Annotated in this window: 58 protein-coding genes (2 of these 58 cut by a window edge); 34 read left to right on the top strand and 24 right to left on the bottom strand. The window is 65.6% G+C overall.

The window, feature by feature from the left end; genetic code table 11:
- A protein-coding gene (locus tag A3CW_RS0115795; RefSeq protein ID WP_028204441.1) for a mandelate racemase/muconate lactonizing enzyme family protein crosses the window boundary here: on the bottom strand, positions 1-618 show its 5' portion. Its footprint begins 513 nt before the window's first position; 618 of the gene's 1,131 nt are visible here — the first part of the coding sequence; the start codon lies at positions 616-618; the stop codon falls past the left edge of the window.
- 251 nt (positions 619-869) lie between these two features.
- On the opposite strand from A3CW_RS0115795, the gene ehuR reads away from it, so the two are divergent.
- Positions 870-2,327 carry a MocR-like ectoine utilization transcription factor EhuR gene (ehuR, locus tag A3CW_RS0115790; protein ID WP_028204440.1) on the top strand — a complete coding sequence of 486 codons (1,458 nt, stop codon included), beginning with the start codon at positions 870-872 and terminating at the stop codon, positions 2,325-2,327.
- Between the two features lie 26 nt (positions 2,328-2,353).
- On the opposite strand, the gene A3CW_RS0115785 is transcribed toward ehuR, so the two are convergent.
- On the bottom strand, positions 2,354-3,280 hold the full coding sequence (locus tag A3CW_RS0115785; protein ID WP_028204439.1) for a carbon-nitrogen hydrolase family protein: 927 nt from the start codon (positions 3,278-3,280) through the stop codon (positions 2,354-2,356).
- A gap of 82 nt (positions 3,281-3,362) precedes the next feature.
- Here A3CW_RS0115785 and A3CW_RS0115780 point away from each other — a divergent pair, with 82 nt between their 5' ends.
- Complete coding sequence (locus A3CW_RS0115780; RefSeq protein ID WP_028204438.1) at positions 3,363-4,274, top strand: LysR family transcriptional regulator; 912 nt, start codon at positions 3,363-3,365, stop codon at positions 4,272-4,274.
- Between the two features lie 117 nt (positions 4,275-4,391).
- Positions 4,392-5,501, top strand: coding sequence for an aromatic ring-hydroxylating oxygenase subunit alpha (locus tag A3CW_RS0115775; RefSeq protein ID WP_028204437.1), 1,110 nt, complete (start codon positions 4,392-4,394; stop codon positions 5,499-5,501).
- Between the two features lie 23 nt (positions 5,502-5,524).
- Here A3CW_RS0115775 and A3CW_RS0115770 read toward each other — a convergent pair whose 3' ends face one another.
- The 6 genes from A3CW_RS0115770 to A3CW_RS0115735 form a co-directional block, all read right to left on the bottom strand.
- On the bottom strand, positions 5,525-5,932 hold the full coding sequence (locus A3CW_RS0115770; RefSeq protein WP_028204436.1) for a DUF1801 domain-containing protein: 408 nt from the start codon (positions 5,930-5,932) through the stop codon (positions 5,525-5,527).
- Between the two features lie 65 nt (positions 5,933-5,997).
- The gene (locus A3CW_RS0115765) at positions 5,998-6,738 is read right to left on the bottom strand and encodes an LrgB family protein (RefSeq protein WP_051481487.1); all 741 of its coding nucleotides are present in this window, start codon (positions 6,736-6,738) and stop codon (positions 5,998-6,000) included.
- Between the two features lie 44 nt (positions 6,739-6,782).
- Positions 6,783-7,211 carry a CidA/LrgA family protein gene (locus A3CW_RS0115760; protein ID WP_245623657.1) on the bottom strand — a complete coding sequence of 143 codons (429 nt, stop codon included), beginning with the start codon at positions 7,209-7,211 and terminating at the stop codon, positions 6,783-6,785.
- Between the two features lie 104 nt (positions 7,212-7,315).
- Entirely contained in the window at positions 7,316-7,597 is a 282-nt protein-coding gene (locus tag A3CW_RS0115750) for a hypothetical protein (RefSeq protein WP_154677954.1), read from the bottom strand.
- Between the two features lie 184 nt (positions 7,598-7,781).
- Positions 7,782-9,050 carry an MFS transporter gene (locus tag A3CW_RS0115740; protein WP_266232469.1) on the bottom strand — a complete coding sequence of 423 codons (1,269 nt, stop codon included), beginning with the start codon at positions 9,048-9,050 and terminating at the stop codon, positions 7,782-7,784.
- A gap of 127 nt (positions 9,051-9,177) precedes the next feature.
- A complete protein-coding gene (locus tag A3CW_RS0115735; RefSeq protein WP_028204431.1) occupies positions 9,178-10,260 on the bottom strand; it encodes a tartrate dehydrogenase in 1,083 nt (360 codons plus the stop codon).
- 110 nt (positions 10,261-10,370) lie between these two features.
- Between A3CW_RS0115735 and A3CW_RS0115730 the strand changes: the two genes are divergently transcribed.
- Complete coding sequence (locus A3CW_RS0115730) at positions 10,371-11,309, top strand: LysR family transcriptional regulator (protein ID WP_028204430.1); 939 nt, start codon at positions 10,371-10,373, stop codon at positions 11,307-11,309.
- 7 nt (positions 11,310-11,316) lie between these two features.
- Here A3CW_RS0115730 and pdxR read toward each other — a convergent pair whose 3' ends face one another.
- On the bottom strand, positions 11,317-12,804 hold the full coding sequence (gene pdxR, locus A3CW_RS0115725; protein ID WP_028204429.1) for a MocR-like pyridoxine biosynthesis transcription factor PdxR: 1,488 nt from the start codon (positions 12,802-12,804) through the stop codon (positions 11,317-11,319).
- Positions 12,805-12,926: 122 nt separating this feature from the next.
- Here pdxR and A3CW_RS0115720 point away from each other — a divergent pair, with 122 nt between their 5' ends.
- The 6 genes from A3CW_RS0115720 to A3CW_RS0115695 all read left to right on the top strand — a co-directional run bounded on the left by A3CW_RS0115720 (position 12,927) and on the right by A3CW_RS0115695 (position 19,091).
- A complete protein-coding gene (locus tag A3CW_RS0115720) occupies positions 12,927-13,565 on the top strand; it encodes an FMN-binding negative transcriptional regulator (protein WP_028204428.1) in 639 nt (212 codons plus the stop codon).
- A gap of 30 nt (positions 13,566-13,595) precedes the next feature.
- Positions 13,596-13,949, top strand: a complete 354-nt coding sequence (locus A3CW_RS0115715; protein ID WP_028204427.1) for a cupin domain-containing protein — start codon at positions 13,596-13,598, stop codon at positions 13,947-13,949.
- A 163-nt stretch (positions 13,950-14,112) separates the two neighbouring features.
- A complete protein-coding gene (locus A3CW_RS0115710) occupies positions 14,113-15,033 on the top strand; it encodes an SMP-30/gluconolactonase/LRE family protein (protein WP_028204426.1) in 921 nt (306 codons plus the stop codon).
- The gene (locus tag A3CW_RS0115705; protein ID WP_028204425.1) at positions 15,030-16,577 is read left to right on the top strand and encodes a UxaA family hydrolase; all 1,548 of its coding nucleotides are present in this window, start codon (positions 15,030-15,032) and stop codon (positions 16,575-16,577) included. The genes A3CW_RS0115710 and A3CW_RS0115705 overlap by 4 nt, the downstream gene beginning before the upstream one ends.
- A 71-nt stretch (positions 16,578-16,648) precedes the next feature.
- On the top strand, positions 16,649-17,923 hold the full coding sequence (locus tag A3CW_RS46420; RefSeq protein ID WP_051481485.1) for an MFS transporter: 1,275 nt from the start codon (positions 16,649-16,651) through the stop codon (positions 17,921-17,923).
- 49 nt (positions 17,924-17,972) lie between these two features.
- Positions 17,973-19,091 carry a malate/lactate/ureidoglycolate dehydrogenase gene (locus A3CW_RS0115695; RefSeq protein WP_028204424.1) on the top strand — a complete coding sequence of 373 codons (1,119 nt, stop codon included), beginning with the start codon at positions 17,973-17,975 and terminating at the stop codon, positions 19,089-19,091.
- A 23-nt stretch (positions 19,092-19,114) separates the two neighbouring features.
- On the opposite strand, the gene A3CW_RS0115690 is transcribed toward A3CW_RS0115695, so the two are convergent.
- The 4 genes from A3CW_RS0115690 to A3CW_RS0115675 form a co-directional block, all read right to left on the bottom strand.
- The gene (locus A3CW_RS0115690; protein ID WP_028204423.1) at positions 19,115-19,528 is read right to left on the bottom strand and encodes a hypothetical protein; all 414 of its coding nucleotides are present in this window, start codon (positions 19,526-19,528) and stop codon (positions 19,115-19,117) included.
- 279 nt (positions 19,529-19,807) lie between these two features.
- Positions 19,808-19,975 (bottom strand): hypothetical protein, encoded by a 168-nt coding sequence (locus A3CW_RS53315; RefSeq protein WP_154677953.1) that lies wholly within the window; start codon positions 19,973-19,975, stop codon positions 19,808-19,810.
- 532 nt (positions 19,976-20,507) lie between these two features.
- A complete protein-coding gene (locus A3CW_RS0115680) occupies positions 20,508-20,975 on the bottom strand; it encodes a CBS domain-containing protein (RefSeq protein ID WP_028204422.1) in 468 nt (155 codons plus the stop codon).
- A 381-nt stretch (positions 20,976-21,356) separates the two neighbouring features.
- Positions 21,357-22,253, bottom strand: a complete 897-nt coding sequence (locus A3CW_RS0115675) for a LysR family transcriptional regulator (protein WP_028204421.1) — start codon at positions 22,251-22,253, stop codon at positions 21,357-21,359.
- A 101-nt stretch (positions 22,254-22,354) separates the two neighbouring features.
- On the opposite strand from A3CW_RS0115675, the gene A3CW_RS46415 reads away from it, so the two are divergent.
- A complete protein-coding gene (locus tag A3CW_RS46415; protein ID WP_081771682.1) occupies positions 22,355-23,956 on the top strand; it encodes an MFS transporter in 1,602 nt (533 codons plus the stop codon).
- Positions 23,957-23,960: 4 nt separating this feature from the next.
- Here the strand turns inward: A3CW_RS46415 and A3CW_RS0115665 are convergent, their stop codons facing one another.
- The gene (locus A3CW_RS0115665) at positions 23,961-24,365 is read right to left on the bottom strand and encodes a DUF934 domain-containing protein (protein ID WP_028204420.1); all 405 of its coding nucleotides are present in this window, start codon (positions 24,363-24,365) and stop codon (positions 23,961-23,963) included.
- Positions 24,362-26,152, bottom strand: coding sequence for a nitrite/sulfite reductase (locus tag A3CW_RS0115660; protein ID WP_028204419.1), 1,791 nt, complete (start codon positions 26,150-26,152; stop codon positions 24,362-24,364). Before A3CW_RS0115660 ends, A3CW_RS0115665 begins: the two co-directional genes overlap by 4 nt.
- Before the next feature lie 349 nt (positions 26,153-26,501).
- Between A3CW_RS0115660 and A3CW_RS0115655 the strand changes: the two genes are divergently transcribed.
- The 4 genes from A3CW_RS0115655 to A3CW_RS0115635 all read left to right on the top strand — a co-directional run bounded on the left by A3CW_RS0115655 (position 26,502) and on the right by A3CW_RS0115635 (position 31,192).
- Positions 26,502-27,428 (top strand): LysR family transcriptional regulator, encoded by a 927-nt coding sequence (locus tag A3CW_RS0115655; protein ID WP_028204418.1) that lies wholly within the window; start codon positions 26,502-26,504, stop codon positions 27,426-27,428.
- A 148-nt stretch (positions 27,429-27,576) separates the two neighbouring features.
- Positions 27,577-28,785 (top strand): YbfB/YjiJ family MFS transporter, encoded by a 1,209-nt coding sequence (locus tag A3CW_RS0115645; RefSeq protein ID WP_028204417.1) that lies wholly within the window; start codon positions 27,577-27,579, stop codon positions 28,783-28,785.
- Positions 28,782-30,062: an MFS transporter gene (locus tag A3CW_RS0115640; protein ID WP_028204416.1), complete on the top strand. Its 1,281-nt coding sequence runs from the start codon at positions 28,782-28,784 to the stop codon at positions 30,060-30,062. Before A3CW_RS0115645 ends, A3CW_RS0115640 begins: the two co-directional genes overlap by 4 nt.
- Positions 30,063-30,091: 29 nt before the next feature.
- Complete coding sequence (locus A3CW_RS0115635; RefSeq protein ID WP_028204415.1) at positions 30,092-31,192, top strand: NAD(P)H-dependent flavin oxidoreductase; 1,101 nt, start codon at positions 30,092-30,094, stop codon at positions 31,190-31,192.
- 87 nt (positions 31,193-31,279) lie between these two features.
- Here A3CW_RS0115635 and A3CW_RS0115630 read toward each other — a convergent pair whose 3' ends face one another.
- Positions 31,280-31,744, bottom strand: coding sequence for a RidA family protein (locus tag A3CW_RS0115630; protein ID WP_028204414.1), 465 nt, complete (start codon positions 31,742-31,744; stop codon positions 31,280-31,282).
- A 102-nt stretch (positions 31,745-31,846) separates the two neighbouring features.
- On the opposite strand from A3CW_RS0115630, the gene A3CW_RS0115625 reads away from it, so the two are divergent.
- Positions 31,847-32,803, top strand: a complete 957-nt coding sequence (locus A3CW_RS0115625; protein ID WP_028204413.1) for a LysR family transcriptional regulator — start codon at positions 31,847-31,849, stop codon at positions 32,801-32,803.
- A 132-nt stretch (positions 32,804-32,935) separates the two neighbouring features.
- Positions 32,936-34,075 carry an NHL repeat-containing protein gene (locus tag A3CW_RS0115620; protein ID WP_245623656.1) on the top strand — a complete coding sequence of 380 codons (1,140 nt, stop codon included), beginning with the start codon at positions 32,936-32,938 and terminating at the stop codon, positions 34,073-34,075.
- Positions 34,076-34,165: 90 nt separating this feature from the next.
- Here A3CW_RS0115620 and A3CW_RS0115615 read toward each other — a convergent pair whose 3' ends face one another.
- On the bottom strand, positions 34,166-34,525 hold the full coding sequence (locus tag A3CW_RS0115615) for a COG4315 family predicted lipoprotein (RefSeq protein ID WP_028204411.1): 360 nt from the start codon (positions 34,523-34,525) through the stop codon (positions 34,166-34,168).
- A gap of 159 nt (positions 34,526-34,684) precedes the next feature.
- Here A3CW_RS0115615 and A3CW_RS0115610 point away from each other — a divergent pair, with 159 nt between their 5' ends.
- The 7 genes from A3CW_RS0115610 (at position 34,685) to A3CW_RS0115580 (ending at position 39,400) form a co-directional block, all read left to right on the top strand.
- The gene (locus tag A3CW_RS0115610) at positions 34,685-35,239 is read left to right on the top strand and encodes a DUF4142 domain-containing protein (RefSeq protein ID WP_028204410.1); all 555 of its coding nucleotides are present in this window, start codon (positions 34,685-34,687) and stop codon (positions 35,237-35,239) included.
- Positions 35,236-35,568, top strand: a complete 333-nt coding sequence (locus A3CW_RS0115605; RefSeq protein ID WP_028204409.1) for a cupredoxin domain-containing protein — start codon at positions 35,236-35,238, stop codon at positions 35,566-35,568. Before A3CW_RS0115610 ends, A3CW_RS0115605 begins: the two co-directional genes overlap by 4 nt.
- Positions 35,565-36,278: an RNA polymerase sigma factor gene (locus A3CW_RS0115600; protein ID WP_051481484.1), complete on the top strand. Its 714-nt coding sequence runs from the start codon at positions 35,565-35,567 to the stop codon at positions 36,276-36,278. The genes A3CW_RS0115605 and A3CW_RS0115600 overlap by 4 nt, the downstream gene beginning before the upstream one ends.
- A 144-nt stretch (positions 36,279-36,422) precedes the next feature.
- Complete coding sequence (locus A3CW_RS0115595; protein WP_028204407.1) at positions 36,423-37,493, top strand: MBL fold metallo-hydrolase; 1,071 nt, start codon at positions 36,423-36,425, stop codon at positions 37,491-37,493.
- 22 nt (positions 37,494-37,515) lie between these two features.
- Positions 37,516-37,779 carry a hypothetical protein gene (locus tag A3CW_RS0115590; RefSeq protein ID WP_028204406.1) on the top strand — a complete coding sequence of 88 codons (264 nt, stop codon included), beginning with the start codon at positions 37,516-37,518 and terminating at the stop codon, positions 37,777-37,779.
- A 112-nt stretch (positions 37,780-37,891) separates the two neighbouring features.
- Positions 37,892-38,746, top strand: coding sequence for an AraC family transcriptional regulator (locus A3CW_RS0115585; RefSeq protein ID WP_028204405.1), 855 nt, complete (start codon positions 37,892-37,894; stop codon positions 38,744-38,746).
- A 39-nt stretch (positions 38,747-38,785) separates the two neighbouring features.
- Positions 38,786-39,400, top strand: a complete 615-nt coding sequence (locus A3CW_RS0115580) for a hypothetical protein (RefSeq protein WP_028204404.1) — start codon at positions 38,786-38,788, stop codon at positions 39,398-39,400.
- A 24-nt stretch (positions 39,401-39,424) separates the two neighbouring features.
- Here the strand turns inward: A3CW_RS0115580 and A3CW_RS0115575 are convergent, their stop codons facing one another.
- The 5 genes from A3CW_RS0115575 to A3CW_RS0115555 all read right to left on the bottom strand — a co-directional run bounded on the left by A3CW_RS0115575 (position 39,425) and on the right by A3CW_RS0115555 (position 42,782).
- The gene (locus A3CW_RS0115575; RefSeq protein ID WP_028204403.1) at positions 39,425-39,604 is read right to left on the bottom strand and encodes a hypothetical protein; all 180 of its coding nucleotides are present in this window, start codon (positions 39,602-39,604) and stop codon (positions 39,425-39,427) included.
- 26 nt (positions 39,605-39,630) lie between these two features.
- Positions 39,631-40,383 (bottom strand): membrane protein, encoded by a 753-nt coding sequence (locus tag A3CW_RS0115570; RefSeq protein ID WP_028204402.1) that lies wholly within the window; start codon positions 40,381-40,383, stop codon positions 39,631-39,633.
- 76 nt (positions 40,384-40,459) lie between these two features.
- A complete protein-coding gene (locus tag A3CW_RS0115565; protein ID WP_081771681.1) occupies positions 40,460-41,104 on the bottom strand; it encodes an ankyrin repeat domain-containing protein in 645 nt (214 codons plus the stop codon).
- A 157-nt stretch (positions 41,105-41,261) separates the two neighbouring features.
- Positions 41,262-42,398 (bottom strand): hypothetical protein, encoded by a 1,137-nt coding sequence (locus tag A3CW_RS0115560; protein ID WP_028204400.1) that lies wholly within the window; start codon positions 42,396-42,398, stop codon positions 41,262-41,264.
- Between the two features lie 45 nt (positions 42,399-42,443).
- A complete protein-coding gene (locus tag A3CW_RS0115555; protein WP_028204399.1) occupies positions 42,444-42,782 on the bottom strand; it encodes a metal-sulfur cluster assembly factor in 339 nt (112 codons plus the stop codon).
- Between the two features lie 377 nt (positions 42,783-43,159).
- Here A3CW_RS0115555 and A3CW_RS46410 point away from each other — a divergent pair, with 377 nt between their 5' ends.
- The 3 genes from A3CW_RS46410 (at position 43,160) to A3CW_RS0115540 (ending at position 45,327) form a co-directional block, all read left to right on the top strand.
- Positions 43,160-44,743 carry a methyl-accepting chemotaxis protein gene (locus A3CW_RS46410; RefSeq protein WP_051481483.1) on the top strand — a complete coding sequence of 528 codons (1,584 nt, stop codon included), beginning with the start codon at positions 43,160-43,162 and terminating at the stop codon, positions 44,741-44,743.
- A gap of 188 nt (positions 44,744-44,931) precedes the next feature.
- On the top strand, positions 44,932-45,060 hold the full coding sequence (locus tag A3CW_RS54305) for a hypothetical protein (protein WP_266232436.1): 129 nt from the start codon (positions 44,932-44,934) through the stop codon (positions 45,058-45,060).
- A gap of 69 nt (positions 45,061-45,129) precedes the next feature.
- Positions 45,130-45,327 (top strand): hypothetical protein, encoded by a 198-nt coding sequence (locus A3CW_RS0115540; RefSeq protein WP_028204398.1) that lies wholly within the window; start codon positions 45,130-45,132, stop codon positions 45,325-45,327.
- 135 nt (positions 45,328-45,462) lie between these two features.
- On the opposite strand, the gene A3CW_RS54300 is transcribed toward A3CW_RS0115540, so the two are convergent.
- Positions 45,463-45,594 (bottom strand): hypothetical protein, encoded by a 132-nt coding sequence (locus tag A3CW_RS54300; RefSeq protein ID WP_281175112.1) that lies wholly within the window; start codon positions 45,592-45,594, stop codon positions 45,463-45,465.
- Between the two features lie 93 nt (positions 45,595-45,687).
- On the opposite strand from A3CW_RS54300, the gene A3CW_RS0115530 reads away from it, so the two are divergent.
- The 4 genes from A3CW_RS0115530 to A3CW_RS0115515 all read left to right on the top strand — a co-directional run bounded on the left by A3CW_RS0115530 (position 45,688) and on the right by A3CW_RS0115515 (position 50,107).
- Complete coding sequence (locus A3CW_RS0115530) at positions 45,688-46,647, top strand: ABC transporter substrate-binding protein (RefSeq protein WP_407669744.1); 960 nt, start codon at positions 45,688-45,690, stop codon at positions 46,645-46,647.
- A 61-nt stretch (positions 46,648-46,708) separates the two neighbouring features.
- The gene (locus A3CW_RS0115525) at positions 46,709-48,085 is read left to right on the top strand and encodes a sensor histidine kinase (protein ID WP_028204396.1); all 1,377 of its coding nucleotides are present in this window, start codon (positions 46,709-46,711) and stop codon (positions 48,083-48,085) included.
- A 19-nt stretch (positions 48,086-48,104) separates the two neighbouring features.
- Positions 48,105-48,785, top strand: a complete 681-nt coding sequence (locus A3CW_RS0115520) for a response regulator (protein ID WP_028204395.1) — start codon at positions 48,105-48,107, stop codon at positions 48,783-48,785.
- A 149-nt stretch (positions 48,786-48,934) separates the two neighbouring features.
- Positions 48,935-50,107: a porin gene (locus A3CW_RS0115515; protein WP_161782936.1), complete on the top strand. Its 1,173-nt coding sequence runs from the start codon at positions 48,935-48,937 to the stop codon at positions 50,105-50,107.
- 79 nt (positions 50,108-50,186) lie between these two features.
- Here the strand turns inward: A3CW_RS0115515 and A3CW_RS53310 are convergent, their stop codons facing one another.
- Positions 50,187-50,486: a hypothetical protein gene (locus tag A3CW_RS53310; protein WP_051481482.1), complete on the bottom strand. Its 300-nt coding sequence runs from the start codon at positions 50,484-50,486 to the stop codon at positions 50,187-50,189.
- Between the two features lie 395 nt (positions 50,487-50,881).
- Here A3CW_RS53310 and A3CW_RS0115505 point away from each other — a divergent pair, with 395 nt between their 5' ends.
- The 3 genes from A3CW_RS0115505 to A3CW_RS0115495 all read left to right on the top strand — a co-directional run.
- Complete coding sequence (locus A3CW_RS0115505; RefSeq protein WP_028204392.1) at positions 50,882-52,222, top strand: 2-hydroxycarboxylate transporter family protein; 1,341 nt, start codon at positions 50,882-50,884, stop codon at positions 52,220-52,222.
- Between the two features lie 118 nt (positions 52,223-52,340).
- The gene (locus tag A3CW_RS0115500) at positions 52,341-54,206 is read left to right on the top strand and encodes a sensor histidine kinase (protein WP_035513119.1); all 1,866 of its coding nucleotides are present in this window, start codon (positions 52,341-52,343) and stop codon (positions 54,204-54,206) included.
- A protein-coding gene (locus tag A3CW_RS0115495) for a sigma-54-dependent transcriptional regulator (protein WP_028204390.1) crosses the window boundary here: on the top strand, positions 54,196-54,647 show its beginning. It continues 919 nt past the right edge of the window; the window shows 452 of its 1,371 coding nt (coding positions 1-452); its start codon is at positions 54,196-54,198; the stop codon falls past the right edge of the window. Before A3CW_RS0115500 ends, A3CW_RS0115495 begins: the two co-directional genes overlap by 11 nt.

The following is a 54,647-nucleotide window of genomic DNA, read 5'->3' as shown; positions in this document are numbered from 1 at the left end:
AATCACGGCGAGCGCTTCGTCGGCGCGCCAGGGCGCCTGGGTGTCCCACGGCATGCGCCAGCCCTGGTTGCAATCGACCATCAGTTCGATGTTCTCGCCCGCGGCTTCGCGTACGGCGGCGAGCGCGGCGAGATCGTCGGCGAGGGTCGGGCGGCCGAAGCGCACCTTGAGCGCCGGGAAGCCGCGCGCGACGGCATGCTCGGCCCACTGCGCCATGCCTTCGAGCGTGCGATGCACGCCCGAGGACGCATAAGCACGTACGCGCTTCGCACGGCCGCCGGCCATTTGCCAGCACGGCTCGCCGCGAATTTTCCCGGCGAGGTCCCAGAGCGCGACGTCGAGCGGCCAGAGGCGTCCCGCGTGGAAGCTGAGGTTTTCGAGCACCGCCGAGTGCCGCGCGAGGTCGAGCGGGTCGGCGCCGATGAAGAGATCGCGGTAGTCGTCGAAGCCGTACATCGCGTCGCCGGAGCCGATGCCCACGCGGCCTTCGTCGTCTTCCACGCGCACGATCGTCGCCGGGAAGGCGCGCCGCGGACGACTGTCCCACGAGGCGGGGAACGGTGGGTCGAGCGGCAGCTGGTGCCGGCTCATGGTGATGCGTGCGATGCGGTTCGTCATGGCGCGTGGGGCGCCGCCTTGGGGTGCGCAGCATTGCGTGGTTTACGTCTGAAGATACGCATGCCGCGCGCCGTGGGGCGGGCGATTGTCTCCTTGGCCTTGTCAGGCGTTACGGCATCCTAGAGGGTCAATTTCGTGCACTCAATGAAGTCAATTGAAGTAAATGACAGCCTTCATTTCCGCGAATTGGGCGCGATAATGACGCAGCCGTCGTGCCGTGCCGCGGCGTGCTTGTCTCCTTCGGGAAAACCATGAATGGCTGGATGCCCACGCTCTCGCGCAGCAGCGAACCCAAGTACCGGGCGATCGCCCAGGCCTATTCGCAGGCCATTCACGGCGGGCAGATGCTGCCCGGAGAAAAGCTGCCCGCGCACCGGCTGCTGGCGAAGAAGCTCAACGTCACGACCGGCACGGTGAGCCGCGCCTATGCGGAGCTGGAGCGCGGCGGCCTCGTGGTGGCGCGCGTGGGCGACGGCACCTATGTGGCCGAGCCCGACGCCGACGGGGCGCGCATCCAGGACCGTACGCGCCCCGCGCCCGAATCCAGCGAGCGGGCTGCGACGATCACGCCGGGGGCGCCGGGGGCGCCGGGCGTCCATGCGCCGGGACGCCTGATCGATCTCGGCCAGAACGTGCCGATGCCGACCGACGAAGCCTTCCTGTTGACCCAGACCTTGCGCGAACTCGCCGCCGACGAGCGCCTCGCGGGCGAACTACTGCTTTATCAGCCCGAAGGCGGGCGCCGCTCGCACCGCGAAGCGGGGGCGCGCTGGCTCGCGCGCATGGGCTGCACGGTGGCCGCCGAGCGTGTGCTGGTGACCCAGGGCGCGCAGCACGGGCTTGCCTGTGTGTTGCGCGCGGTGCTGCGGCCAGGCGACACGATCTTCGCCGAGGCGTTGAGCTATCCGGGCATCGTCGCACTCGCGCGGCAGTTGCGGCTGAATCTCGTCGGCATCGAGATCGACGAGGAAGGCATCGTGCCCGCCGCGCTCGAGCGCGCGTGCGGGCTGCTCGCGCCGCGCGCGCTCTTTTGCGTGCCGACGCTGCACAACCCGACCACGGCGACGCTCTCCGAAGCGCGCCGCGCGATGATCGCCGAGATTGCCGTGCGCCATCACCTCGTCGTGATCGAGGACCTCGTGCCCGCCGCGTTGCTCGATGCGCTGCCCACGCCGCTCGCCGCGCGGCTGCCCGAGCACGGCATCGTCATCAGCAGCCTTTCGAAGGCGGTCGCGCCGGGCCTCCGCGTGGGCTATGTGCAGGCGCCGCAGGACTGGGTCGGCAAGATCCTCGCGGTGATACGCAGCGACTGCTGGATGACGTCGCCGCTCGCCGCGGAGATCGCGGCGCGCTGGATCGTCGATGGCGAGGTCGATCGGCTCGTCGCGCAGCAGCGTGCGCAGGTGGACGCGCGCCATGCGATCGCCGCCGAGGTGCTGGCGGACTGGACGTATCGCACCGATCCGGCGAGCCCGCATCTCTGGCTGCCGCTCGCCGAGCCCTGGCGCGCCGCCGAATTTTCGGCGGCGCTGCGTCAGGCCGGCGTGCTCGCGAAAACGGCGGACAGCTTCGTGATCGGCCGCGGGTCGGCGCCGCACGCGGTGCGCTTGAGCCTCGGCGGCGCGCGCAGCCACGAGGCGCTGCGAGAAGGGCTCGAGCTGCTGGCGCGCACGCTGCGCAACGGGCCGGAAGGGCTCTATTCGGCGTGACGGCGGCCCTTTAACCTCGTTCGGCGCTACTCCGCGATGAACGAGACCGTGCGCTTGCGCCGTTCATCGACCGAGAGCGCGAACACATCGGGCCGCGCGTAGTGGCCCACCACGTCGAAGTCGTAGCGGGCGCGCGTGAGTTCGCCGGTGTCGATCTCCGCCACGACGAGTCCGGTTTCACCGCGCAGCGGGCCGGCCAGCACGTCGCCGAGCGGCCCGACGATCAGGCTGCCGCCATTGATGAGCGGCCGATTCTCGTCCCAGCCCGGCACCTCGACGCCGAGCGCCGCGGGCGAAGGCTGCACCTGGCACGCGCTGATCACGAAGCAGCGTCCTTCGTGCGCGATGTGGCGCATGGAACACTGCCAGATGTCGCGCTCGTCCACGGTGGGCGCGCACCAGATCTGCACGCCCTTCGCGTACATCGCCGTGCGCAACAGCGGCATGTGGTTTTCCCAGCAGATTGCTGCGCCCGCGACGCCGGATTCCGTGCGAACGGTGGGCAGCGTCGAGCCGTCGCCCTGCCCCCAGATGAGCCGTTCCGTACCGGTTGGCATGAGCTTGCGATGCTTCGCCACGAGCCCCTCGCCCGGATTGAAGAACAGCGCGGTGCAAAAGAGCGTGCTGCCGTCGCGCTCGATCACGCCGATCACGAGCGACGCGCCGCAACGCGTCGCAAGCTCCGCGAGCGCTTCGGTTTCCGCGCCGGGCACGTCGACCGCGTTCTCGTAGTAGCGCGCGAACGCTTCGCGGCCTTCGGGCAGGCGGTAGCCGAGGCGCGTGCCGAATATTTCTCCCTTCGGGTAACCGCCGAGCAACGCCTCGGGCATGACAACGAGCTGCGCGCCCGAGGCGCGGATCTGCGCTTCGAACGAGAGAATCTGTTCCAGCGTTTGCGCTTTGCCGGCGGCGGACGAACCGATCTGCAGCGCGGCGACTTTCGACTTGGCCATGATGGCGTGCTCTCAAAGGTTGGACAGCTCACATCTTTCCACGGCGATAAAATCGCGAGAACGTATATCGATACTATGTGATATGAACCATTTTGATATCGCCCGCGTGGACCTGAATCTGCTGAAAATATTCGAGGCGCTGTTCGAAGAGGGCGGGGCGAGCCGCGCCGCGATTCGCCTCGACATGACGCAGTCGGCCGTGAGCGCGGCGCTCAGGCGTCTGCGCGCGCTCTATGCCGACACGCTGTTCGTGCGCACCGGACGCGGGCTCGCGCCGACCTCGCGCGCGCAGGAACTTAAGCCCGTGATCAGCGAAGCGCTCGACCGCTGCCGCCATAGCCTCGCGATCGCCTCGCCCGATGCCTCCACGTTTCATGGGCGCGCGGTGTCGATCGGGCTTTCCGACGACTTCGAGGTGGCCATTGGCCGGCGCATCATCGAAACGCTGGAAACCAGCGCCCCGGGCCTGCGCATCATCTTTCGCCAGACGCACAGCCAGATCGTCGCCGATGCGCTCGCGAATCAGGACATGGATCTCGCCGTCGCGGCGGGCGGCTTCGCTTCGCGCGGCCTGAGCCACCGGGTGCTCGGCGAGGGCAGCTATGCGTGCCTCGTGGACGACGCGGCGCGCCCGCCGCGGCGCTTGACGCTCGGCGACTACGTATCGAGAGGGCACATTTTGGTGTCGTCGGGCGGCGTGGTCGGGATCGTCGACGAAGGGCTCGCCGCGCGGGGCCTGAAGCGCAATGTGGTGGCGTCTACGACGCATTTCGCCGCGTTGCCCTTTCTGCTCAAGGGCACGCGCAGCGTCGCCACGATTCCGCGCCACGCGGCCGAGGCGATCGCGCGCGTGGCGGGCCTGAAACTGCTCGCGTGCCCGATCGATCTGCCGCGCTATCCCGTGGAACTCGGGTGGCGCAACAGCTCGCTGCGCGACGCCGCTATCGTCAAGGTCCAGGCCGCCATCATCGCGTGCTTTCCGGCAAAACACTGATCGACACCCATGCCGCAATCGCGTTGAATGATCGGGCATGAGATTTGCGTCCAACCATTGATTTTCCAGAACGACGATAACGACGATATCGACGGACTCGACAAGGAGATTCTCCGCATGCGCGCAATGCCTTTCCCCGACGGCTATACGATCGAGTCACATTTGCAAGAACCGCGCGACCTGCGCCGGGTGCCCATTCATCCCGATCACTGGTATCCGCTCGCCTGGTCGCGCGAACTCAAGCCCGGCAAGACGCTGGGCACGCATTTCGCCGGCGAGCCCATCGTGCTCTTTCGCACCGCGTCAGGCGCGGTGCACGCGCTCGAAGACCGCTGCGCTCACCGCCAGGTGCCGCTGCATGCGGGCGTGGTGGACGGCGAGTCGCTTCGCTGCGGCTACCACGGCTGGACCTACGATTGTTCGGGCCAATGCGTGGACGTGCCTTACCTTGGACGGGAGCGTCTGCCCAACGGCGTGCGCGCCTATCCGTGCCGCGAGGCGCACGGCATGATCTTCGTCTTTCCCGGCAACGCCACGCTCGCCGAAGAAACTCCGCTGCCCGTGCTGGATTCGGTCACGGACAAGGCATACAAGACGCGCCGTTTCGGGCGCGAGGTGAAGTGTCACTACTCGTTCATGCACGAGAATCTGATGGACATGAATCACCAGTTCTTGCACCGCCGCCAGATGGGCCAGATGCGGGCGCGCTCGCTCGGCCGGCGGCGCGGCGAGAACTCCATTGAAGTGGACTACACGTTCGTTCGCATGGAGGGCAAGCAGCCCGCGGGCGAGGCGCTCGTGTTCGGCGCGAGCAAGAACCGCGCGGACCCGAGCGACCAGAGCGTGATGACGATCCGCACGGAATATCCGTATCAGACGCTGAAAATACGCTCGAGCGACGACTCGCTCCTCATGGACCTGTGGATCGTCTATGTGCCGCTCGACGCGCGTCAGCGCACGAACCGGACATTCGGTCTCCTTTCGGTCCGCAGGCCCGCCATTCCGTTCCTGCTCGACGCGGCGTGGCCGCTGCTGGTCTGGTTCACGGAGCGCATCTTCAAGGAAGACCGCACCATCGTCGAACTCGAACAGGCGGCGCACGACAACCAGGGCGCCGACTGGAATCACGAGGTCTTTCCCGTCATCAACGAATTGCGCGACCTGCTGCGCGATTGCGGCGAGCGCACCGTGATTCCCATTCGCGAGGTGAGCGAAGCCGATGCCTGAGGCGAAGGCGCCTGGCGCTCGCGTCAGGCCGTTTTGCGGGCGCGCGGTTTGGCAGGCGCCTTTTTCTTCGCTTTGCCCTCGTTGAATTCGATCGCTGCGCGAATGAGTGCCGTCAGCGCGCGCTTGTCGACCTTGTCGCCCTCGAGATAGTCGATGGCGCGTCGCGCGTTGCCGTCGAGCCCGGCGTTGAACAGCTGCTTCGGATCGGGCAGGCTCGCGCCGTCCAGGAACGTGAGCTTCACCTTGCCCTTGTGTGCATTGCCCACGGCGATCATGCCGTCCCGATACCACACGGGGCTGCCCATGTATTTCCATTCCTCGACGATCGCCGGGTCGGCTGCGAGAATGGCCTCGCGCATTGCGGCGAAGGTTTCGCGGCGCCAGTCGGTGAGTTCCGCGATTAGCTGGTCAATCCGTTCCGATGGGGTCATTCGCGCTCCGTGCCTTGCATGACTTCCTGTTGTCGGGCAATCAGGATCGTAATGTAGCACTGAGGTCACCCGGTGACGTGGGCAATGACCATGGGGAGCAAGAAGGGCAGGACGAGTGCGGAAATCGTGCCGTTCATCGCCATACCGAGTCCGGCAAACGCGCCCGCCTCCTCGCTGATCTGGAACGCCCGGGCCGTGCCGATGCCATGCGAGGCCACGCCGATGGCGAAGCCGCGCGCGTCGTCGCGCTGGATGCCGAGCACGCCCAGGATGAAGGTCCCCATGACGGCGCCCGAAATGCCGGTGGCGATCACGATGGCGGCCGTCAACGCAGGCATGCCGCCTACTTTGGCGGAGATCAGCATGCCAATGGCCGCGGTGACCGACTTTGGCGCGAGCGAGGCGACCGTTGCGGGCTCGCAGCCGAACATCACGGCAATCGCCACGGCCGAAACGACGGCCACGCAGCTGCCGGCGAGCAGGCCGCACACCAGCGGAACGAAAGCGTTGCGCAGTTTTTGCAGTTGACGATGGAGCGGCACCGCAAGCGCCACGATCGCCGGCCCGAGCAGAAAATGAATGAAGCGCGCGTGCTCGAAATAGGCCTGGTAAGGAATGCCGCCTGACTTCAGCAGACCGGTGAGCAGCAGGACCGCGATCGCGACAGGGTTTGCCAAAGGATTGCGGCCGCAGCGCTGGTGTATCCAGCAGGCGAGCAGATAGACGCCGATCGTCGCGGCGATGGCAGGTACATCCGAACTCGTGAGCCACGCGCCGATGAAAGCAGGCACCGCGTGTTCAGGCATGGTGGGTCTCCTCGCGCATACCGGCGCAAATCCGCCGTAGCCGCTCATGGTTCGATCTTCGCGGACGGCATCGATTGTTTCGTCTTTCTTTCGAGCAACGCGCAAGTCACGAGTCCGCCGGCGGCAATCGAAAGGGCAGTGCTCACCACGATGGCGACCGCAATGGCGAATAGTTGACCCTTCAACACGCCGGCAAGCGCGAACACGCCTGCGCCAGCTGGGATGAACAAGAGCGAAAGATGATTGAGCAACCCGAGCGCCGGACCTTCCACGTCGCGCTCGACCCGGGGCGCCGCTGAAAGCAGACAGAGCAGCAGCACGAGGCCGATGACCGGGCCGGGAACAGGCACGCGCGCGATCCACGCGATCCATTCTCCGGCGCCCTGTAGCGCGACGAGCAGCGCGAACGTGCGCACGAACGCCAGGTCCGCCTTGACTGGCGCCGGGGCATGCATTGGGGCGGGGTGGTGCATCGGCAAGCTCCGAAGGAACGCAACGGACGCAACGAACGCAACGACACGCCGGCAGTATCCGCCCACCTCGCGAGCGAAAACATGGACGGCAACTGAAGAAATCGTTAAGTGTTGAGCGACGCGCCCGTTCCGGGCGCCTTGACGGAGCTGGATGCGTTTTGCGCTTCCGGCTCCATGAGGGAGATGGTGAAGAAGCTGCCCATGACCGCGGAAAGAATGACGAAGATCGATGCGGCATCGACAAGGAAGCCGAAATAGCGGAACACGAGGAAGCAAATCGAAAGCGTCAACAAGTTAAGCGTAAGGCCGATGATGGCGGAGGCCTTCGGTACGGTGCGCAGGAAGACGGCAAGGCGCGAATTTGTGAAGGCGTCCGGGCCGTGCACGAGCGCGGGGGCGCTCAGGATGTCGGTGCGCGTCGTGGAGGTCGCGTAATCGAAGGCCGCCGCGCCGAGGATCGAAGGCGATGCATGAGTTGCGGTAGCGTTTCATGGTCGCATGGGATCGGTGAAGAGCGCGTATCGATACGGATTCCCGCGCGACGGCGACGCCGCGCGAGAGCCTGCCCCTTCAGTGATCGTGCCTCACCTGCGCCATCACCGGCTGGCTCGCTTTGCGACTCAGCATCAGCGTAACGACCGCGGAAAGCGCGAGCGTCGCGCCAACGACATACAAGCCCGCGGCATAGCTCCCGGTCTGAGTCTTCAGCCATCCGATCACGGCGGGCCCGACGAACCCGCCGAGATTGCCGATCGAATTGATCATGGCGATGCCCGCTGCGGCCCCCGCGCCGGACAGAAACATGCTGGGCATGGCCCAGAGCGGCGCCTTGGCGGCGCTGATGCCGATATTGACCACCACGAGCGCCAGCACGATCATCAGCGCGGTGCTGGCCTGTCCCGCGAAGATAAAACCCACGCATGCCAGCACGCAGGGAATCACGACGTGCCAGGTGCGCTCTGTCGTGCGGTCGGAGTGCCGCGCCCAGAGAATCATGGCGACGACCGCCACGATGCTCGGAATCGCATTCAGCAGCCCGGTTTCGAGCGAACTGAAGCCATATTGCCGGATGATGAGCGGCGCCCACAGGCCCAGCGTGTAAAGGCCGGCCGAGGTGCCGAAGTAGATCAGCGCGAGCGCCAGCACGCGCGGGTCGCGCAGGGCGCTCAGCGCCCCTGCCGTATGGCCGGCGTGCCCCTCGCGGGCCCTCGCTTCCTCGGCGAGCTTCGCCATGAGCCAGTCGCGCTCTTGCGGCTCAAGCCAGCGCGCTTTCGAGGGCGCATCGGTGAGCGCCTTCAGGACCACGAAACCTAGCAGCACGGCAGGAATCGCTTCGATCACGTAAAGCAGTTGCCAGTTGGCGAGACCGAACATGGGCGGCAATTGCATGAGCGCGCCGGAAATCGGCGAACCGAGCGCCGTCGAAATCGGCGCGGCCGCCATGAACCAGGCGGCCGCTGCCGCGCGTTGCTTCGTCGGGAACCAGAGGCTCAGGTAGAGGATGATGCCGGGGAAAAAGCCCGCTTCCGCCACGCCGAGCAAAAAACGCAGCGCATAGAAACTCGTGGGGCCGGTCACAAAGGCGGACGCCGCCGAGACAATGCCCCACGTGACCATGACGCGCGCGATCCAGATGCGCGCGCCCACGCGGTGCAAGATGAGGTTCGACGGCACTTCGAACAGAAAGTAGCCGATGAAGAAAAGGCCGCCGCCCAGGCCGAACGCCGTCGGCGAAAGGCCAATCGCCTTGTTCATCGTCATTGCCGCGAAGCCCACGTTGACCCGGTCGAGAAAGCTCACGAAATAGAGCAGCATGACGAACGGGATGATGCGCCACATGAGTTTGCGCGTGACGATTGCTTCGGTATCCGAATTCAAGTGTCTCCTCCTTGGAGGGTTTGGCGGGGGCGCGCGGGTCTTTTTTGTGTCACGCCCCCGTGTCGGCTTTTTTACGGCGCGCTGGCGCTCAGGCAGCGACGGCTGCCTTTTCGACGAGTTCGCACACCGCGGCCGTGACCTGCGCGGTGGTTGCCTTGCCGCCGAGGTCGCCGGTGTGCAGCGCGGGGTTGGCAGTCACGGTCTCGATGGCTTGCATCACATGAGCGGCGGCTTCGGTTTCGCCGAGGTGCTCGAGCAGCATCACGACCGACCAGAACGTGCCGATCGGATTGGCGAGCCCCTTGCCCATGATGTCGAAGGCCGAACCGTGGATCGGCTCGAACATCGACGGATAACGCCGCTCGGGGTCGATGTTGCCGGTCGGCGCAATGCCCAGGCTACCCGCGAGCGCGGCGGCGAGGTCGCTGAGAATATCCGCGTGCAGGTTGGTCGCGACGATCGTATCGAGCGAAGCCGGGCGGTTGACCATGCGCGCCGTGGCGGCGTCCACCAGCTCCTTGTCCCACTTCACGTCCGGGAACTCCTGCGAAATCTGCTGCGCGATCTCGTCCCACATCACCATGGCGTGGCGTTGCGCGTTGCTTTTGGTGATGACCGTGAGCAGCTTGCGGGGGCGCGACTGCGCGAGGCGGAACGCAAAGCGCAGGATGCGCTCGACCCCGGCGCGCGTGAGGATCGACACATCGGTTGCGGCTTCGAGCGGATGACCCTGGTGCACGCGGCCGCCCACGCCCGAATACTCGCCTTCGGAGTTCTCGCGCACGATTACCCAGTTCAGGTCTTCGGGCTTGCAGCGCTTCAAGGGCGCGTCGATGCCGGGCAGGATGCGCGTGGGCCGTACGTTCGCGTACTGATCGAGGCCCTGGCAGATCTTCAGGCGCAGGCCCCAGAGCGTGATGTGGTCGGGCACGTCGGGGTCGCCCGCGGAGCCGAACAGAATGGCGTCCTTGTTGCGGATGGCGTCGAGCCCGTCGGCCGGCATCATCACGCCGTGCTGGCGGTAGTAGTCGGCGCCCCAGTCGAAGTTTTCGAATTCGAACGCGAAGCGCTGGGTGGTTTTCGCAAGCGCTTCCAGCACCTCCTTGCCCGCGGGCACGACTTCCTTGCCGATGCCGTCGCCGGGAATGGTTGCGATGCGATAGGTCTTCATGTCTCGTTCCTGTGAAGTGTGGCCAGTGTGGGTTCACTTTACCGAACTCCCGGTTCAAAAACCGGTGCTAGACTCAAAGCATCCTTAACTTGAATTCACAAGTGGCGACCGTGACCGACACCGTTCAGCCCGCCGATCTGGGCTTTTTCTCGACGCTCGCGTCCTCGGGCAGCCTGAGCGCCGCTGCGCGCGAGCTGGGCCTCACGCCCGCTGCCGTGAGCAAGCGGCTCGCGCAAATGGAGGAGCGCGCCGGGGTGCCGCTCGTGAACCGCACGACCCGCCGCATGATGCTGACGCCCGAAGGCGAGGTGTACCTGGAGCACGCGCGCCGCATTCTCGACGAGATCGACGAGCTGGGCGAGCTGCTGGGCGGCTCGAGGAAGCATCCCAAGGGGTTGCTGCGCGTGAACGCGACGCTCGGCTTTGGGCGCAGCCATATCGGGCCGGCGCTTTCGCGTTTCGTCGCGCAGTATCCGCAGGTTTCCGTGCAGCTTCAGCTTTCGGTCATGCCTCCGCCGCTCACGGAAGATTCATACGATGTCTGCATCCGCTTCGGCGAGCCGCCCGATACGCGCGTGATCGCGCGGCGTCTCGCGGCGAACCGGCGTTTGCTGTGCGCTTCGCCCGCCTATCTCGCGAGCCGGGGTACGCCCGCCACGGCGCACGACCTCGTGAAGCACAACTGCATCAGCATTCGCCAGGGCGACGAAGCCTATGGCGTGTGGCGGCTTTCGAACGAGCGCGGCAGTGCGCGCAAATCGGAAGCAGTCCGGATCAATGGCAATCTCACGACCAACGACGGCGAGATTGCCGTGAAGTGGGCGCTGGACGGGCACGGCATTTTGATGCGCGCAGAATGGGACATCAACGAATATCTGGCGGACGGGCGGCTCGTGGTCGTGCTGCCCGAGTATGAAACGCCGGGCGCGGACATCTATGCCGTGTATGCGCAGCGGCACCAGCTTTCCACGCGCATTCGGGCGTTCGTCGACTTCCTCGCTATCGAATTGAGCAAGTCGCAGCGATATCCAGTAGCCCGAAGCGCTTAGCCTCGCTTCATTTCGCCGCCGCGGCGATCACGGCGGCGAGGCGCTGCGCGGCCGCTTTCATTTGCGCGCTGCTAAAGCCGCCAAAGCCGAGGATGAGCCCTGGGCGCGCGGTGCCCTTGGCGAACATGGGCGACGCTGCCCGCACTGCGATCCCCTCGTTCGCCGCGAGCCGCACGATCTGGTGATCGTCCAGCCTCGCGGAGAGCCAGAGCACGAGATGCATGCCCTGATCACCGGGCTCGATCCACGCCAGCTCACGGGGCAAGAGCGCTTCGAGCGTTGCGATCAGGCTGAGCCGCTGCTCGGCATAGACGTTGCGCACCTTGCGGACGTGTCGCTCGAGGTGCCCCTCGGTCATGAAGGCCGCGAGCACGTGTTGATCGGCCGTCGGCGGATGGCGGTCCATGAGCACGCGCGCGCCGCAGAATGCATCCACGAGACTGGGCGGCACGACGACATAGCCAAGCCGCAATGAGGGAAACAGGATCTTGCTGAAGGTGCCGAGATACACCACGCGATCCGGCGCGAGGCCCTGCAGCGCCGGAAACGGATAGCCCTCGTAGCGCAGTTCGCTGTCGTAGTCGTCTTCGACGACCCAGCCATGCGCCGAGCGCGCCCAAGCGAGCAACGCCGCGCGCCGCGCCATGCTCAGCGGCATGCCGAGCGGATATTGATGCGAGGGCGTGACGAACGCCACGCGCGCCTTCGGCGCCATGCGAATGCCGGCCTCGACATCGAGACCCTCGGCGTCCACTGGCACGCGCACCATGGCGTCACGGTACGGCAGGCTTTCGAGGATGGCGGTGACGCCACGGTAGGCCGGGTTCTCGACCCATGCCTGGTCGCGCGGCCCCAACAGCACCTGGCTTGCGAGAAAGAGCCCCTGCTGGGTGCCGCTCGTCACGATGACCTGATCCGCTTCGCAGCGCACCGAGCGGGACTTGCGCACATAATCGGCAATCGCTTCGCGCAGCGCCAATGCGCCTTGCGGGTCGGCGTATCCGGTCGGCGAGGCCGGACCCCGCGCGCGCAAGCGGTTGCCGAGCCGGCGCCAGATGTCGCCGGGCGCGGTCAAGCCCGTTGGCACCGAAATGGCGAACGGCACCGGAGGAAGTGGCTTGAACTCGCGTCCGATCCTGGCGAACGTTTCGGCGCGTTCCGGCAGCCCGGCTTGCGCGGCCTGCCCGGAGGCCACGCGGGGCTCGCGTGCGGGCGGCGGCTCCGCCAGCGCGAGCGCCACGCGGGTACCGGCTCCGGCCTTCGATTCAAGAAAGCCCTCGGCGATCAGTTGCTCGTAGGCCTCGACCACCGTGCCGCGCGCCACCTGGAGCGAAGTGGCGAGCGCGCGGGTGGAAGGCAATGCATCGGCGGGCCGCAGATCGCCTTTGCGCACCGCTTCGCGCAACGCCTCTGCGACCTGGCGGCTGAGATTGCCGGCCTCCCGGTCCAGCGTGCCGAACGATGGCATCTCTGCGGCCTGCGCGGTTCTCGGCATGATTCTGGTTCACTGGAGTATGAATAAACTGGATCTATAGAATAAACCACTTTTGAGGCAGACTCGGGTCTGTGGCGGCATCGGCCGCGCTAACCCACCACCTTACGAGCAGGGACAAACGCATGTACGTACCAGCCCATTTCGCCGAAAACCGCAAGGACGTCCTGCACGACTGCATCGCCCAACATCCGTTCGGCACCTTGGTCACGCAGGGCAAAAGCGGGCTCGATGCCAATCACATTCCCTTTGAACTCGCGGCGGGCGAAGGCGAGTTGGGCGTCCTGCGCGCGCACGTCGCGCGGGCCAACCCGGTTTGGCAGGACGTGGCGAACGGCGACGAAGTGCTCGTGATCTTCCGCGCGGGCGACGCGTATATTTCGCCGAGCTGGTATCCGAGCAAGCACGAGGCGCACAAGCAGGTGCCGACCTGGAATTACGTCGTGGTCCATGCTCACGGGCGCATCAGGATTCTCGACGACGAGCGCTACGTGCGCGGCGTGATTGGCCGCCTGACGCGCACGCACGAAGCCACGCAGCCCAAGCCCTGGAAGATGGCCGACGCGCCGAAGGACTACACGGATACGCTCGTCAAGGCGATAGTCGGCGTGGAGATCGAGATCACGCGTCTGGTCGGCAAGAGCAAGCTCAGTCAGAACAAGGAAGAGCGCGATATTCGCGGTGCGGGCGAAGCGCTCAAATCGAGCGGCGAGTCTCGCATTGCCGACGCCATGCTTGCCGCTGCCGACCAGAAGGCGCAATAGCGCGCAACAGCGCACACAAGGGGCCCCGTCATGGCAAACGACCCGCCGCTCGCGTCGGGCTTTTCATGCATCGATTCAGCGAGCCTGCCATGGGTGTCCTCCCGCTACGCACCTGGCGTCGAGGTCAAGAACCTCGGCAAGGCAGACGGCCGCGCGATGCAACTGGTCCGGTTCGCTGCGGGGGCAACGTTCCCCGATCACCGCCATACGGGCCCCGAGTGCATCTACATACTCGAAGGCGAGGCCGTGCAAAACGGCCGGCGGCTCGCGGCGGGATACGCGGGCATTGCCGAACGGAGCACCGTCGACACAGGATTTCATAGCGACACGGGCTGCGTGTTCCTGCTCGTCTACGACCTGGACCAGGTGTTCGACAAAACCTGATTGCCATGCAGGCTCGCGGGTAAACACGGGTAAACCACATTCCAGGCGCTTGAAGAAAATCTTCACAGGCCTATTCAACTAGTATTTAATAAACCGGCGCGGCAGTGAGCGATCGGTCACGCGCATCGCCGTGACCTGACCCTGACGGTACGAGGCCGGAACGATGAATCCCCACGAATACGAAATCCACGATGCGCGCTTTCGCATGCTGCTGCAGCCCAACGCGCAGTTCGAGAAGCTCGCGGGCGGCTGCATGTGGGCGGAAGGACCGGTATGGTTTCCCGCCGGCGACTTTCTTGTCTGGAGCGACATTCCCAACAACCGGATGATGCGCTGGGTGCCCGGCATCGGCACGGGCGTGTTCCGCGCGAACTCGAATTTCAGCAACGGCAACACACTCGACCGCGAATGCCGGCTCGTGACCTGCGAGCACGGCACGCGCCGCGTGACGCGCACGGAGCACGACGGGCGCATCACCGTCATTGCCGACCGCTACGAAGGGCATCGGCTGAATTCGCCCAACGACGTGATTGTGCATTCGGACGGCTCGATCTGGTTCACCGACCCCGACTACGGCATTCTCGGCGACTATGAGGGCTTTCGCGCGCCGAGCGAGATCGGCGCATGCCACGTGTATCGCGTGGCGCCCGATACGGGCGCGGTGCAGCGCATGGCCGACGACTTCATGAAGCCCAACGGGCTCGCATTCTCGCCCGATGAATTGCGGCTCTATGTGGCCGACTCGGGCGCGTCGCATATCGAGAACGGCCCGCATCACATCCGCGTATTCGACGTGGACGCGCAAGGCGGGTTGCACAACGGCCGGGTCTTCGCCGAGGTGTCGCCGGGCGTGCCCGACGGCATGCGCGTGGACGAGCACGGCAACGTCTGGACGAGCGCGGGCGACGGCATCCACTGCTATGCGCCCGACGGCACGTTGCTCGGCAAGATCCTCGTGCCGGAGACGGTCGCGAATCTCGTGTTCGGCGGCCCGAATCGCAATCGCCTTTTCATTGCAGCCAGCACGTCGCTGTACTCGCTTTATGTTGGCGTGCGCGGCGCTTTCCACGGAGACCGGCAATGACGCTTCTCGACCCCGCCTCGCTTTCGGCCGCGCTCATTCTCCTCGACCGGCGCGATGACGTTGCCATCGCGCGCGGACAGTTGATGCCCGGCTCGACACTCTATGGCGACCATACGGTCGCGGGCATGATTCCGCCTGGCCACAAGGTCGCGCTGCGCGATATCGAGCCGGGCGAACCGGTGCGCCGCTACGGGCAGATCATCGGCTTTGCGAGCCGGCCGATCCGTCGCGGCGAACACGTGCATACCCAGAATCTCTCGATGGGCGATTTCGAGCGCGACTACGCATTCGGCGTGGACGCGCACGACACGGCCGCCGCTGCGCAACCTGCCACATTCCTCGGCATTCGGCGCGCGGACGGCCGCGTCGCGACGCGTAACTACATAGGCATCCTGACGTCTGTGAATTGCTCGGCCACGGTCGCCCGCGCGATAGCCGATCACTTCCGTCGCGACATCCACCCCGAAGCGCTGGAAGCTTTTCCCAACGTCGATGGCGTGGTGGCGCTCACCCACGGCGAAGGCTGTGCGCTCGCGGCCGAGGGCGAGCCGATCACGGTGTTGCGCCGCACGCTTGCGGGTTATGCACGGCACGCTAATTTTTATGCCGTGCTGATCGTCGGACTCGGCTGCGAGACGAACCAGATCGACGGTCTCGTGGAAGCCGAACAGCTCGAGCGCGGCGCGCGCCTCTCGACCATGACGATCCAGCAGACGGGCGGCACCGCGCGCACGGTGGCAGCGGGCATCGAACAGGTGCGCGCGCTGCTGGCCGATGCGAACCGCGTGACGCGCGAGCCTGTCGACGCGCGTCATCTCATGGTCGGCTTGCAGTGCGGCGGCTCGGACGGCTACTCCGGCATTTCCGCGAACCCGGCGCTCGGCGCGGCCGTGGACCGGCTCGTCACGCACGGCGGCACGGCGATCCTCTCCGAAACGCCCGAAATCTACGGGGCCGAGCATCTGCTCACCCGGCGCGCGGTGTCGCGCGAAGTGGGCGAAAAGCTGGTGGCGCGCATCCGCTGGTGGGAAGCGTATTGCGCGCGCATGGAAGCCAACATGAACAACAACCCTTCTGCCGGCAACAAGGCAGGCGGTCTCACGACGATTCTCGAAAAGTCGCTCGGCGCGGTGGCGAAAGGCGGCACGACGCGGCTCGTCGAGACCTACGAGTATGCGCAGCCCGTGCGCGCGCAGGGGCTCGTGTTCATGGATACGCCCGGCTACGACCCGGTGTCCGCCACCGGCCAGGTGGCGGGCGGCGCCAACCTGATCTGCTTCACGACGGGCCGCGGCTCGGCCTACGGCTGCGCGCCTTCGCCGTCGCTCAAGCTCGGCACGAACAGCGCGCTGTGGCGACGCCAGGAAGAAGACATCGACCTGAACTGTGGCCGCATCCTGGACGGCGAGCAAAGCGTGGACGAGGCCGGCGCCGCGATCTTCGAACTGATGCTCGCGACGGCCTCCGGGCAGCGCACGAAGAGCGAGCTGCACGGCTACGGCCAGAATGAATTCGTGCCCTGGCATCTGGGGGCGGTCATGTAGAGCGGGAGCGATTCGGACAGGCGCCGCCACTCACGGGAGAGACGACGCCACATTCAGAAGGAGTGCTTTCCATGAAGGAAAAATCGCGCTGGCTGGTCATTTTCTTCTGCTTTCTGGCGATTGCGGTCAACTACATCGACCGCGCCAATCTCGCGGTGGCGGCGCCGCACATCATGAAGGACCTCGGCATTGGTCCTGCCGCCATGGGGCTGCTGCTCAGCGGCTTCTTCTGGACTTACGCCGTGATGCAGCTGCCGTATGGCTGGTTCGTCGACCGGGCCGGCGCGCGCATCGCGTTGCCGTTCGCCGTCGGCTGGTGGTCGGTGTTCACCGCGGCCACCGCAGTGGCGGGCAGCTTCGCGGCGATGTTCGGCTGCCGGCTCATGCTCGGCGCGGGCGAGGCGGGGGCGTATCCGTCGTGCGCGAAGCTCGTGAGCCAGTGGTTCTCGCGCGACGAACGCGCGCTTGCCACGAGCATCTTCGACAGCGGCTCGCGCGTGGGCTCCGCGCTCTCGCTGCCGCTCGTCGCCGCGATCATGGCCGCGTGGGGCTGGAAGGCGTCGTTTGCGATTACCGGCGCGCTCGGACTCGTGTGGATCGTGGGCTGGGTCGTGATGTATCGGGAACCCGAGGCGCGGGCCGCACTCGATCAGCCGCGCGCCCCCGCGCCGGCCGCCGCCTCGATACGCTGGAGCGCGTTGTTCCGCTACCGCACCGTGTGGGGCATGATGCTCGGCTTCTTCTGCCTGAACTTCGTCATTTACTTCTTTATTACGTGGTTCCCGAGCTATCTCGTGGAGGCGCGCGGTTTCTCGCTCAAGTCGCTCGGCACGCTCGGCACCTTGCCCGCCATTGCCTCGATACCTGGCGGCTGGCTGGGCGGCTGGCTTTCCGATACGCTCGTGAAGCGCGGCTGGAGCCTGACTGCCGCACGCAAGACGTGCATTGTCGGCGGCATGCTGCTTTCGTCCGTGATCACGCTCACCGGCATTGTTCAGGATATCTATGTAATGCTCGCGCTCTTCGCGATTGCCTATGGGAGTCTCGCGGCCGCGGCGGCCAGTATCTGGTCGCTGCCTGCCGACGTCGCGCCCACGCCGCGGCATGTCGCCTCGCTGGCGGGCATCCAGAACTTCGCGTCGAATCTCGCAGGCATCGCGCTGACGACGTTTACCGGCGTGATGCTGCAGCTCACGCGCGGCTCTTTCACGATTCCGCGCGTTGTCGCTGGCGGATTTTGCGTGCTCGGCGCGGTGAGCTATCTTTTGATTGTCGGTCGCGTCGAGCCGCTCCAGGCGCCCGAGGCCAGCGGCGTCGACCAACCGGCTTACGCGCCGCGCACGTAAGCAAGAAAGCGCCGCCTCTTACTCCGCTGCCATACACAGGGTCATGGACATGTCGAATGCCACTGCTGCAAAGGGTTCAGAAGTCGTTATCGAGGCTCGCGCGCTGCACGCCTTTGTCGTTGCCATCTGGCGCGCGGCGGGCAGCGAGCCGCGCGAGGCGACGCTGGTTGCCGATCATCTCGTCGAAGCCAACCTCGCCGGGCACGACTCGCACGGCGTGGGCATGATTCCGCGCTATATGCTGGCGTGCCGCGAAGGCGAGCTCAAACTGAACGCGCACGCGCAGGTCGTGCGCGACGCGGGTGCGGTGCTCACGATCGAAGCCGGGCGCGGCTTCGGGCAAGTCACGGCGTTCGAGGCGATGGAGCACGGCATCGAGCGCGCGAAGTCGCTCGGCGTGTGTGCGCTCGGCCTGCGCAACGCGCATCACATCGGACGTATCGGGCACTGGGCGGAGCAATGTGCGCGCGCCGGGCTCGTGTCGTTCCACTTCGTCAACGTCGCGGGCGATCCGCTCGTCGCGCCGTTCGGCGGCATCGACCGGCGCTTCGGCACCAATCCGTTTTGCGCGGCGTTTCCGCTCGAGGGGCGCTCGCCGCTGGTGCTCGATTTCGCCACGAGCGCGATTGCGGCGGGTAAGGTGCGCGTGGCCTACAACAAGGGCGTGGATGTGCCCGCCGATGCGCTGATCGACAGCGACGGCCGCCCCACGCGCGATCCGGGCGCGCTGTTCAGCGATACCCAGCACGGCGCGTTGCGCGCGTTCGGCGGCGCGGTGGCGGGCCACAAGGGTTCGGGGCTCGCCGCGATGTGCGAGATTCTGGCGGGCGCTCTCTCGGGCGGCTTCACGACGCGCGAGCAAACCATCGTCTCCACGCACGCGATCGTCAATTGCATGACGTCGGTGATCGTCGATCCGGCGGCGTTCGACGCGCCCTCGCGCGAGCAGGAAGCGCTCGCGTTCGTCGAATGGCTAAAGGCCACGCGGCGCGCGGCGGGTGTCGATGAGATCCTGCTGCCCGGCGAGCGCGAGGACGCGACGCGGCGCGCGCGCGAGGCACACGGCATTCCCGTGGATGCGACGAGCTGGTCGCAGATCGTCGACGCCGCGCGCATGGCGGGCGTGACTGAGGCGGATATCGCGGCGTGCGAGCGTAGCTCGCGCTAACGCCCTGGCTAACTACGTGCCGCTCACTCGTCGCACTTCACCTCGTTTTTGGGCGCGACGATGATCACCGGGTAGGTGCCGCGATCGAGTTCGACGCGCACGACGATGGCGGTGGTGGCAGGGTCGCTATCGTCGTACACGCTCACCTTCTCGTTCTTCAATAGCGTGACGCCGGTGCAGCCGGAGGCGTGGCTGTCGTCGTCGGCGATCTTGCATTGAATCTCGTTGTCCTTCAGGTAGCGAATGCGGTCGCGTTCCGGCGTGGCCAGATAGTCGCGCACGCTTGGCGCCGAGCCGGCAACGCCCGTCACATAACCGATTGCGCAGTCGCGCTTCGAATTCGAATCGCCCGACGACGTTTGGGCAAGGACGGGCGTGGCGGCCAGCGCCATGGCAGCGAAGGCAGCGAGGACCGGCGAGAGGGTGAGGCACTTCATGAGTGATCTTTTGCCGCAAAAGGGGAAGCGCCGATTTTAACGCTTTCGCGTAGTCCACAGCGATGGGTCGAAGAGCATTCGATCGAAGTCGATCACGGCTTGGGATTCAAATGGCTTCGTGCGAAGCTCTCCACGACTGTACGAGCACGACCTGCTAGCGTATGCAACGAGCGTGCTCTTGTTCGTGCTGAAGGGCTATTCAACCGAGGAGGTCGGGCAGGCGTTGAGCCGGGAAGGTATCGCGGTGCGCTCGACCCATCTTCCAGGGCTACAGGGGGCTCAGACGCTAAATCCCGCAACTCGCATCAACTGGCGCGACACTGCGCCGCCTGAGCCTTCCGCCTCGAATTGTGCGCGAAGGCTCGCGTCTGCCCTGCGGGTCACGCCACGGTGCATGGCCACAATTAAAGCGAAAACGGCGACGAGAAACATCGGTGCGGCAAACATCGTATTGCTCCTGGCTGTTGAGACCGGATATGTGTTCGGCGATGGTCGTGTGCGATCGCGTCGCACTGGCGTCAGCGATCGCTGCCAGGCCTTCACGATGCCCGGATGGCGCCGGTTGGGATAGGTGCAGTTCCCTCAAGGGTGTGCGCCGCCCACGCGAATCGCATCGGTATTCTGCGTAGACTGTCATCCACCGGAGTTCCGGTCACCGGAAGGCTCCCATAAATAATATATCACAACATGATATAGGCAAGCGTGCGTGAGTCACTTGCTGGAAACTGTCACAAATATGGGTTGATGGGACCTCGGAAGCGCACCAGTGCCCACCGATGACGCCCGCGACCAGTCCGGGCAGTACAAGATGGATCAGTCCCCGTTCCTGGCCGTCGCCGCTGCGGTTCAGGCGCACGGCATCGCGCGCCGGGATCGCTTTGCCGCGCTCGCGGGAGGGATGCCCTGTAGAGGAGCGGTCGCGCCTGTTTTTGTGCTCTCAGCTATACCTCGCGTGACCTGGGCGCGAGTGCCGGAGTGTCTAATAGGCGCCGCCCGTATCGATCGTCAGATAGAGCATGTCATGCTCGAGGAGCGTGATGAAATGCTCGTCCTCCTGAAAAAGTTCCTCCAGGAGGTCGCTGCTGGAAAGCACGCCGATGACGCGCCCGGACTCGATAACCGGCAGGTGCCGGATCCGCCTGGTATGCATCGACGCGAGGCACTGATCGCAAGTGTGATCGGGTGTCACATAAAACACCTCGGTGGTCATGATCTCGCCAACCCTGGTGCTGGCGGCGTCGCGGCCGAGCACTTCGACCTTGCGGGCGTAGTCGCGCTGGGACAGGATGCCGGCAAGCTTGCCGCCTTGCAGCACAAGCATAGTCGTCACATCCTTTTCCGCCATTAAATGCAGCGCCGCGAGCACCGTGTCATCGGGGCTGACCGAAACAACCTCGCGGGAGATCACGGACAGAATCTGCCGTGCGGTCTTCCTCTCCTTTTTCATGGCCACCTCCAGACAGAACGGACAGCACGCACAGACTCCGCATGATCAAGGCAAACGGGATACGATCAGTCCGCAACGGCTGGCCGATCTAGTCGGTTGTGCTGAATTGCAGTGTAGATCGTTTGCCTTATCAAGACCAGGCCGTCTCTCCAGCGCAATTGCTCGGAGCATTCGGCGCCTGAATCACTCGAAATCCAGCAGTGAATCAGTAGCGTGCTGTTGCTGAACCAGCAACTTGCTTGCGGTTTTGCCGCCGTACGCACACCTGCTCCCCGACCAATGACTGGCATGGCTTCTGCACGCCGGGCGCGCCGAGCACGCCGAGCGCGGGCATGCTGTTGCGCCCACGTTATTCCCCGCTTTGCTAAGCGGGCTCGACGGTCACTGACCGATCTCTGTGCGCGCGGCTTCAGTGCGTGCGTATTGCAGGAATGCGCGCACTGCACGGGAGCGCTCGTGCCGGCGGTAAAGCAGGGCGATTTCCGAAGGAATGGGCTTGCCGCCCAGTGGCCGGTAGACGACGCCCGGCAGCGTGACGCATGTGCATAGCGAGCCGGGAACGATTGCCACCGTATTACCGAGCGACACGCTCGCAACGACTGCGACCAGCGGGCCCGGCCGCAACTCGACCTGAGGCGAAAAGCGTCCACGCCGCGCCACTTCAAGTGTGCCGAATTCCTGCTCGGGCACCGCGAACCGCGCGTTGCGCAACTGCTGCGGCGCAATGGCTTTCTGTGCAGCCAGCGGGGAGTCTTCCGGCAGTGCGACGACGAATTCGTCCTGATGCACGCGGCTGGCTTGCAACGCCTCGGGCCAGGACATCGGGGGTCTGACGTAGGCAACGTCGAGTTGCCGGCCGACGAGTCGCGCCGGGATATCGTCCATTGGGATTTCCGAAAGCTGTACGTCGATCCGGGGATGCAGGTCGCGAAATTGCGTCAAGGTCCTGCGCATGATGCCTGCAAATACCGCCGAGGCGACGTAGCCGATCTGGATGCGCCCTACCTGTCCGCGCTCGGCCAGCAGCCCGTGCTCGTGCGCCTCGTCGAGCTGCGCAAGCGCGGCGGTGGCGCGAGGAATATAAGCCTCTCCTGCAGTGGTCAGCGACACGGAACGGCGGGTGCGGTGGAACAGCCGGAACTGAAGCAGGCGCTCGGCGTCCTGAATCTGCTTGGTGAGCGAAGGCGGCGCAATCCCCAACTCTTCGGCCGCGCGTGCGAAATGCAGATGCCGGGCGACCGCGAGTATGCAGCGCAGGTGACGGAGTTCCAGTGTCATCGTATTCATCCACGAATGAATAAACGTGATTTTATCTGCTATCGATAGACAACACAGCGCGCGCTAGCATCAGGTCTGCAAAATTCGCTTGAGGAGCGCGCATGGGGAACGAACGGAGTATTGAAGCGGTTGGGGAAGCGGTTGTCGAAGATCCAGGACTCGATATCGAGCCGCGGTCGGCGGGCTTCCTGCTTGCCACGGCATCTGCGACCTGCGCGCTGATCTCGCTGGACACGAACATCGTCGCGGTCTCGCTGCCGTCGATCGCGCGTTCGTTCCACGCGGGATTCGCCGACGTCGAATGGGTCGTGAGCGCATACATGGTGTCGTTCGCATCGTGTCTGCTGCCAATGGGCGGACTCGCGGACCGCTATGGGCGCAAGAAGATGCTGGTGCTTGGCCTGCTGGTCTTCGCGCTTGCATCGCTTGGCTGCGGGCTGGCGCCCAGCGTGACGTCGTTGAATATCTTCCGCGCAGTGAAGGGCGTGGGCGCTGCGATGCTGTTGACGGCGGCGCTCGCAGTGATCGCCAACGCGTTCCCCGGCCCGCGCGAGCGCGCCCGGGCATGGGCGATCTGGGGCATGACGATGGGCATCTCGACCACCGTCGCGCCGCTCGTCGGCGGCGTGATCACGCAATGGGTCGGCTGGCGGTGGATTTTCCTGCTCAATCTGCCCGTATGCGCCGTCCTGGTCTTCTGCGCGCAGCGTGCGGTAACGGAGTCCCGCAATCCGCACGCACAACGCGTCGATTTTGCGGGAAGCCTGCTGTTCGGCATCGGGCTCGCGAGCGGAATCTGGGCGTTGATCGGCGCGCAGGACAACGGTTGGTACAGCGTGGCCACCGGTTCGCGCTTTGGCGCATGCGTGCTGTTGATCGGGTGCTTCATCGCGGTCGAAAAGCGGCTCGCGCATGCGGTCATCGATTTGTCGCTGTTCTCGCAGGCCCGTTTCGTCGCTGCGGTGCTCGGCATGTTTGGCTACGCAGCCTGTGCCCAGGTGATGATGACGTTCCTGCCGCTGTATCTGCAAAACGCGTTCGAATGGACGCCTGTGCGCGCCGGCATCGGGATGCTCCCATTCGCGCTCTCCATGATCGTTGGCCCGTATCTGGGCGCACGCATCGGGCGGCGCCTCGACGGCGCCACGTCGACGCTCCCGGTTGGCCTCTGTCTTGTCGGCGCCGGCAATCTGCTTACCGCCGCTGTCGCGCCTTCAGGCGAGTACGGCTGGGTCGCGCTCGGCATGATCGTGACGGGCCTCGGGGCAGGCGTGCTCAATGGCGACACGCAGAAAGCCATCATGGCGTGCGTGCCCTCGCATCGCACCGGCATGGCGTCGGGCATCAGCACGACGACGCGCTTCACGGCAATCGTCACGTCGGTCGGCGTGCTGGGCGCTGTGCTCGCCACGCGCACGCGCGCAGCGATCGATGCCGCCATCGCAAGTCACGCATCGGCGAACGCGAGTATTGATCCGCAGTTCATGTCGAATCTGCTCGCGGGCGATCTCGGCCACGCGCTTGCGCGTGTCGCCCCCGATATCCGTCTGGAGATCGCATCGATCGCTCCGGCCGCCTTCGGCACAGGGTTCGCCGCGGCGCTGCGCGTCGCCGGTTGCCTCGCGCTGGCGGTCGCCGCGCTGATCTGGCTGCTCGCGGGACGCAACAGGGCGTCCGAGCGCTCAAACGCCATACGACTGTAGGCGGTCAGCCCAACGCGTTCCCGCGCCACGGCGCCTCGCGCAGGGCATCACCCTGATAGAACGCGGGGAAGCGTTCGAGCTGGCGAAGCGCATCCGTTATGGAGACGTCAGCGCCTAACACGGCGCTCGAAAATCCCATGCGCTCCATCTGGAGCAACTGATCGACGAGCACCTCGCCCGTCGCGCGCAGGTCGCCTTCGAAGCCGAGCCGCCGCCTGATCAGGTAGGCCTGGCTATAGGCGCGCCCATCGGTGAACGACGGGAATTGAAGCTCCACGCGCGACGCAGCTGCAATTTCGATGGCGTAGGCAAGCGGATCGGCATCGTTCGGGAGGATCAAGGGGGATGCCGAAACATCGCCGGCATGATCTTGAGCGTCCAGAAGACGTATGCGTGAGGCGGTTTTCATGCCGTGCCCTCCGTCGTGGCTCGAACCTCATCGGCGGCCGCCTTGAACGGTTCGAGCCCAACGCGGCGCACCGTTTCGATGAACGTCTCGTTGCATTCGCCGCGCGGTTCGCGCAGCGCGACGTAAGCACCGATCAAGGCGTCGATGACCTCGGGCACTTCCTGCGCCGAGAAAGACGGGCCGATCACTTTGCCAGGACGCGCATCGCCGCTGCGCGCCGATCCGTCAGAGCCGCCGAGCGTCACCTGGTACCACTCCGCGCCGTCCTTGTCGACACCGAGTATGCCGATGTGCCCGCTATGGTGGTGGCCGCACGAGTTGATGCAGCCGCTGATATGCAGGTCGATCTCGCCGATATCGTTCAGTTCATCGAGGTCCTGGTAGCGCTCCATGATGCTTTGCGCGACCGGCAGCGACCGCGCGTTGGCGAGCGCGCAGAAGTCTCCACCGGGGCAGGCGATCATGTCGGTGAGCAGGTGCACGTTCGCGCTTGCGAGGCCAGTCGCGGATGCCGCCTGCCACAGGGCGAGCAGATCGTCGGCGTGAACCCACGGCAACACGATGTTCTGCGTGTGCGTGACACGCGCCTCGCCCGCGGAGAAGCGATCGACGAGATCCGCCACGCGTTCGAGCTGATCGGCGGATGCATCACCGGGCGCCTGCAGCACGCGCTTGAACGAGAGCGTGACGATGCGCAGAGACGGGTCCCTGTGCGCCGCGACGTTGCGTTCGAGCCAGCGCCGGAGTTGCGGCGTGCTCGCGGCCGTGGCCTCGAGCATGGCGCCGGCATGCCTATCGGCGGTGCGTGCCGTGTCGCGCTTCGGCGGTTCGATAAAGCAACGGTTGACCCGCTCAAACTCGGCCTGCTCGATCGTGTGCGGGCCGCCGTCGATGTCGACGATCTGCCGGAACTCTTCCTCGACTTCGTCGACGAAGCGCTGGCCCTCGGCCTTCACGAGGATCTTGATGCGCGCCTTGTACTTGTTGTCGCGGCGGCCGTACTGGTTGTACACACGTACCACGGCCTCGATGTAGTTCATGATGTGCCGCCACGGCAGGAACTCACGCATCAGCGTGCCGATCATCGGCGTTCGACCCATGCCGCCGCCCACGGTCACGCGAAACCCCAGCTCGCCCTGTTCGTCGCACACGAGGCGCAGGCCGACGTCATGCCAGCCCGTCGCCGCACGGTCTTCGGTCGCGCCGGTGATCGCAATTTTGAACTTGCGCGGCAGGAAGGCGAACTCCGGGTGCAGCGTGGTCCACTGGCGCATGATTTCGGCGAACGGGCGGGGGTCTGCGATCTCGTCGGGCGCGACACCCGCGCGCTCGTCGCAAGAGATATTGCGGATGCAGTTGCCGCTCGTCTGGATGCCGTGCATGTCGACCGTCGCAAGCAGATCCATCACGTCCGCCGCCTTCGATAGCGGTATCCAGTTGAACTGAACGTTGGTGCGTGTCGTGAAGTGGGCGTGGTGCGTGGGCAGGCGCCCGGTGCCGAGCTTGCGCTGCGCCTCGAGCGCGCGGCGGTACACCTCGGCCTCGGGCTCGTCGTACTCGCGGGCCACGCGAGCGAGCACGCGAAGCTGCTCGCTCGACAGTTCGCCATAAGGGACCGCCACGCGCAGCATGGGCGCGTGCCGCTGCACGTACCAGCCGTTCTGCAGGCGCAGTGGACGAAATGCGTCCTCGCTCAGCTTGCCTTGCTGCCAGCGCTCGATCTGATTGCGGAACTGCGCCGCGCGGCTCGCCACGAAGGCCTTGTCGAATTCGTTATAGCGATACATGGTGACTGCGGAAATGCCGTGATACGGCGGACAGGGAAGGGGCGACGTTATCGCGTCCGCATCGGTGTCTCAAGAAGCAGATGCCGCAGAAATGAACGCAGCAGTAGCGTGCGCGATGGTCAGCACGGCTTCGATCGCGGAGTTCAATCATGGCTCGTGTGCGGTCGGTCCTGAGCGGTCTCCCGCGTCTTATCACGAGAATTGTGGCGAGTCGCGGCCTGCTTGAACGCGTGAACCCGCGCCTGCGGGTTCGTGATACAAAGTCTGGCAGACGCGAAAGTGCCGGCTTTCACTCCGAAGAGCGACGCGGAATTCACAAAGCGAAGCGACCACCAGCCAAAAACGCCCAATGGACCGAATCGACGCCATGAAGGTTTTCGTCGCCACGCTCGACGAAGGAAGTCTCGCGGGCGCGGGCCGCCGGCTGGGCCGCTCGCCCGCGGCGGTGAGCCGGGCCATTGCGTTCCTCGAGGAGCACACCGGCACGCCGCTCCTGTACCGCACGACACGCACGATCCGCCTGAGCGAGGCGGGCGAGCGCTATGCGCTGGCGTGCCGGCGCATTCTCGCCGACCTCGAAGAAGCCGACCTGCTCGCCGCCGACGAGCGTTCCGCGCCGCGCGGGCTGCTGGGCGTAACGGCAGCGGTGGCCGTGGGCGAAGAGGTGCTGCGCCCGATGATCGAGGAGTTCATCGAGCGCAATCCCGAGGTGTCGATCCGCCTGCACCTGCTCGACCGGCCCGCGAGCCTCATCGACGAAGGCATCGACGTGGCGCTGCGCATTGCGCATCTGCAGGATTCGACGCTCGTCGCCATTCCGGTGGGCGAGGTGCGGCGCGTGGTGGTGGCGTCGCCCGACTATCTCGCCACGCATCCGGCCATCGAGACGCCCGCCGATCTCGCGAGCCACCCGATCATTTCGATGACGCATTTCGGGCTCGACTCGTGGAGCTTTCCGGCGGCGCGCCAGACCGCGCTGCCCCAGGTCGTGCAGTTCTCGCCGCGCTTCATCGTGAATACGATACGCGCGGCGCGGGCTTCGGCCGTGGCGGGGCACGGCGTCACGCGGCTCTTTTCCTATCACGTGGCCGAAGAGGTCGAGGCGGGCCGGCTCAGGATCGTGCTGCGCGACAGCGAGCATGGGCCGCTGCCCGCCAATCTGGTCACGCCGCACGGGCGCCTTTCGGTGCCCAAGGTGCGCAGTTTCGTCGATTTCGCCGCGCCCCGGCTGCGCGCGTACTTCGAGCAGGCTCGGCGCATTACCGACGCCGATTGAGCGACATTCGCCTGAGCGACATTCGCCATCCGTTCGCGGCGCGGAAGAATGACTTCCATGTCGCGACGATTCTCTCGCCGCGCGATCTAACCTAGACTGGCTCCCATGTTCAGCGGGTGCTTCATAGCATCCGCTCCCGGGAGTCGCCATGCATCAAGCCGTCTCGAATCCGTCCGCGCCTGCGACCTACAACGTCTGGCGGGGCACGCTCGCCGGGGCCAGCGCGAGCCTCATCGGTATTGGCCTCGCGCGTTTCGCCTATACGCCGTTGTTGCCCGCCATCATCGGCGCACACTGGTTCCCCGCCTCGACGGCCGCTTACCTCGGCGCCGCCAATCTGGGCGGCTATCTGGCCGGTGCGCTGCTCGCGAGCACGATGGTTCGCGCCGCCAGGCCCGCCACCGTGCTGCGCGCGATGATGCTGCTCGCCACCCTCGCCTTCGTCGCCTGCGCGGTGCCCGTTTCGTTCCTCTGGTTCTTCGTCTGGCGCTTCGCCTCGGGCCTCTCGGGCGGCGCGCTGATGGTGCTCGCCGCCCCCACGATCCTCGCGCACGTGCCGGCGGCGCGCCGCGGCTTTGCGAGCGGCGGCATCTTCACGGGCATCGGGCTCGGCATTGCCGCCTCGGGCACGATCGTGCCGATTCTGCTGCGCCAGGGGCTGATGGCCACGTGGCTCGGGCTTGCCGTCGTCTCGCTGCTGCTCACGGCCGTCGCGTGGAACGGCTGGCCCGAGCACGGCGCGCCGGCGCACGCCCACGCGCCCTCGCGCTTCGAACATGCCAAGGCTTACCCCCGCGCGAAGCTGCGCGCGCTCTACGCCGAATATGGGTTGAATGCCGTGGGGCTCGTGCCGCACATGATCTTCCTCGTCGACTATGTGGCGCGCGGGCTGGGCCGTGGCGTGGATGCGGGCGCCGAATTCTGGGTGCTGTACGGCATCGGCGCGATCGTCGGACCGCTCGCGGCGGGGCACCTCGCCGACCGCGCGGGCTTCGGTCCGGCGCTGCGCGCCGCGTATCTGGTGCAGGCCGTGGCGGTCGCGATTCCGGCGCTCGGCCTCTTCGGCCCGGCGGGGCTCATGGTCTCCGCCGTGCTGGTGGGCGCCTTCACCCCTGGCATCGTGCCGCTGGTGCTCGGCCGCGTGAACGAGCTGCTCGCGCATCATCCGTCCGCCGTGAAGGGCGCGTGGAGCCGCGCCACGACGAGTTTCGCCGTGATGCAGGCGGTTGCCGCCTACGGCCTGTCGTTCGTGTTCTCGTCGAGCGGCGGCAATTACCTCGTGCTGTTCGCGATCGGCGCCGCGGCGCTTGTGCTCGCGCTCTTCGTCGATCTCTTCTCCGCGTTGGGGGCCAAGTGAATACCACCGTTTCTTCTCCGGCGGCAGCGCTGCGACAGACAAAGCCGCAGCCGCGCGGCTATTCGGAGCGCAACGCGCAGTACTGGCAGCGCAATCTGGTCGTGTGCGTGATCGGCTCGTTCACCACGCTCGTGAGCCTCAGCATGCTGCTGCCGTTTCTGCCGCTCTACGTGCGGCAGCTCGGCGTGACCTCGCAGTCCGCCGTGATCCAGTGGTCGGGCGTGGCGTTCGGCGCGACCTTCCTCGGCACGGCGCTCACCGCGCCGATCTGGGGGCGTCTCGCCGACCGCTATGGCCGCAAGCCCATGCTGGTGCGCGCGGCCATCGGCATGGCCGTGGTGATGTCGTTGATCGGCGTGGCGCACAATGTGTACGAGCTCGTCGCGCTGCGTCTGATCGCCGGCCTCGTAGGTGGCTATGCGTCGGCTTCCACGGTGATGGTCGGCACCCAGGCGCCGCGCGAGCGGGCGGGCTGGGCGCTCGGCATTCTTTCCACGGGCGCGCTCGCGGGCAATCTCATCGGGCCGCTGGTGGGCGGCGTGCTGCCTGGCTGGATCGGCATTCGCGGCACCTTTTTCGCCGGCGGCGCGATGATCGCCGTGGCGGCGCTCTTGACGATCTTCGTGGTGAAGGAAGAGTTTCATCCAGAAAGCGACGCGAAATCCCACGCAAGCCACGCGGCGGCGGGTTCGGGCAGCGCCGCGCGCCGCCCCGACTATGCGGTCGTGGCCGCGCTGCTCGTGACCGCGATGATGGTGCTGCTCGCCAACATGTCGATCGAACCCGTCATCACCGTGTATATCGGCAGTCTGGGCGTGGGCGCGGCGCATCTCGCGCGCGTGGCGGGCGTGGTCATGGCATGCTCGGCGCTTGGCAGCATGCTCACGGCGGCGCGCCTGGGCGCACTGGCCGACCGCTTCGGGAGCTGGCGCGTGATCGTCGTTTGCCTCGTGCTCACGGGGCTCGCGATGGTGCCGCAAGCGTTCGTCACACACTGGTGGCAGCTCGCGGGCCTGCGCGTGGTGATGGGCATGACGCTCGCGGGACTCCTGCCTTCCATCGGCAAGCTCGCGCGGCAATCGGTAGACGAAAGCAAAACGGGTCGCATGCTCGGCTATCTGCAGTCGGCGCAATTCAGCGGCCAGGTGGTGGGCCCGGTGATCGGCGGCGTGATCGGCGTTCACTTTGGCCTGCACGCCGTGTTCTTCGTGACCGGCGCGCTGCTGGTCGCATGCGGTGGACTCGCGCACTGGGCGCAGCGCCGCGCTCACGCTTGAAACTGGAACGCATCCGGAGGGAACGCAACATGAGCACTCAAGTGGACCAACGGGCGTTGCTGCGCTCGCTTGGCATTCAGAAGCCGATCATTCAGGCGCCCATGGCGGGCACCACCACGCCGGCGCTGGCCGCCGCCGTGTCGAATGCGGGCGCGCTGGGCTCGCTGGGCGTGGCCGCGATGAACGCGGAGAACGCGCGCCGCGCGATCCATCAGACGCGCGAGCTGACGGCCAGGCCGTTCAACATCAACGTGTTCTGCCATCGCCCGGCCACGCCCGACGCGGCCGTGGAGCGCGCGTGGCTCGACTGGCTCGCGCCGGTGTTCGAGCAATACGGCGCGAAGCCGCCTGCGTCGCTCTCGGAGATCTACACGAGCTTTGTCGTGGACAAGGCTATGCAGACCATGCTGCTGGAAGAGAAGCCGGCGGTGGTGAGCTTCCATTTCGGGCTGCCGGCCGATGCGGTGATCGCCGAACTCAAGCACGCGGGCGTCCGTTTGTTTGCGAGCGCAACGAATCTCGACGAAGCGGCCGCAGCGGTGCAAGCAGGCGTCGATGCGATCGTCGCGCAGGGCGTGGAGGCGGGCGGCCATCGCGGCGTGTTCGATCAGAATGCCCGCGACGACGGCCTCGGCACGTTTGCGCTCACGCGCCTGCTGGCCAGCGAATTCGACGTGCCCGTGATCGCGGCGGGCGGCATCATGGACGGCGCGGGCATTGCGGCCGCGCTCGCGCTGGGCGCGCAGGCGGCGCAACTGGGCACGGCGTTCGTGGCCTGCCCGGAGAGCGCAGCGGACGAAGGCTATCGCGCCGCCTTGCTCGGCGACGCCGCGCGCCATACCACGTTCACTTCGGCGATCTCGGGGCGCCTTGCGCGCAGCATCGTCAACCGCTTTACCGCGCTTGGCGAGGACCCCAAGGCGCCGCGCGTTCCGTCATATCCGATCACGTACGACGCGGGCAAGGCGCTGATCGCGGCTGCGAAGGCCAAGGGCGAATCCGGCTACGGCGCGCAGTGGGCGGGCCAGGCCGCGCCGCTCGCGCGCGCATTGCCGGCGGCGGAACTGGTGGCGCAACTGGAGCGCGAGACGCGCGAGAGCATCGCACGGTTGCAGTCGGTGTGGGCTTGAGCGGCATTTGATCGACGCAAACGGGAACATCGGCACGCGCGATGGCTGCGCGTGCCGATGTGCCTTTACGTGGCGGGAAAGACGGCTTCAGGCAGGCAGAATCTGCGCGATCACCACGAGTTCGACGGGCAAATCGAGGGGCAGTCGGGGAGGCGAGAACGCGGAGCGCGCGTGCCCGGCCTTCTCGCCGAGCACGCCGGTGAAGAGGTCCGACGCGGCGTCGAGCACGGTGGGCTGGTCGAGAAAGCCTTCGGCGCTGCTCACGTGGCCTTCCATGCGCACGATGTGATGCAGGCGCTCGAAGCTGCCCAGGTGCCGCTTGATTTGCGCGAGCACGTTCAAGGCGGTGAGCTGCGCGGCCTCGCGGCCTTGTCCGAGCGTCAGTTCCGCGCCCACGCGTCCGCTCCAGCGCAGCCTGCCGTCGACGAGCGGCCCCTGGCCGGAGATGAAGAGCAAATGGCCCGCCTCGGAAACGGCCTTGTAGTTGCCGAGCGGTTGCGGCGAGTCGGGCAGGGCGAGACCGAGATCGGCAAGTTTTTGTTCGACGGACACAATGTTCTCCTCCAGTGGTGATGAGCATTCGCCTCATGTGGGACGCTTCAGGATAGAACTAAAGCATCGGGCGCGAACAGGAGCAATCAGGAGAAAACGGGCATGCAACGCAAATTCGACGATCTGCTGCTGGGCAGCATTGAACTGTTTTGCCAGGCGGCGGAGCTGGGCAGCTTCACGCTGGCGGCCAATGCGGCGAGCGTCACGCCCGCCGCGGTGAGCCGATCCGTGGCGCGGCTCGAAGAGCGGCTCGGCGTGCGCCTGTTCGTGCGCACGACGCGCCAGATCCGCCTGACCGATGCGGGGCGGCGCTACTTCGAACAGTGCCGCCAGGCGCTCTCGCAACTCGTGGACGCCGAGCGCGAAGTCACGGGCGAGCAGACCACGCCGGCTGGCGTGCTGCGCATCAGCATGCCCACGCCCTACGGGCACTATCGCGTGCTGCCGCTCTTGCCGGCGTTTCGCGAGCGCTATCCGGAGGTGCAGGTCGACACGCATCTGAGCAACCGCAACATCGACTTCGCGGACGAAGGCTTCGACCTGGCGATTCGCGGGCGCGCGCCGGCCGATTCCAACCTCGTGGCGCGTAAGCTGGAAGACGCGGAGATGGTGGTGGTGGCGACGCCCGCTTATTTGAAGCGCGCGGGAGTGCCGAAGACCGTGGCGGATTTGCAGTCGCACGAATGCATACAGTTCGAACTGCCAAGTAGTGGGCGCCATCTCGCGTGGACGTTCGACGGCAATGCCAATGAAGATGGCGATGTGATCACGAGCGGAAGTTACGGAACGTCGGGCGACGCGCTCGCCGGCGTGACGCTCGCGCGCGCGGGGGCGGGGCTGTTCCAGACGTATCGCTTCGTGGTGGCGGACGACCTGCGCGAGGGCAGGCTCGTGGAAGTCCTGCGCGAGGAGGGCGGGCGCACCCGGCCGTTCATTCTGCTGTATCCGCATGCACGTTATTTGACGTCGCGGGTGCGGGCGTTCGTGGACTTTCTGGTGGAGCAGTTGGCGGCGCCTGTGGTTGTGCCGAAAGCGCAAACCGGAACGGCGAAACGTTGAAGCGCGCCACGCGGAATAGCCTCGCCGCTGGATCGTTTACGCAAAACGCGGGGCGCGCGAAGCATGGTGCGTTCACTGGCCGCGCGAGTCGTCCTGGCGTTCCGGACCGTCCCCGCGAGAAGGAGGTGTCAGATGAAAGCTTCTCGCTCGTTGTCTGCATGTCGTTCATACTTCGGCAGGAACCGGGCCGCGCTCGTGCCGCGCCTGCGTCAGGTGGCGTTGGGCGCCGGGCTCTTCGCCCTTTCGCTGGGAACGGTCCGCGCCGACGACCTGCAGGCGATCCTGCCGCCGGCGTTCGCGACTTCGTCGACCGTGCCGTCCAATGGCGACGTCAATCCGTACGGCATTGCATTCGTACCGTTCGGCGTGCCCTCATGGAGCACGCTCAAGCCCGGCGACGTGGTGGTGTCCAACTTCAATGCGCAATCGAATCTGCAGGGCACCGGCACGACGATCGTGAAGCTCGTTCCGAATAGCCAGCCGGTGACGTTCTTCCAGGGAGCGCACCTCGGTCTCACGACGGCGCTTGCCGTGTTGAGAAGCGGCTTCGTGCTCGTGGGCAACGTGCCGACCACCGACGGCAAGAACGTCATCGCGCCGGGCTCGCTCCTCGTCATCAATCCGCAGGGCCGGCTCGTCAAGGAACTGAAAGATGCGCGGCTGCTCGACGGCCCCTGGGACCTCACCGTGATCGACGGCGGGCAGGTCGTGAAGGTCTTCGTCTCGGACGTGCTCAATGGCACCGTCGCCCGGATCGACCTCGCGATCGGCGAGAACGGCGTGACCGAGTTGCCGTCCTCGACGATCGTCGCTTCGGGCTATCTGCATCGCACCGATCCGGCTGCGCTGGTCGTCGGCCCGACGGGGCTCGCCTATGACGGCCAACACGACGTGCTGTACGTCGCCTCGACGGGCGACAACGCGGTGTTCGCCATCTACGGCGCGGCGGGTGCGAATCATAGCGGCGGAGTGGGGAGGCTGATCTATCAGGACAACACCCACCTGCACGGACCGCTTGCCCTTGCGCTCGCCCCCAACGGGCATCTCGTCACGGCCAACGGCGACGCCGTGAACGCCGATCCGCAACAGCCCAGCGAGATCGTCGAATTCACCGTGGAAGGCCAGTTCGTCGCGCAGATGTCGGTCGATCCCACGGCGGGTTCCGCGTTCGGGCTCGCATTTGGCATGGACAGCCAGCACCACTCGCAGTTTGCCGCCGTAGACGACAACACCAATGCGGCAACGGTCTGGACGTTGCGCACGGGTGACTGATCGACAACAACGCAACGTCACTACCCACGGCTCGCCCCGAAGCACGGGGCGGGCCGGGTCATGTCAATCGATTGGCTAGCCGAAATAATGTCAGGGCTTCACGGTGTGCCACATGCCTTTGAAGCCGTCGCCGTTCATCTGGCCGGCGTGCGTGTCCTTCGAGTAGCGATAGAGGGGGTGGCCCTTGTAGGTCCATTGATGCTTCGCGTCTGCGGAAGCGATGAGCCCCCAGTCGCCGCTGGCCTTGTCGTAGGGGTCGGCGAGCGCGGCCGGCCACATGGTTGCGCATGCACCGGCGCAGGCGCTCTTCCCCTGCACCGTATCCTTGTCGAACGTATAGAGCGTCATGCCGTCGTCGTCGACGACCATGCCGTTGGCCACTTTCGGCGCTTCCGCGAACACCGCAATGGGCAGAAGGCAAGCCATGGCGCACACCAGGATTCTGGTCATGATTTCAGTCCTTGTAAAAACCCGGCCGGGATAGGTGATAAACGGCTGACGGCGACCTTTCTTCCATTTTCGGTTCGCCATCGGGAACAGCCTCGCGACTCGTGACATCTATTTCCTCGAAGGCAGGTGAAACGCCCGCCGCCCATCGAGGAGAGTCGTATGAACCCCATCAGAATGCTGCCAGGCGCGGCGCTCGCGCTGGTGAGCCTGTTTGCGGGCGCGCTATTGAGCACCCCGGCGCTCGCCCAGGGCTCCGGCCCGACCGATCCGCAGATCGCAGCGATCGTCGTGGCCGCGAACCAGGCCGATATCGACGCCGGCAAGCTGGCCGAATCGAAAACGCAGTCGAAAGACGTGAAGGCCTTCGCGCAGCGCATGGTGGCCGACCATACCGCTGTGAATCAGGCGGCCGTCAAACTCGTGCACAAGCTGGGCGTCACGCCCGAAGCCAATCCGACCAGCGAGAGCCTGAAGCAGGGCGGCGAGGCCAACCTTGCGAATCTCGAGACGCTCAAGGGGGCGCCATTCGATCGCGCGTATATCGACCATGAAGTGACCTATCACGAACAGGTCATCGACGCGCTCGACAAGACGCTCATTCCCAGCGCGCAAAACGCCGAGCTGAAGGCCTTGCTCGTGAAGGTGCGGCCGGCGTTCGTCGCGCATCTGGAGCACGCGAAGCGCGTGCAGGCGTCGCTCGCGAATTCGCAATGAGCCGCTGGCGCCGTGTTGCGCTGGGCGTGTGCGCAATCGTGTGTGCGGCCGGCGCCGGGCCAGTGGCGGCCGCCCGCTACGTCGTCGCCATCGAGCAAATGCGCTTCGATCCGCCGAGCGTGACGGTGCATGCCGGCGACAGCGTCGTGTGGGTCAACAAGGACCTCGTGGCGCATACGGTCACCGCCGACGCTAAAGCGTTCGACTCCGGCAGCATTGCGCCGGGCGCATCATGGCGATATGTCGCGAACAAACGCGGACACCATGCCTACACGTGCCAGTTTCATCCGGTGATGCATGGCACCCTGATCGTGGAGCCGGGACCATGACAAACCAGCAAGCGGCGCTGGCCGAAGCGCACACCAGCGCGTTGACGAGTGACGATGCGCGGATTGTGCGCCGCATCGTGGCGGGCGATCTTGCAGCTTTCGAGCTTTTGATGCGCCGCCACAACCGGCGCCTCTACCGGCTTGCGCGCGCCACGCTGCGCAACGACGCGGAGGCGGAAGACGCCTTGCAGGACGCGTATCTGAAAGCCTTCCGGGCGCTTGCGCAATTCCGCGGCGATGCCGCGCTCGCGACATGGCTCTCGCACCTCGTGCTCAACGAGTGCCTCGCCCGGAAGCGCCGCGAAGCCCGCCGCCACAACGTGATGCCGATCGTGCCGGATTGCCTGGACGAAGAGCAGATGGCTTTCGATATGGACCCGATGCACACCCGCGACGACAGCAGCCCCGAACAGCAAGTCTCGCGCGCCGAGATCCGCGCACTGCTCGAACGCAAGCTCGACACCCTGCCCGTGGGTTTTCGCACGGTGTTCGTGCTGAGGACCGTCGAGGAAATGAGCATCGAGGAAACGGCGCAGGTGCTGAACATTCCCGAGGCCACGGTGCGCAGCCGGCATTTCCGCGCGAGGAACCTGCTGCGCGAAGCGCTGGCCGAGGAAGTCGACCGGCTGGGTCCCGAGCTGTTCGAATTCGGCGGCGGATGCTGCGACCGCATTGTCGCGGCGGTGCTGGCGAGGCTCGGGCGGACTTAGCGCGGCGTTCGCATCGCCGGCCAGCCGCCCGTTCGTTCGCTGCCGAACAAACGCGGGTATTTCGCGCACGTTGAGCAGCCGGGCCGAAACCGGATGCGGCATACTGGAAAGCGAACCACGCGTTTGCCCAAACAGAGAGCCGCGATGATCTTTCGCCAGCTTTTCGACCCCGTATCGTCCACCTATACCTACCTGCTCGGCGACCCCGAAAGCGGCGAGGCGCTGCTGATCGACCCTGTCTACGAGCAGGTGCCGCGCGACCTCGCCCTGTTGCAGGAACTGGGCTTGCGCCTGCAGGCGACGCTCGATACCCATGTGCACGCCGATCATGTCACGGGCGCGTGGCGCTTGCGCGAGCGCAGCGGCAGCCAGATCGCGCTCGCCGAAGTGGTGGGCGCCGAGGGCGTGAACCGTCTGCTGCGGCACGGCGACCGCATCGCCTTCGGCAAGCGGTTTCTGGAAGTGCGCGCCACGCCCGGCCACACCAACGGCTGCCTGACGTACGTGCTCGACGACGCGAGCATGGCCTTCACCGGCGACAGCCTGCTGATACGCGGCTGCGGCCGCACCGATTTTCAGGGCGGGAGCGCGGAACAGCTGTTCACTTCCGTGCGCGAGCAGATCCTCTCGCTGCCCGACGACTGCCTGCTCTACCCGGCGCACGACTATCGCGGCATCACGGTCACGAGCGTGGCCGAGGAGCGGCGCTTCAATCCGCGCCTGGGCGGCGACGTCGATCTCGGCGACTTCGCGGGCTACATGCACAACCTGAATTTGCCGCACCCCAAGCAGATGGCCGTCGCGGTGCCCGCCAACCTGCGCTGCGGCAAGCCCGAAGGCGACGCGCCGATCCAGGAATCGCCCGACTGGGCGCCGCTCACGCTGCGCTTTAGCGGCGTATGGGAAATCGAGCCCATGGCGCTGCTGGAACATGCGGCGGCGCTGCAGATCGTCGACGTGCGCGAGGCGCCAGAGTTCATCGACCATCTTGGCCATCTGCCCGATGCGAAGCTCGTGCCGCTCTCGCAACTGATGGCGCGCATCGACGAGCTCGATCGCGACCGGCCGGTCGTGGCGGTGTGCCGCTCCGGCGTGCGCTCCGCGCAGGCAAGCGTATTGCTGACCAAGGCGGGCTTCGGCAAGGTGGCCAATCTCGCTGGCGGCATGTTGCGCTGGAAGGCCGAGGGATTGCCCGTTGCGCCATTCAGTCCCTGATGACGCCCTGGAGGAGACGAACATGACCGCCCACGACTTCGCCGAGTTTTCCTGGGACGAACAGGAAGACGTCAAGGCTGTGCTCGCGAGCCGGGGGCTCGACCTGCGCGAGTTCCGGATCTCGGACCACGAGAAAACGGCCGCCGGCGGCGAGCGCGCAGCGATCCGCCAGGTATCCGTCACACGGATCGCCAACGGCAAGACGGCCACCTACGACACCGACCACTTCGCCCCGTGGATCACGGATTTCGACGAAGCGCTGCAGGCCGGCGAATTCGACGACTGAACCCGGTCGAGCGGGCCCTGCCGACGCCGAGGCCACGCTCTGTCTTCCACGCATGGCTGGCGTACACTCGTGCCCTTGAGAAAGGAACCGGGAACGAGGAGCGAGGCTGGCCATGACGAACGCCACGGTGTCTGAGGGCCGGAACGATCACTGGCTCGTCGCGCGGCGCGATGCGCAGACGGGCATCGAAAGTTTGCGGGCGCATTTCAGCGGCCACGCCTACGACCCCCACGATCACGACGACATGTTGATCGGCTATACGGAGCAGGGGGTGCAGCGCTTTCAGTGTCACCGGTCGCTGCATACGAGCGTGCCTGGCCGGGCGATCCTGATCGAGCCGGGCGCGCTGCACGACGGCCACGCGCCCGAGCCGGGCGGCTTCACCTACGCGATGTTGTACCTGCCGCAGCCGTGGGTAGAGCGTGCGGCGCGCCGGCTGAACATCGCGGGACTGGGTGGCGTGGCGGCCGCTTTCGGCCAGACGCTCGTCGACGACCCGCGCCTGACCGAGGCGATCCGCCGTGCGTTTCTTGCGCTATACGGCGAGGAAGGCCGGCTCGCGCGCGACGAGGCGCTCGACCGCTTGCTGGAGCGCCTGGGCGGCCATCTGCTCGATACGACCGCGGCGGCGCGCTCCGCTTCGCCCGCGCTGGCCCGCGTTCGAGACCTGCTGCACGAGCACATGAGCGCGAACATCGGGCTCGACGAACTCGTCGATCGCTCGGGCATCGACCGGTTTCGTCTGACGCGCCTGTTCCAGCGCGAGTTCGGCACGTCGCCCCATGCGTACCTGGTGCGCTTGCGCCTGCGCGCCGCGCGCAGGCTGCTGGCGGCGGGCCACACGCCGGCCCGGGTCGCCGCGGAAGTGGGTTTCGCCGACCAGAGCCATCTCGGCCGCTGGTTTCGCCGCGCGTACCGCATGACGCCGGCCACCTACCGGCGCATGGCCACGGAGACGCCGGACTAAACGCATCCCGCAAGCAATGTCATATCGATTCCAGACTCGATGACCGGCGCACACCATGACACCGCGGCGCTGCTCGGCGCGGCGGGCACGGCCATCTCGCTGCTCGCGGCCATTCCGTACGGACTCGCGATTTACCGGCGCACCATCCGTCCGCATCTCTTTACATGGCTCGTCTGGTCGGTCGTCACGGCTATTGCTGCCGCCGCGCAATTCGTGGCCGGTGCCGGGCCTTCCGCTTGGTGCACGGCGGCAATCGCCTTCACGTGTTTCCTTACGTTCGTGGCGAGCCTGTTTCGCGGCGATAGAAACTGGACGAAAACCGACTGGTTTTTTCTTGGCGCCGCGTTTTCGGCGATTCCCGTCTGGTTGCTCACGGCCGACCCTACGCTTTCGGTCGTCATCGTGACGTTGATCGAACTCGCGGGCCTCGGCCCGACCATGCGCAAGACGCTCCGCGATCCCTGGAGCGAAAGCCTGCTCTACTTCGCGCTGTGCGTTCTCAAGTATCTGCTGGCGGTGCTGGCGCTGGAAAAATGGACGGTGGCCGTCGCCTTTTATCCCGCCGTCAACCTCGCCGCCTCGATCTGGATTTGCACGTTGATGGCCGTGCGGCGCCGCTCTTTGGCGCATACGGTCATGCGTTCGCGCATGTGATTGCGCTGCGCACCGGCGCGCGTGTCACGGCCGGTATAACCAGCTCCCCAGTTGCGTGCCGACGAATGCGCAAGCGCCGCCGGCAAACGCGGCGATGCCCAGCGATGGATAGCGGGCCGTGAACGGGTGCACGCAGATCAGCGCGACGCAACTGAAGAGCGCAGTGAACATGCCACGTTTGAACTTGACGGTGGTTTCTCTCACTGCGGCTCCTCGCAGGAAGGTCTGCGCTATCGGCTCAACGCGGCCTGAGCCCGTTGCAGCCACTCGCTATTGTGCTCGCGGGCGTGGCGGGGCCAGTGCTTCGCGTCGTGCACGATCTCGGCGTAAAGCTCGCGCGAGCGCTGGCGGTCGGCGTCGCCGGGCTGCGTTGCCAGCCAGTCGGCGAAGAGGCAACGCGGTGCCGCGTCGCTCGCGCACGAGAGCGCGGCTTCGAACGCGGCGCGCGTGCCCGCTGCGCCGTTCGCAGCGAGCGCCCGGGCGTACAGCAAGGAGGGATCCGGCTGCTGGCGGGCGACAGGCTGGACGGCGAACAGCTTCTCCAGCGTCTCCTGCGTGGCCGCGGCATTGCCGTTGGCAAACTGCGCGCGCGCGAGGCCCTCGAGCAAGGCGGGATCGGATGCGAAAGGCCCAGTGGCCGCCGCCTGGTAATGTTCCAGCGCTTCGGCGGCGTTGCCCGCGTCGAGCAGCGCCGTGCCCAGGCGCATGCGGTGCGCAACGGTCGGCGCGCGGTCGAAATCGTTGCGCGCTTCGCGCACCGCACGGTTGGGATCGACTAGTTGCGAGATGGCGCGGCCTGTCGCCCTCGCCCCGCGCGACTGGCGCAGGCTCGGCAGATAAATGACGAAGAAGTAGACGAGGCTGCCGAGGCCGGGGAACAGAAACAGGATCAGCAGCCAGTACATGTTCTGCTGGTTGCGGATGGCATGCACTGCAAAGAGCAGCGCGACGATGACGTAAAGACTGATTCCGAAAATGCGCATTGACGAGAGGGCCCGGTGTGGTGCGTGGTGGTGTGTTACGCGTCGTGAGTCGTCGAATTGACCGGAAGCTGGCGAATCAATGGCGACGCCCGTGCAGTTTGCGCTGCAGCGACTCCAGCTGTTCAATGATACCCGTCGGCAGATTGCGTTCGCGCGCAATCGCCATGCTATCGCGGCCCTGCGGGTCGGCAATGGACGGATCGGCTCCCGCGTCGATCAGCAGTGCGAGGGTCGCGAGCCGTTTGAGCCGCGCGGCATAGAAAAGCGGCGTTTCACCGTGCGCCTTGAGGTTCAGCTGGGGCCGCGCCTTCAGCAGCGCGCGGCAGACTGGTTCGTCGTCGCGCCATACCGCTGCCCAAAGCGAGTAGCTGGCGTTGGCGCCCTGTTCGAGAAGGAACTCGACGAGCGGAAAATTTTCTCCACGCGCCACGGCGTACCAGAGCGGCGTGGCGCGGAAGTCGCCTTCGTCTTCGTCCATTGGCACGGCCTGTTCGAGATCCGCGCCGCTTTCGAGCAGAACCTTCACCGTGGCGATGCCGTTCGACTCGTGGAGCGCGGCGCTGCTGCCGGGCTTGACTGCGCACGCACGGTGCAACGCGGTGCGGCCTTGCGGATCACTCGCCTCGATGAGTTCGGGCGCCGCTGCGCATAGCGCCGCCACGGTCTTCCAGTCCCATAGGCGGGCTGCGGAAAAGAGGGTTGTCCTCGATGGCTTCGACATGGTTTCGCCGCATTGGAGCAAGTGCCGGATTGCCGTGAATTCTATCCGTATCGTCCGATGAGCGTTCTTTTGCCGGTTGTCGCTCGGAGCGAAAAGCAAAGAACGTTAGGAGACCGATGCGCGCCGCGTTTCCATCGAAATACGTTGGCGCCGTGGATTACGACGAATGCGTCGGGTTCGAAATGCGTCTGCCGCTGTTGCGCCGGGCGCGGTCCCGGCGTGCTGCGAGCACGGCAGTCACGAGCGTCAGCGCGAAGAGCGCCAGCGCCACCGCGCCGGCAATGCCGCCTGCCTTGCGCAGCCAGAACAGTTCAGCGAGCCCGCCCGTCACGCGCATGGCGAGGCCCGCGTGGAGCACGGCGAGCGGCGCGTAGAACAACGGATGGTATTTCACGGGCAGCCGCGTGAGCGCGGGCACGATGACCGGCGCGTGGCCGAACACCATCGAAAACACGAAGCCGAGCGTGAGTGCGTGAAGCGCCGCGTCATGCCATGGATGCCCCGGCAACAGTGCACCGGCGAGGCCGAGCACGCCGCTCAGCGCGAGCCAGCCATAGCCGCCGAGCAGACACAGCGCGATAAAGCGCGTGAGCGCGCGCTGCCGCACCGTGCGGCGCGCAATGTCATATTTGGCCAGCCACACGGCGAGCAGGACGATTCCCGCCGCGAACAGACGCGTTCCGTATTCGGGCTTCCACAGCGCCCAGGGCAGGCTCGCGATCATCGAGGCGACCGGCACGAAAAACGCATATTTGGCGGCGCGCGGCAGGCGCAGCATGCGGGTGAGTTCGAGCCGCTCGGCGGCGATCGTCAAAACCAGGAACGAGAGCCAGCACGGCACGGAAGACGACACATCGTTCGTCATCGCCCAGACCAGATTGCCGAACCACCAGCCAAGCACCGCGAGCGCGAGCACGCCCAGGTGGAGGGCCGGTTGCTTGCGCAACACCTGCAGGCTCGCGACGAGAGAGACGCTCGCCGCCGCGATGAGCAGCCATTGTGCGACTACGGGCGGTGCGCCTGTGATCAGCACGATGCCCGCAGCGATCGCGCAGGCCGGCGCCAGCAGATAAACCGCGCGCTGCAACGCGACCGCACGTTCGAGGCTGACGAGCGCGCCGAAAAAGACCGGCAGCATCAGTACGCCGTGCCACGCGACACTCGTCATCGCGTGATCGGGTACGTGAACGCCGAGCCGCGCCAGTCCCGCCATCACCGCGCAAACGAGTACGAGGACGATCGTCAGCGCGGCGACGAGCTTCCCGAGATGGCGCAGTGAGGGGGCAATCTTCATGATGTGTGCCTGCGTGCCGCGTGCCTGACTACAGCGCATGCGCGGTCAGTCGGGCTCCCAGCCCAGAACGGCGCGCGCCGCCTCGCTCATCATGGCGGGCTCCCATGCGGGTTCCCACACGAGCGCGATTTCGATCGGCACGCCCTCGGGCACCGACTCCTCGGCCACGGCCTGCACCTCGTCCATGATGAGTTGCCCCATCGGGCACGCGGGCGAGGTCATGGTGATTTCGATCTTCAGACCTTCGTCGCCGAGTTCAACGCCATAAACGAGTCCGAGGTCGACGATGTTCACGCCCACTTCGGGGTCGATCACGCAGCGCAGCGCGTCGCGTACCTCGCGTTCTTCGTCTGTGTCGTCGAGTTTGGGGCGGGTCGTGTTCATGGAAGACTCGTGATAAACGATAGGACAACCAATCATGTGCGTATGGCGTAAAACATTCATCTTGGATGAATGTTTTGATCATCATAACGCTCTGGCGCATTCCGGCCCTGTGCTAATTGGCCGCAGAACACGCCTAAAAAAATAAACAGGGACCGAGTCGGCCGCGGAAACCCTCACGCCCGTCGTGAAGCTCACGGGCGCAGTGAGCGGCACACGTTGCGCATGCATCGATTTTCGCAAGAGCTTGTTGCGTGATCTGTCTCTAATGCGTGCACAGCCGGCGCCGTATACGCAGTAACTCTCGCAGTGCGTGCCCGCGAAAGCGGGGTGCCGCTTGCTCGGGCACGCTCCTCAAAATATTAGAAAACGACAGACTGATGAAGCTTTCATTTGTGCAAAGGCTTTGGTTGCCGCTGATCCTGAGCCTCGTGTGTCTCGCAGGCGTATCGATTTATGACGCGTGGCAGATGCGGGCAACGCGCCTCGAGGAGCGCAAGGCGGATTTGAAGCACGCCTCGGAGATCGCGCTCGCCGTGGTGAAGTCATACGGCGAGCGCGCCAATGCTGGCACGTTGTCGCAAGAAGACGCCCAGAAGCGCGCGATGGAAGCCGTCAAGAACATGAAGTATGGCGAGGGTGGCTACTTCGGCATTATGAATTCGCAGTACGTGCTGCTGATGAATGCCGCGAGCCCGCACCTGGTCGGCAAGAATGTGGGTGACTTTCAGGATTCGAACGGCGTTTATCTGTTCAAGGAAATTGTTTCCGTCATCAAGCAGGAAGGCCAGGGCTTCGTGTCCTATTCCTTCAAGCGCGTCGGCTCGGACGACGTTGCGCCGAAAATCTCCTATAGCGTGAACTATCAGCCGTGGGACTGGATTCTCACGACGGGTCTTTATGTCGACGATATCGACGCGGCGTTCCGCGTGACGCTCTATTGGAGCCTCGGCATTCTGGCGGTGATCGCGCTGGCGCTCTCGGCGGTCGTGGCGGTCGTGAACCGGGGCATCCTGCGCTCGCTGGGCGGCGAGCCCGCCTACGCGGCGCAAATCGCCAACCGCATTGCCAACAACGACTTGACCGCCGTAGTGGAGATCGCAGCGGAAGACCGTTCGAGCCTGCTGTTTTCGATGAAGCGCATGCAGGAGCAGCTTACGCAGACCATCGACACGATCAAGCATTCCGCTGACTCCATCGCCACCGCGACCAACGAAATTGCCGCCGGCAATCAGGACCTCTCGCAGCGCACGGAAGAGCAGGCCGCATCGCTCGCGCAAACGGCGGCGAGCATGGAACAACTGACGTCCACGGTTTCGCAGAACGCCGACAGCGCCCGCGAGGCGAATCAACTCGCCGCACAAGCCGCCGAGGCCGCGGAGCAAGGGGGCGCCGTGGTCTCGCGCGTCGTGCAGACCATGGAGGACATCAACGCCAGTTCGGATCGCATCGCGAGCATCGTCGGCATCATCGAGAGCATCGCGTTCCAGACGAACATTCTCGCGCTCAATGCGGCCGTCGAAGCGGCGCGCGCCGGCGAGCAGGGGCGCGGTTTCGCCGTGGTGGCTTCGGAGGTGCGTTCGCTCGCGCAGCGTTCGTCGGCGGCGTCGAAGGAAATCAAGGAGCTGATTCACGAATCGGTCGAACGCTCGCATGCGGGCGCGTCTCACGTGCAGGAGGCCGGCGAAAAGATGCGCGTCATCACGCTGGAAATCCGGCGCGTGACCGATGTCATCAGCGAGATCACGGCCGCGTCGGAGGAGCAAAGCAAGGGCATCGGCCAGGTCGGCCAGGCCGTCACGCAGATGGACGAGGTCACGCAGCAGAACGCGGCGCTCGTGGAACAGGCCGCGGCGGCGGCAAGTGCGCTCGCCGCTCAGGCGAACGACCTCAAGGGCTCCGTTTCGATGTTCCGGCTGACCGGCTTGCACGATATGCCGGATCGGCACGCCTTACACATGTAAGCTCTCCCGCGCGGGCGGCGCAATGCCCCCGCGCGCAACCGCAGCCGCCGCCAGGTTGCACGCGCGGACACGGCACAGGCAGAATACGAAATTCCGGCCGACTCAAATGGGGCTGGATTCCGCGGGCTCGTGGCTACAAGCGGCCGCCCGCGCAACAATCAAAAAATCGAGCTTAGGGGAAGTTGAACATGATCGGACGGATTCTGGTGGTGGTATCGATGATCGGCGCACTGGCCGCTTTGGCGGGCTGCAACACGGTCGCCGGTTTCGGGCAGGACATCACAGACTCCGCCCGGGCCGTCCAGCGCGTTCTGTGACCTTCGCGCCGGGTGGCACGTTAGCTGAAGTGGGCCGACGTTCTAGCCCGGCTCGATGACGATCCCGAGTTGTCGCGCTATCAATATGTGAATGGACTCAAGGAAGCCAACGATCTCACTGCCATGTCATTCAGGAATTTGAAACTCGACTCGCTGGTCGACCAGTTGAAGATTCACGAATGCCATGCGCTCATCGGGCCGACCGACGTAACGAGCATCGAGCCCAACGATGTGGTGCGCGTCATGAAAAGCGCGCTGCCGCGCTAGACCCGCGCGAGTCCCGGCTGGCAACTCCCCCTGGCAGCGACCCGTGAACCGGGTCTCGCTGCTTTGCACGAAAACGATCAGGAATCCTGCTGGAATCGACTGCGCCTCGGCCGTCATCCTGAATAAAAGCCATTTTCATTCAAGATGATTAAAAGCATAAATAATGCCGCCGCTCATGGAAATCCCGTATAAATCCGCGTGACCCGCGAAAGCTTCGGGAAGGGTTTGAATCTCTAGAATCCCCGAAACGATCGAGGTGGCGAGCATCGCGCCGCCGGCCCATCCTGACGGAGACAATCAATGCAATCCAGTTTTGGCGCGCTGCGTCGAGCCGCACTCGCTGGCGGCCTGCTGTTTGCCATGGCGCTTCAAGGCGCCCATGCCGCCGACGATGCCGGCGACAAGATCACCATCATGGTCGGCGGTATTACGAAGCTCATTTACCTGCCCGCACGCCTCACCGAGCAATTGGGCTATTTCCGGGACGAAGGGCTGAACGTCGAACTGCTCTCGCAACCCGCGGGCGTGGATGCGGAGAACGAACTGCTCGCAGGCGCGGTGCAGGCCGTGGTGGGCTTCTACGATCACACCATCGACTTGCAGACCAAGGGCAAGGACGTCAAGGCGATCGTCGTGTTCGGTCAGGTGCCGGGCGAAGTGGAAATGGTGTCGTCGAAAGCGGCCGGCACGATCAAATCAATGGCCGACGTCAAAGGCAAGACGCTGGGCGTGACGGGCCTTGGATCCTCGACCAGTTTTCTCACGCAGTATCTCGCGAGCCAGCATGGCATCGCCTCCAGCGCCTACACCATGTTGCCGGTGGGCGCGGACGCGAGCTTCATCGCGGCCATCAAGCAGGGGCGCATCGACGCGGGCATGACGACCGAGCCGACCGTCTCGGCGCTGCAGAAGGCTGGCGACGCCAGGGTGCTCGTCGATATGCGCACGGTGGAAGGCACGCGCGCCGCGCTCGGCGGCACCTATCCCGCCGCAAGCCTTTACGTGCAGGACGCATGGGCCGAGTCGCACAAGGCTCAGGCGGTGAAGCTCGCGCACGCGTTCGTGCGCACCATGCAGTTCATTCACACGCACAGCGCCGAGGAAATCGCCGCGCAAATGCCCGCCGACTATCAAAAGGACAAGGCGCTCTACGTGAGCGCACTCAAGGCTTCGTTGCCGATGTACACCGCAGACGGCAAGATGCCCGCCGACGGCCCGGCAACCGTGCTGAAGGTGCTCTCGAGTTTCAATCCTTCGGTCAAGGGCAAGCACGTGGATCTGTCCGGCACGTACACGAACGAATTCGTCAGCGCGAAATGAAGCACGCCCGCAGCCGCCGTCCTGCGCGAGCCTCGCGGTTCGGTACCTGAGAGAGCGCGACATGGTGCATAGCCTGCGTGGGCGATTGCTGTTGTGGCTGCTGGTGCCGCTCGCCGCGTTTGTCGTCGTGACGAGTTGCGAGTCGTACGATGCCGCGCGGCAGACCGCGGATCTCGTGCAGGACCACTCGTTGCTGGATTCGGCGCGCACGATCATCGAAGACGTCGACTGGGACAACGGCTCCCTCAGCGCGTCGATCCCGCCGGCGGCGCTGGAACTGTTCGAATCGCCCTGGCAGGATCACGTGTTCTACAAGGTGCTCGCCGGCAATGGCCGCCTGCTGGGCGGCGCGCCGGACTTGCCGCTGCCGCGCGCGAACTCAGCCGAGGCGCCTGTGTTCTACGACACCACGTATGCGGGCTTGCCGATTCGCGCCGTGGCCTACGAGCGCATGCTCTACGACTCGGGCCGCGCCGAACGCGTCATGGTGATCGTCGGCAAGACGATCGCGTCGCGCGAGGCGATGGTCAACGCCTTGTGGAGGCCGCAGCTCGCACGCCAGTGGTTCATGCTGGCGCTCGTCGCGCTGCTCGTGCCGCTCGGGCTCACGCTCGAACTGCGGCCGCTCATGAAGCTCAAGGACGACGTTGCCGACCGCGAGCCCGTGCAACTGGAGCCGATCCGCCCGGATCCTCTGCCATCCGAGCTGAGGCCGATCGTCGAGGCGATCAACCAGTGCATCGCGCGGCTCAAGGTGCATGCCGCCATGCAGCGCCAGTTCATCGCCGACGCGGCGCACCAGTTGCGCACGCCGCTCACGCTGCTCACCACGCAAACGCAATTCGCGAGTCAATGCGACGCGGGCGATCCCGCGCTTTTCGACGCACTCAAAGGCGTACGCCGCACGAGCCAGAAAATGGCGGAGTTGACGAATCAACTGCTTTTGCTCGCGCAGGCGGAATCGATGACACAGTCGTCGCGCAGTCAGACGCGCGTCGATCTCACGGAAGTCGTTTCTTCCGTGCTCGAAGAGATGGTCCAGGCCGCGGAACGGCGCGGCATCGATCTCGGCGCGGAACTCGACGACGACGTGCACGTGGCGGGCAACACGGGCCTGCTGGCCTCGCTCGTGTCCAACCTGATCGACAACGCCATTCGCTACACGCACAAGGGCGGCCGCGTGACGGCCGTGTGCCGCAGCGAAGGGGAGCAGGTCATGTTGCAGGTGGTGGACAACGGCCCCGGCATTCCAGCCGAGGCGCGTGCGCACGTGTTCGAGCGCTTCTATCGCGTCGCGGCGGATACCGAGGGCACGGGCCTCGGTCTTGCCATCGTGCATCAGGTCGCGCGCTCGCACGGCGGCTCGGTGAGCGTTGCCGCGGGAGCCGAGCGGGTGGGTCTGGTCGCGACGGTGCGCTTGCCGGTCTGGCCCGGATGAGGAGAGGTGAGAAGGCACCATGAAGCTGCTGCTCGTAGAAGACAACGCCGAACTCGCGCACTGGATCGTCAACCTGTTGCGCGCCGAGAATTTCACGGTGGACTGCGTCGCCGATGGCGAAGCCGCAGACTCCGTGCTGCTCACGCAGAGCTACGATCTCGTGCTCCTCGACATGCGCCTGCCGCGCCTGAGCGGCAAGGACGTGCTCAACCGTTTGCGGCGCAGGCGCAATAACGTGCCCGTGCTCATGCTGACCGCGCATGGCTCGATAGACGACAAGGTGGCGTGTTTCGGCGCCGGTGCCGACGACTACGTGGTCAAGCCGTTCGACAGCCGCGAACTGGTTGCGCGCATCAAGGCGCTGATACGGCGCCAGACGGGCGAGAAGTCGGGCTGGCTGACCTGTGGCGACCTGCAGTACGTTTGCGACACGCGCGAGTTCCGCCACAAGGATGCGCCGCTCAGCTTGCGCCGGCGCGAGCATTCCATCCTCGAAGCGCTCATGCTGCGCCAGGGCAAGGCTGTGCCGAAGCAGGCGTTGCTGGAGCGCATCTGCAGCCTGAGCGACGAACCGAGTGTGGACGCGATCGATATCTACATCCACCGCCTGCGCAAGCATCTGGCGGAGTCGAGCGTGCAGATCACCACGCTGCGCGGCCTCGGCTACATCCTTCGCGTGAAAGAGCCGGTGGCGGCCTGAGCAGGCCGGCTTATTTACCGGTATTGGTGGATGTACTTAGGCATACGAATCGTTCGTGAAAGAATCGCGAAGGATTCACCTCTCTACTATTCGTCTCACCCGCTGATTCACACGGCTCGCCGCAACCGGTGAGTGATGGCAGCGGGTCCATGAAAACTTCCAACGAAGCAACCCTGGAGACGATCTTGAAGAGAAAACAACTTGCTGTCGCTGCAGTTGGCGCGACCTTCGGCGCACTTGCAGCGAGCGGCGCACACGCACAATCGAGCGTTCAACTCTACGGCCTTATCGACCTGAGCGTCCCTACGTATCAATCGCACGCGGACGCCAACGGCAACCACGTAATCGGCATGGGCATTGCCGGCGAACCGTGGTTCAGCGGCAGCCGCTGGGGCTTGAAGGGCGCCGAAGACATCGGCGGCGGCACGAAGGTGATCTTCCGCCTCGAAAGCGAATACCGCGTGAGCGACGGCCAGATGGAAGACCCGGGCCAGCTCTTCGACCGCGACGCCTGGGTTGGCGTGGAGGACGAGCGCTTCGGCAAGCTCACGGCGGGCTTCCAGAACACCATCGCGCGTGACGCCGCGGCTATTTACGGCGACCCGTACGGCAACGCGAAGCTCACGACGGAAGAGGGCGGCTGGACCAACGCCAACAACTTCAAGCAGATGATTTTCTACGCGGCGAGCGCAACGGGCACCCGTTACGACAACGGCGTCGCGTGGAAGAAGGTGTTCGACAACGGCATCTTCGCCGCGGCGGGCTACGCGTTCGGCAATTCAACGAGCTTCGGCAATAACGCGAACTATCAGTTCGCACTTGGCTACAACGCGCCGACGTGGACGGCCTCGACCTTCTATAACCACGTGAACCGCGACGGCAACACCAACCAGGCGTTCTCGGTTGGCGGCAACTACACGATCGGCATCGTGCGCGCCAATGCGGGCTATTTCCGCTACTGGGGCAATCAGGGGGCGCTCGGCCAGCGTCAGGACAATGCGTGGACGGTCTCGTTCAAGCTCGCGCCGAAGGGCGCGCTCGACTACGAACTCGGCTATCAGCAAATGCGCACGCACAACGCTGCGTATAACGTCGATGGCGATATTCCGAACGCCAACCTTGGCGCATTCGATCCCACGAGCGGGCTGCACAACGGCTTCAAGGAAACGCTCTACGGCTCGATCTTCTATCACCTGTCCAAGCGCACCGAAGTGTATCTGGCGGGCGACTACATGAAGCTGCACGGCGGCTATACGGTGGGCACGACCTTCGGTGCGACCAACCAGGTTGAAGTGACGACGGGCGTGCGCACGCGCTTCTGATCGGCCTTTTCAACCGTCCTCACTGCACGCGGGGCTCGATTCGTCAGGCGAATCGAGCCCCGTCGTGCTTTCTGCGGCGTCAACCCGCGTCCACGCAGGCTACGCTCGGCGCCGTATAGGCAGAGGGATAAGGCGATTCCGGTCCGCTCACGAGCCTCAGACGCTGCGTGGCGAGGACATCGGCTTCCACCTGCTCGCGACGCGTGAGCGCCGCCGTTTCGCCGGCAGGCTGTGATTCGTTCACGCTGCAAAGCAGATTCCTTCCGCTCGATAACTGCACAGGCGTCTGGTAGGCCGAACCCGGCGGCGCGGCCAGCGCGCCGGCACTCCACAGCGCCGCGGCGCAAACGACGGCGCATCCTGGCAAGACGATCTTCATGGCTCGCTCCTCACATTGCGGTAATCCATCTTCTGCCAACGATCGGCGTCGTTCCAGAGCGAATTCTGAAAATCACTCTTGCCATGCACTCAACGGTCGGGCCGAAGCAGGCCGAGATTTCAGCCTGCGGCTCGGGCCGATTCTGAAATCTCGGATCGGCGGCGGCTTCGAGAGGCGTGACGTTCCGGGAAATGGCAAATAAATCAAGGTGTTGCGGATTATTCGAGAGGCCGGCGCGCGCTGGCACGGCTACTGCTTTATAGAGGCCCGGCGGCCTATCCCACGATAGCCCGCCGCCCTCATTAAACAAGCACCGGAGACGCGACGCAGTCCGGTCGCGAAAACGAAGGAGACATCCCGTGCAGAACAGCGTATCCGCATCCGCCGCCTCGCAGGTGACCCAGGCGGTCCCCGAATCATCCCCGACGACCCAAACCCGCTTCTGGCCCGAAGGCTGGTGGAAGCTGATGGAAATCCGCATCGGCATCATTCCGCTGCCGATCTACGTGATCCTGTTTGCGCTGATCGCGGGCTTCGCGGTCACGGGCAAGGTGCCCGGCGAGATCTCGATGGCCATCGCCGTGCTCGCCTTCTGCGGCTTCACGTGCGCCGAACTCGGCAAGCGTCTGCCGGTGTTGCGCAATATCGGCGCGGCAGCGATTCTCGCGACCTTCGTGCCTTCGGCGCTCGTGTACTACCACGTGCTGCCCAAGCCCGTGCAGCACCTCACGGTCGAGTTCACGAAACAGACCAACTTCCTCTATCTCTTCATCGCCTCGATCATCGTCGGCAGTATTCTCAGCATGGACCGGCGCGTGCTGATTCAAGGCTTCCTGAAGATCTTCATTCCGCTTGCGGCCGGCACGGTGGCGGCGACCATCGTGGGCACCGCGGTTGGCGCGGCGCTCGGACTCGGCGTCAAGCACACGCTGCTCTATATCGTCGTGCCGATCATGGCCGGCGGTGTGGGCGAAGGCGCGATTCCGCTCTCCGTGGGCTATTCGGAAATCATGCACGTCGCGCAAGGCGACCTGTTCGCGCAGGTCTTGCCGCCCGTGATGCTCGGCAGCCTGATCGCGATCATCCTCTCGGGCATGCTCGACATGCTGGGCAAGCGCATGCCGCATCTCACCGGCAACGGTCGTCTGCAAGTCGGCGCGAGCGATGAACTGGCGTCGTCGAACGACGAAGCTCGCGGGCACGTGGACGTGAGCCACATCGCCGCGGCCGGTATCACGGCGATCACGCTGTACCTCATCGGCCTGATGGCGAACAAGCTGTTCGGCCTGCCCGCGCCGGTGGCGATGCTGTTCCTCGCCGTGCTCGTGAAGCTCGCGCGCGCGGTTTCGCCGCCGCTGCAGGAAGGCGCATTCGTGGTCTACAAGTTCTTCTCGACCGCGGTCACCTACCCGCTGCTGTTCGCGATCGGCGTGGCGATGACGCCGTGGGACAAGCTGATGGCCGCGTTCACGCTCGTCAATGTCGTGACGATCGCCGCGACCGTGGTCACGCTCATGGGCACGGGCTTCGTGGTGGGACGCCTGATGAAGATGTACCCTATCGACACCGCAATCGTGAACGCGTGCCACAGCGGCCAGGGCGGCACCGGCGACGTGGCGATCCTCACCGCGGCGAACCGCATGCAGCTCATGCCGTTCGCGCAGATCGCCACGCGTATTGGCGGCGCCATCGTCGTGACCGTGACGCTCATCCTGCTCGCGCATTTCGGCGCATGACGCGCTGCTGTGCGCCCCTCGTGCGCGCCTTCGCGATAATGGCGCCGGTGCTTCCGGCGCGCGGTATCCGCTGAACCCGCCGTCTGGCGGCAGCCAATCGACGAGGGCGAACGTGCAGATGCGTTACAAGGGCATTCCATGGTGGGGATGGGCGGCGGCGGCCGTGCTGTATGTCGGTGCGGCCGCCGCCGCGGTGGAGTTCGCATGGAACCGCGCGATCGACGCGCTGGCCGACGTCGGCGAGCATCGGCTCGATCTCTACGCGGCGAGCCTGAAAAGCGAGCTGGGACGCTTCGAGATGGTCCCCGCGCTCGTGGCGCGGCAGGACAGCGTGCGCGCGTTGCTCAAGGCGCCGCCCGCTGAAGCGCGTGGCATGTTGCCCGCGGTCGATGCCTATCTCGAAGCGGTCAACAACGATGTCGGCAGCGGCGCCGTAGACGTGATCGACGCGCACGGCACGGTGATCGCCGCGAGCAACTGGAACCAGCCGGTCAGCTTCGTCGACACCAACGTGTCGTATCGGCCGTACTTCAAGGACGCGCTCACCCAGGGCCGCGGCCGCTTCTTCGGCATCGGCACGAACACCGGCATTCCGGGGCTGTACTTCGCGAGTGCGATTCACGACGGCGACACGGCGATCGGTGCGGCCGCGGTGAAGGTCAGCGTCGACGCGCTCGAATCCGCGTGGCGCACGCCTGGCGAGGCGGCGATCGTCGTCGACAGCAACGGCGTGATCGTGATCTCGACCCAGCCCGAATGGAAATTCACCGCCATGCGTGCGATGACCGAGCCGCAGCAGCGCGACATCCAGGCGTCGCGCCAATACGCGGGCCGCATCGTCGAGGCGCTGCGATACCGGCGCATTGGCGACTGGAACGACAGCGCGTGGATCGGCATCTTTCCCGACCTGCGCCGCGCGGGCCGTACGGCCCGCTTTCTCGTGATGGCGCGTCCCGCGCCGCAAGGGCAGGACACGATCATGGTGCTGCTCGACACGGCGGGCGCGCGGCGGCAGCAGCGGCTCGCGTTCGCATTCGTGACGGGCGTGTTCCTGATCGCCGCGCTCTATGCGCTGTATGCGGTGCAGCGCCGGCGCGTGATCGTGGAGAAGCTCAAGGCGCAAGAAGCCTTGCGGCGCGCGAATGACCAGCTGGAAACGACCGTGGCGCAGCGGACCGCCGCGCTCACGCAAGCGAACGCGCAGATGCAGCGCGAGATCGCCGAGCGCGAACGCACCGAGCAGCGCTTGCGCGCCACGCAGCAGGAGGTCGTGCACGCCGGCAAGCTCGCCGTGATCGGCCAGATGGCGGCCGGGCTCACGCACGAGCTGAATCAGCCGCTCGTCGCGATCCGCACGCTCTGCGACAATGCGCGTACTTTCTTCGAGCGCAATCAGGGCGCCCAGGCGAACGCCAATCTCGAGCGCGTCGGACGCCTCGTGGACAGCATGGCGGTGCTGACGAGCGAGCTGAAGGCGTTTGCGCGCAAGCCGGAAGTGGAGCGCGTCGCGGTGTCGCTCTGCGAAGCCGTCGCGCATGCGCGGCTCATCTACGAGTCGCGGATCCGCGACGAAGCGGTGCGGCTCGACGTGAAGATCGCGCAGGGCACGACGGTGTATGCGGAGTCGAGTCAACTGCAACAGGTAATCGTCAATCTGCTGGGCAATGCGCTCGACGCCGTGCGCGACGCGAGCACGCGCGCGATCGCGATCGAGGCGGGTGAGCCCGACGCACAAGGCCGTGTGCGCTTCACGATCGAGGATAGCGGCCCCGGCATCGCGCCGGATGTGCTGGCGCACCTGTTCGAGCCGTTCGTGACGACCAAGCCGCGCGGGCAAGGCCTCGGGCTCGGGCTCGCGATCACATCGCGCATCGTCGAAGGCTTTGGCGCGAAAATCACCGCAACGAATCGCGACGAAGGTGGAGCCCGCTTCACGATCGAATTCGCGGCAGCCGAGCCGCAAAGGACAGAATATGGCAGATGAGATTCGGGTGCTGGTCGTCGAGGATGACGAGAATGTCCGCATCGGCGTCGAGCAGGCGGTGGCGCTGGCCGGCTTTCCGGTGAGCGCCTATGCGTCTGCCGCCGATGCGTATGCCGACGTCGCGCCGGGCGCGCCGGTCGTGATCGTCTCCGACGTGCGTATGCCCGGCATCGACGGCCTGCAACTGCTCGACCACGTGATGGCGATCGATCCGCAAATTCCCGTGCTGCTGATCAGCGGGCACGCGGACATTTCGACAGCGGTCAGCGCAATGCGTGTGGGCGCCTACGACTTCATCGAAAAGCCATTCTCCTCCGATGTGATCGCGGGCCGCGTGGCGCGCGCGGTCGAGAAACGGCGGCTCACGCTCGAAGTCGAGGGCCTGCGCGCTTCGTTGCACAACTGGCAGGGGATCGAGGCGCTCGTGCTCGGCAAGTCGCC

It is taken from the genome of Paraburkholderia nodosa DSM 21604 (genome assembly GCF_000519185.1).
Lineage (GTDB): Bacteria > Pseudomonadota > Gammaproteobacteria > Burkholderiales > Burkholderiaceae > Paraburkholderia > Paraburkholderia nodosa.
The sequence above is the reverse complement of the archived record's forward strand: the minus strand, read 5'-3'. Positions and strand labels throughout refer to the sequence as shown.

Excerpts from the sequence above, each read along its gene's own strand:
- A3CW_RS0115600 (WP_051481484.1), top strand. The coding sequence starts at position 35,565 with ATGACAAACCAGCAAGCGGCGCTGGCCGAAGCGCACACCAGCGCGTTG.
- A3CW_RS0115760 (WP_245623657.1), bottom strand. The coding sequence starts at position 7,211 with ATGCACCACCCCGCCCCAATGCATGCCCCGGCGCCAGTCAAGGCGGAC.
- A3CW_RS0115695 (WP_028204424.1), top strand. The coding sequence starts at position 17,973 with ATGTCGAATGCCACTGCTGCAAAGGGTTCAGAAGTCGTTATCGAGGCT.
- A3CW_RS46420 (WP_051481485.1), top strand. The coding sequence starts at position 16,649 with ATGAAGGAAAAATCGCGCTGGCTGGTCATTTTCTTCTGCTTTCTGGCG.
- A3CW_RS0115500 (WP_035513119.1), top strand. The coding sequence starts at position 52,341 with ATGCGTTACAAGGGCATTCCATGGTGGGGATGGGCGGCGGCGGCCGTG.
- A3CW_RS0115555 (WP_028204399.1), bottom strand. The coding sequence starts at position 42,782 with ATGAACACGACCCGCCCCAAACTCGACGACACAGACGAAGAACGCGAG.
- A3CW_RS0115525 (WP_028204396.1), top strand. The coding sequence starts at position 46,709 with ATGGTGCATAGCCTGCGTGGGCGATTGCTGTTGTGGCTGCTGGTGCCG.
- A3CW_RS0115765 (WP_051481487.1), bottom strand. The coding sequence starts at position 6,738 with ATGCCTGAACACGCGGTGCCTGCTTTCATCGGCGCGTGGCTCACGAGT.
- A3CW_RS0115560 (WP_028204400.1), bottom strand. The coding sequence starts at position 42,398 with ATGAAGATTGCCCCCTCACTGCGCCATCTCGGGAAGCTCGTCGCCGCG.
- A3CW_RS0115780 (WP_028204438.1), top strand. The coding sequence starts at position 3,363 with ATGAACCATTTTGATATCGCCCGCGTGGACCTGAATCTGCTGAAAATA.
- A3CW_RS0115530 (WP_407669744.1), top strand. The coding sequence starts at position 45,688 with ATGGCGCTTCAAGGCGCCCATGCCGCCGACGATGCCGGCGACAAGATC.
- A3CW_RS0115775 (WP_028204437.1), top strand. The coding sequence starts at position 4,392 with ATGCGCGCAATGCCTTTCCCCGACGGCTATACGATCGAGTCACATTTG.
- A3CW_RS0115665 (WP_028204420.1), bottom strand. The coding sequence starts at position 24,365 with ATGAAAACCGCCTCACGCATACGTCTTCTGGACGCTCAAGATCATGCC.
- A3CW_RS53315 (WP_154677953.1), bottom strand. The coding sequence starts at position 19,975 with ATGTTTGCCGCACCGATGTTTCTCGTCGCCGTTTTCGCTTTAATTGTG.
- A3CW_RS0115705 (WP_028204425.1), top strand. The coding sequence starts at position 15,030 with ATGACGCTTCTCGACCCCGCCTCGCTTTCGGCCGCGCTCATTCTCCTC.
- A3CW_RS0115715 (WP_028204427.1), top strand. The coding sequence starts at position 13,596 with ATGGCAAACGACCCGCCGCTCGCGTCGGGCTTTTCATGCATCGATTCA.
- A3CW_RS0115680 (WP_028204422.1), bottom strand. The coding sequence starts at position 20,975 with ATGAAAAAGGAGAGGAAGACCGCACGGCAGATTCTGTCCGTGATCTCC.
- A3CW_RS0115645 (WP_028204417.1), top strand. The coding sequence starts at position 27,577 with ATGCATCAAGCCGTCTCGAATCCGTCCGCGCCTGCGACCTACAACGTC.
- A3CW_RS0115785 (WP_028204439.1), bottom strand. The coding sequence starts at position 3,280 with ATGGCCAAGTCGAAAGTCGCCGCGCTGCAGATCGGTTCGTCCGCCGCC.
- A3CW_RS0115610 (WP_028204410.1), top strand. The coding sequence starts at position 34,685 with ATGAACCCCATCAGAATGCTGCCAGGCGCGGCGCTCGCGCTGGTGAGC.
- A3CW_RS53310 (WP_051481482.1), bottom strand. The coding sequence starts at position 50,486 with ATGAAGATCGTCTTGCCAGGATGCGCCGTCGTTTGCGCCGCGGCGCTG.
- A3CW_RS54300 (WP_281175112.1), bottom strand. The coding sequence starts at position 45,594 with ATGCTCGCCACCTCGATCGTTTCGGGGATTCTAGAGATTCAAACCCTT.
- A3CW_RS46410 (WP_051481483.1), top strand. The coding sequence starts at position 43,160 with ATGAAGCTTTCATTTGTGCAAAGGCTTTGGTTGCCGCTGATCCTGAGC.
- A3CW_RS54305 (WP_266232436.1), top strand. The coding sequence starts at position 44,932 with ATGATCGGACGGATTCTGGTGGTGGTATCGATGATCGGCGCACTGGCC.
- A3CW_RS0115615 (WP_028204411.1), bottom strand. The coding sequence starts at position 34,525 with ATGACCAGAATCCTGGTGTGCGCCATGGCTTGCCTTCTGCCCATTGCG.
- A3CW_RS0115585 (WP_028204405.1), top strand. The coding sequence starts at position 37,892 with ATGACGAACGCCACGGTGTCTGAGGGCCGGAACGATCACTGGCTCGTC.
- A3CW_RS0115565 (WP_081771681.1), bottom strand. The coding sequence starts at position 41,104 with ATGTCGAAGCCATCGAGGACAACCCTCTTTTCCGCAGCCCGCCTATGG.
- A3CW_RS0115740 (WP_266232469.1), bottom strand. The coding sequence starts at position 9,050 with ATGTGGCGCATCATCCCGTTCGTCATGCTGCTCTATTTCGTGAGCTTT.
- A3CW_RS0115515 (WP_161782936.1), top strand. The coding sequence starts at position 48,935 with ATGAAAACTTCCAACGAAGCAACCCTGGAGACGATCTTGAAGAGAAAA.
- pdxR (WP_028204429.1), bottom strand. The coding sequence starts at position 12,804 with ATGCCGAGAACCGCGCAGGCCGCAGAGATGCCATCGTTCGGCACGCTG.
- A3CW_RS46415 (WP_081771682.1), top strand. The coding sequence starts at position 22,355 with ATGGGGAACGAACGGAGTATTGAAGCGGTTGGGGAAGCGGTTGTCGAA.
- A3CW_RS0115655 (WP_028204418.1), top strand. The coding sequence starts at position 26,502 with ATGGACCGAATCGACGCCATGAAGGTTTTCGTCGCCACGCTCGACGAA.
- A3CW_RS0115710 (WP_028204426.1), top strand. The coding sequence starts at position 14,113 with ATGAATCCCCACGAATACGAAATCCACGATGCGCGCTTTCGCATGCTG.
- A3CW_RS0115620 (WP_245623656.1), top strand. The coding sequence starts at position 32,936 with ATGAAAGCTTCTCGCTCGTTGTCTGCATGTCGTTCATACTTCGGCAGG.
- A3CW_RS0115720 (WP_028204428.1), top strand. The coding sequence starts at position 12,927 with ATGTACGTACCAGCCCATTTCGCCGAAAACCGCAAGGACGTCCTGCAC.
- A3CW_RS0115595 (WP_028204407.1), top strand. The coding sequence starts at position 36,423 with ATGATCTTTCGCCAGCTTTTCGACCCCGTATCGTCCACCTATACCTAC.
- A3CW_RS0115735 (WP_028204431.1), bottom strand. The coding sequence starts at position 10,260 with ATGAAGACCTATCGCATCGCAACCATTCCCGGCGACGGCATCGGCAAG.
- A3CW_RS0115690 (WP_028204423.1), bottom strand. The coding sequence starts at position 19,528 with ATGAAGTGCCTCACCCTCTCGCCGGTCCTCGCTGCCTTCGCTGCCATG.
- A3CW_RS0115590 (WP_028204406.1), top strand. The coding sequence starts at position 37,516 with ATGACCGCCCACGACTTCGCCGAGTTTTCCTGGGACGAACAGGAAGAC.
- A3CW_RS0115520 (WP_028204395.1), top strand. The coding sequence starts at position 48,105 with ATGAAGCTGCTGCTCGTAGAAGACAACGCCGAACTCGCGCACTGGATC.
- A3CW_RS0115770 (WP_028204436.1), bottom strand. The coding sequence starts at position 5,932 with ATGACCCCATCGGAACGGATTGACCAGCTAATCGCGGAACTCACCGAC.
- ehuR (WP_028204440.1), top strand. The coding sequence starts at position 870 with ATGAATGGCTGGATGCCCACGCTCTCGCGCAGCAGCGAACCCAAGTAC.
- A3CW_RS0115660 (WP_028204419.1), bottom strand. The coding sequence starts at position 26,152 with ATGTATCGCTATAACGAATTCGACAAGGCCTTCGTGGCGAGCCGCGCG.
- A3CW_RS0115580 (WP_028204404.1), top strand. The coding sequence starts at position 38,786 with ATGACCGGCGCACACCATGACACCGCGGCGCTGCTCGGCGCGGCGGGC.
- A3CW_RS0115675 (WP_028204421.1), bottom strand. The coding sequence starts at position 22,253 with ATGACACTGGAACTCCGTCACCTGCGCTGCATACTCGCGGTCGCCCGG.
- A3CW_RS0115570 (WP_028204402.1), bottom strand. The coding sequence starts at position 40,383 with ATGCGCATTTTCGGAATCAGTCTTTACGTCATCGTCGCGCTGCTCTTT.
- A3CW_RS0115605 (WP_028204409.1), top strand. The coding sequence starts at position 35,236 with ATGAGCCGCTGGCGCCGTGTTGCGCTGGGCGTGTGCGCAATCGTGTGT.
- A3CW_RS0115635 (WP_028204415.1), top strand. The coding sequence starts at position 30,092 with ATGAGCACTCAAGTGGACCAACGGGCGTTGCTGCGCTCGCTTGGCATT.
- A3CW_RS0115625 (WP_028204413.1), top strand. The coding sequence starts at position 31,847 with ATGCAACGCAAATTCGACGATCTGCTGCTGGGCAGCATTGAACTGTTT.